At 69.7% G+C, this 56364-nt stretch carries 53 protein-coding genes and 2 pseudogenes (1 of these 55 cut by a window edge); 33 read left to right on the forward strand and 22 right to left on the reverse strand.

Translation table 11 applies throughout. From position 1 onward, the window contains the following. The 4 genes in view from IH26_RS0126555 to IH26_RS0126570 are tightly spaced (at most 14 nt apart) and all read left to right on the forward strand, a layout consistent with a single transcriptional unit that may run on beyond the window. On the forward strand, positions 1 to 1853 hold the 3' portion of the coding sequence (locus IH26_RS0126555) for a nitrate- and nitrite sensing domain-containing protein (RefSeq protein ID WP_157437400.1). 352 nt of this gene lie to the left of the window's left edge; the window shows 1853 of its 2205 coding nt (coding positions 353-2205); the start codon falls outside the window, past its left edge; it ends in the stop codon at positions 1851 to 1853. Between the two features lie 14 nt (positions 1854 to 1867). Then, positions 1868 to 2308, forward strand: a complete 441-nt coding sequence (locus tag IH26_RS0126560) for a roadblock/LC7 domain-containing protein (protein WP_030438964.1) — start codon at positions 1868 to 1870, stop codon at positions 2306 to 2308. Next, positions 2305 to 2778: a DUF742 domain-containing protein gene (locus tag IH26_RS0126565; protein ID WP_030438965.1), complete on the forward strand. Its 474-nt coding sequence runs from the start codon at positions 2305 to 2307 to the stop codon at positions 2776 to 2778. Before IH26_RS0126560 ends, IH26_RS0126565 begins: the two co-directional genes overlap by 4 nt. Then, complete coding sequence (locus IH26_RS0126570; protein WP_030438966.1) at positions 2756 to 3343, forward strand: GTP-binding protein; 588 nt, start codon at positions 2756 to 2758, stop codon at positions 3341 to 3343. Before IH26_RS0126565 ends, IH26_RS0126570 begins: the two co-directional genes overlap by 23 nt. Here the strand turns inward: IH26_RS0126570 and IH26_RS0126575 are convergent. Then, positions 3321 to 3794, reverse strand: a complete 474-nt coding sequence (locus IH26_RS0126575) for a hypothetical protein (RefSeq protein WP_157437401.1) — start codon at positions 3792 to 3794, stop codon at positions 3321 to 3323. The genes IH26_RS0126570 and IH26_RS0126575 overlap by 23 nt on opposite strands. An 89-nt stretch (positions 3795 to 3883) precedes the next feature. On the opposite strand from IH26_RS0126575, the gene IH26_RS0126580 reads away from it, so the two are divergent. Further along, on the forward strand, positions 3884 to 4261 hold the full coding sequence (locus tag IH26_RS0126580; RefSeq protein ID WP_051808518.1) for an ArsR/SmtB family transcription factor: 378 nt from the start codon (positions 3884 to 3886) through the stop codon (positions 4259 to 4261). A 12-nt stretch (positions 4262 to 4273) separates the two neighbouring features. Here the strand turns inward: IH26_RS0126580 and IH26_RS0126585 are convergent, their stop codons facing one another. Then, positions 4274 to 4645 carry a hypothetical protein gene (locus tag IH26_RS0126585; protein WP_030438969.1) on the reverse strand — a complete coding sequence of 124 codons (372 nt, stop codon included), beginning with the start codon at positions 4643 to 4645 and terminating at the stop codon, positions 4274 to 4276. 251 nt (positions 4646 to 4896) lie between these two features. Between IH26_RS0126585 and IH26_RS0126590 the strand changes: the two genes are divergently transcribed. Continuing rightward, positions 4897 to 5634, forward strand: a complete 738-nt coding sequence (locus IH26_RS0126590; RefSeq protein ID WP_030438970.1) for a hypothetical protein — start codon at positions 4897 to 4899, stop codon at positions 5632 to 5634. Here IH26_RS0126590 and IH26_RS0126595 read toward each other — a convergent pair. From IH26_RS0126595 to IH26_RS0126605, 4 genes are all read right to left on the reverse strand, one after another. Next, complete coding sequence (locus IH26_RS0126595) at positions 5607 to 6047, reverse strand: hypothetical protein (protein ID WP_157437402.1); 441 nt, start codon at positions 6045 to 6047, stop codon at positions 5607 to 5609. The genes IH26_RS0126590 and IH26_RS0126595 overlap by 28 nt on opposite strands. Before the next feature lie 229 nt (positions 6048 to 6276). Continuing rightward, entirely contained in the window at positions 6277 to 6771 is a 495-nt protein-coding gene (locus IH26_RS0126600; RefSeq protein ID WP_157437403.1) for a hypothetical protein, read from the reverse strand. A 281-nt stretch (positions 6772 to 7052) separates the two neighbouring features. Then, positions 7053 to 7247, reverse strand: a complete 195-nt coding sequence (locus IH26_RS58265) for a type II toxin-antitoxin system HicA family toxin (RefSeq protein ID WP_245665522.1) — start codon at positions 7245 to 7247, stop codon at positions 7053 to 7055. Beyond that, on the reverse strand, positions 7247 to 7459 hold the full coding sequence (locus IH26_RS0126605; RefSeq protein WP_030438973.1) for a type II toxin-antitoxin system HicB family antitoxin: 213 nt from the start codon (positions 7457 to 7459) through the stop codon (positions 7247 to 7249). The genes IH26_RS58265 and IH26_RS0126605 overlap by 1 nt, the downstream gene beginning before the upstream one ends. A gap of 145 nt (positions 7460 to 7604) precedes the next feature. On the opposite strand from IH26_RS0126605, the gene IH26_RS58270 reads away from it, so the two are divergent. Next, positions 7605 to 10445 (forward strand): AfsR/SARP family transcriptional regulator, encoded by a 2841-nt coding sequence (locus IH26_RS58270; protein ID WP_157437404.1) that lies wholly within the window; start codon positions 7605 to 7607, stop codon positions 10443 to 10445. On the opposite strand, the gene argG is transcribed toward IH26_RS58270, so the two are convergent. After that, positions 10328 to 11740, reverse strand: coding sequence for an argininosuccinate synthase (argG, locus tag IH26_RS0126615; RefSeq protein WP_030438975.1), 1413 nt, complete (start codon positions 11738 to 11740; stop codon positions 10328 to 10330). The two genes, IH26_RS58270 and argG, sit on opposite strands and share 118 nt — an antisense overlap. A 53-nt stretch (positions 11741 to 11793) precedes the next feature. Next, positions 11794 to 12915 carry a hypothetical protein gene (locus tag IH26_RS0126620; RefSeq protein WP_030438976.1) on the reverse strand — a complete coding sequence of 374 codons (1122 nt, stop codon included), beginning with the start codon at positions 12913 to 12915 and terminating at the stop codon, positions 11794 to 11796. Between the two features lie 298 nt (positions 12916 to 13213). Between IH26_RS0126620 and IH26_RS61445 the strand changes: the two genes are divergently transcribed. The 7 genes from IH26_RS61445 (at position 13214) to IH26_RS0126655 (ending at position 22211) form a co-directional block, all read left to right on the forward strand. Beyond that, positions 13214 to 13405: a hypothetical protein gene (locus tag IH26_RS61445; protein WP_169789821.1), complete on the forward strand. Its 192-nt coding sequence runs from the start codon at positions 13214 to 13216 to the stop codon at positions 13403 to 13405. Beyond that, the gene (locus IH26_RS61450) at positions 13402 to 13587 is read left to right on the forward strand and encodes a DUF2637 domain-containing protein (RefSeq protein WP_030438978.1); all 186 of its coding nucleotides are present in this window, start codon (positions 13402 to 13404) and stop codon (positions 13585 to 13587) included. Before IH26_RS61445 ends, IH26_RS61450 begins: the two co-directional genes overlap by 4 nt. Positions 13588 to 13611: 24 nt before the next feature. After that, entirely contained in the window at positions 13612 to 16854 is a 3243-nt protein-coding gene (locus IH26_RS0126635; protein ID WP_157437405.1) for an amino acid adenylation domain-containing protein, read from the forward strand. Positions 16855 to 16940: 86 nt separating this feature from the next. Then, on the forward strand, positions 16941 to 18155 hold the full coding sequence (locus IH26_RS56130) for an ATP-grasp domain-containing protein (protein ID WP_169789822.1): 1215 nt from the start codon (positions 16941 to 16943) through the stop codon (positions 18153 to 18155). A 118-nt stretch (positions 18156 to 18273) separates the two neighbouring features. After that, entirely contained in the window at positions 18274 to 19752 is a 1479-nt protein-coding gene (locus tag IH26_RS56135; protein WP_169789823.1) for a sensor histidine kinase, read from the forward strand. Further along, the gene (locus tag IH26_RS0126650; RefSeq protein WP_051808522.1) at positions 19749 to 20231 is read left to right on the forward strand and encodes a response regulator; all 483 of its coding nucleotides are present in this window, start codon (positions 19749 to 19751) and stop codon (positions 20229 to 20231) included. The genes IH26_RS56135 and IH26_RS0126650 overlap by 4 nt, the downstream gene beginning before the upstream one ends. 3 nt (positions 20232 to 20234) lie before the next feature. Next, positions 20235 to 22211, forward strand: coding sequence for a hybrid sensor histidine kinase/response regulator (locus IH26_RS0126655; protein ID WP_051808523.1), 1977 nt, complete (start codon positions 20235 to 20237; stop codon positions 22209 to 22211). Positions 22212 to 22593: 382 nt separating this feature from the next. Here IH26_RS0126655 and IH26_RS0126660 read toward each other — a convergent pair whose 3' ends face one another. After that, a complete protein-coding gene (locus IH26_RS0126660; RefSeq protein WP_051808524.1) occupies positions 22594 to 23052 on the reverse strand; it encodes a response regulator in 459 nt (152 codons plus the stop codon). A 125-nt stretch (positions 23053 to 23177) separates the two neighbouring features. Here IH26_RS0126660 and IH26_RS0126665 point away from each other — a divergent pair, with 125 nt between their 5' ends. From IH26_RS0126665 to IH26_RS54055, 4 genes and pseudogenes are all read left to right on the forward strand, one after another. Beyond that, on the forward strand, positions 23178 to 24554 hold the full coding sequence (locus tag IH26_RS0126665) for a sensor histidine kinase (RefSeq protein ID WP_169789824.1): 1377 nt from the start codon (positions 23178 to 23180) through the stop codon (positions 24552 to 24554). A gap of 650 nt (positions 24555 to 25204) precedes the next feature. Beyond that, entirely contained in the window at positions 25205 to 26338 is a 1134-nt protein-coding gene (locus tag IH26_RS56140; RefSeq protein WP_030438986.1) for a GGDEF domain-containing protein, read from the forward strand. A 48-nt stretch (positions 26339 to 26386) separates the two neighbouring features. Continuing rightward, entirely contained in the window at positions 26387 to 26926 is a 540-nt protein-coding gene (locus IH26_RS0126675; RefSeq protein ID WP_030438987.1) for a GAF domain-containing protein, read from the forward strand. A 34-nt stretch (positions 26927 to 26960) separates the two neighbouring features. Continuing rightward, positions 26961 to 28162 (forward strand): annotated as a pseudogene (locus tag IH26_RS54055) (putative bifunctional diguanylate cyclase/phosphodiesterase); the annotation flags it as partial. Here IH26_RS54055 and IH26_RS64615 read toward each other — a convergent pair. Further along, entirely contained in the window at positions 28086 to 28361 is a 276-nt protein-coding gene (locus tag IH26_RS64615) for a hypothetical protein (RefSeq protein WP_157437407.1), read from the reverse strand. The pseudogene IH26_RS54055 and the gene IH26_RS64615 overlap by 77 nt on opposite strands. 194 nt (positions 28362 to 28555) lie before the next feature. Here IH26_RS64615 and IH26_RS0126685 point away from each other — a divergent pair, with 194 nt between their 5' ends. The 3 genes from IH26_RS0126685 to IH26_RS0126695 all read left to right on the forward strand — a co-directional run bounded on the left by IH26_RS0126685 (position 28556) and on the right by IH26_RS0126695 (position 30350). After that, on the forward strand, positions 28556 to 28789 hold the full coding sequence (locus IH26_RS0126685) for a hypothetical protein (RefSeq protein ID WP_030438988.1): 234 nt from the start codon (positions 28556 to 28558) through the stop codon (positions 28787 to 28789). Between the two features lie 98 nt (positions 28790 to 28887). Continuing rightward, positions 28888 to 29475, forward strand: a complete 588-nt coding sequence (locus tag IH26_RS0126690; RefSeq protein ID WP_030438989.1) for a carboxymuconolactone decarboxylase family protein — start codon at positions 28888 to 28890, stop codon at positions 29473 to 29475. Continuing rightward, positions 29472 to 30350, forward strand: coding sequence for an RNA polymerase sigma-70 factor (locus IH26_RS0126695; RefSeq protein ID WP_030438990.1), 879 nt, complete (start codon positions 29472 to 29474; stop codon positions 30348 to 30350). Before IH26_RS0126690 ends, IH26_RS0126695 begins: the two co-directional genes overlap by 4 nt. Positions 30351 to 30366: 16 nt before the next feature. Here IH26_RS0126695 and IH26_RS0126700 read toward each other — a convergent pair whose 3' ends face one another. Further along, positions 30367 to 30789 (reverse strand): hypothetical protein, encoded by a 423-nt coding sequence (locus IH26_RS0126700; protein ID WP_157437408.1) that lies wholly within the window; start codon positions 30787 to 30789, stop codon positions 30367 to 30369. Positions 30790 to 31031: 242 nt separating this feature from the next. Between IH26_RS0126700 and IH26_RS0126705 the strand changes: the two genes are divergently transcribed. Next, positions 31032 to 31832 carry a pentapeptide repeat-containing protein gene (locus tag IH26_RS0126705; RefSeq protein ID WP_245665539.1) on the forward strand — a complete coding sequence of 267 codons (801 nt, stop codon included), beginning with the start codon at positions 31032 to 31034 and terminating at the stop codon, positions 31830 to 31832. A gap of 125 nt (positions 31833 to 31957) precedes the next feature. On the opposite strand, the gene IH26_RS0126710 is transcribed toward IH26_RS0126705, so the two are convergent. Then, complete coding sequence (locus tag IH26_RS0126710; RefSeq protein WP_030438993.1) at positions 31958 to 32164, reverse strand: hypothetical protein; 207 nt, start codon at positions 32162 to 32164, stop codon at positions 31958 to 31960. A gap of 147 nt (positions 32165 to 32311) precedes the next feature. Between IH26_RS0126710 and IH26_RS0126715 the strand changes: the two genes are divergently transcribed. The 3 genes from IH26_RS0126715 (at position 32312) to IH26_RS62245 (ending at position 37279) form a co-directional block, all read left to right on the forward strand. Continuing rightward, positions 32312 to 35125: an ATP-binding protein gene (locus tag IH26_RS0126715; RefSeq protein ID WP_084599083.1), complete on the forward strand. Its 2814-nt coding sequence runs from the start codon at positions 32312 to 32314 to the stop codon at positions 35123 to 35125. Between the two features lie 78 nt (positions 35126 to 35203). Next, positions 35204 to 35833: a hypothetical protein gene (locus IH26_RS58280; RefSeq protein ID WP_157437409.1), complete on the forward strand. Its 630-nt coding sequence runs from the start codon at positions 35204 to 35206 to the stop codon at positions 35831 to 35833. 1044 nt (positions 35834 to 36877) lie between these two features. Beyond that, complete coding sequence (locus IH26_RS62245) at positions 36878 to 37279, forward strand: hypothetical protein (protein WP_211268753.1); 402 nt, start codon at positions 36878 to 36880, stop codon at positions 37277 to 37279. Positions 37280 to 37680: 401 nt separating this feature from the next. Here the strand turns inward: IH26_RS62245 and IH26_RS0126735 are convergent, their stop codons facing one another. Then, complete coding sequence (locus tag IH26_RS0126735; protein ID WP_030438996.1) at positions 37681 to 38268, reverse strand: hypothetical protein; 588 nt, start codon at positions 38266 to 38268, stop codon at positions 37681 to 37683. 382 nt (positions 38269 to 38650) lie between these two features. Here IH26_RS0126735 and IH26_RS0126740 point away from each other — a divergent pair, with 382 nt between their 5' ends. Beyond that, positions 38651 to 39190, forward strand: a complete 540-nt coding sequence (locus tag IH26_RS0126740; RefSeq protein ID WP_030438997.1) for a hypothetical protein — start codon at positions 38651 to 38653, stop codon at positions 39188 to 39190. Positions 39191 to 39364: 174 nt separating this feature from the next. Here the strand turns inward: IH26_RS0126740 and IH26_RS0126745 are convergent, their stop codons facing one another. Further along, complete coding sequence (locus IH26_RS0126745) at positions 39365 to 40051, reverse strand: hypothetical protein (RefSeq protein ID WP_157437410.1); 687 nt, start codon at positions 40049 to 40051, stop codon at positions 39365 to 39367. Between the two features lie 456 nt (positions 40052 to 40507). Next, positions 40508 to 40873 (reverse strand): hypothetical protein, encoded by a 366-nt coding sequence (locus tag IH26_RS0126750; protein ID WP_157437411.1) that lies wholly within the window; start codon positions 40871 to 40873, stop codon positions 40508 to 40510. A gap of 150 nt (positions 40874 to 41023) precedes the next feature. Here IH26_RS0126750 and IH26_RS0126755 point away from each other — a divergent pair, with 150 nt between their 5' ends. Then, positions 41024 to 41203: a hypothetical protein gene (locus IH26_RS0126755; protein ID WP_030439000.1), complete on the forward strand. Its 180-nt coding sequence runs from the start codon at positions 41024 to 41026 to the stop codon at positions 41201 to 41203. A gap of 14 nt (positions 41204 to 41217) precedes the next feature. On the opposite strand, the gene IH26_RS0126760 is transcribed toward IH26_RS0126755, so the two are convergent. Together IH26_RS0126760 and IH26_RS0126765 are read right to left on the reverse strand one after the other, a co-directional pair. Further along, the gene (locus IH26_RS0126760; protein ID WP_030439001.1) at positions 41218 to 42057 is read right to left on the reverse strand and encodes a hypothetical protein; all 840 of its coding nucleotides are present in this window, start codon (positions 42055 to 42057) and stop codon (positions 41218 to 41220) included. A gap of 266 nt (positions 42058 to 42323) precedes the next feature. Beyond that, positions 42324 to 43112 carry a tetratricopeptide repeat protein gene (locus IH26_RS0126765; RefSeq protein WP_030439002.1) on the reverse strand — a complete coding sequence of 263 codons (789 nt, stop codon included), beginning with the start codon at positions 43110 to 43112 and terminating at the stop codon, positions 42324 to 42326. Between the two features lie 366 nt (positions 43113 to 43478). On the opposite strand from IH26_RS0126765, the gene IH26_RS0126770 reads away from it, so the two are divergent. Further along, positions 43479 to 44369, forward strand: a complete 891-nt coding sequence (locus IH26_RS0126770) for a hypothetical protein (protein ID WP_157437412.1) — start codon at positions 43479 to 43481, stop codon at positions 44367 to 44369. 4 nt (positions 44370 to 44373) lie between these two features. On the opposite strand, the gene IH26_RS0126775 is transcribed toward IH26_RS0126770, so the two are convergent. After that, positions 44374 to 44562 carry a HEAT repeat domain-containing protein gene (locus IH26_RS0126775; protein WP_030439004.1) on the reverse strand — a complete coding sequence of 63 codons (189 nt, stop codon included), beginning with the start codon at positions 44560 to 44562 and terminating at the stop codon, positions 44374 to 44376. A gap of 346 nt (positions 44563 to 44908) precedes the next feature. On the opposite strand from IH26_RS0126775, the gene IH26_RS64620 reads away from it, so the two are divergent. Both IH26_RS64620 and IH26_RS0126785 read left to right on the forward strand, forming a co-directional pair. Next, positions 44909 to 45307, forward strand: coding sequence for a MarR family winged helix-turn-helix transcriptional regulator (locus tag IH26_RS64620; protein ID WP_425394402.1), 399 nt, complete (start codon positions 44909 to 44911; stop codon positions 45305 to 45307). Beyond that, a complete protein-coding gene (locus IH26_RS0126785; RefSeq protein WP_245665526.1) occupies positions 45213 to 45914 on the forward strand; it encodes a maleylpyruvate isomerase family mycothiol-dependent enzyme in 702 nt (233 codons plus the stop codon). Before IH26_RS64620 ends, IH26_RS0126785 begins: the two co-directional genes overlap by 95 nt. Positions 45915 to 46434: 520 nt before the next feature. Here IH26_RS0126785 and IH26_RS56155 read toward each other — a convergent pair. Next, positions 46435 to 47919 carry a hypothetical protein gene (locus IH26_RS56155; protein ID WP_157437414.1) on the reverse strand — a complete coding sequence of 495 codons (1485 nt, stop codon included), beginning with the start codon at positions 47917 to 47919 and terminating at the stop codon, positions 46435 to 46437. Between the two features lie 190 nt (positions 47920 to 48109). Between IH26_RS56155 and IH26_RS62250 the strand changes: the two genes are divergently transcribed. Further along, positions 48110 to 49033, forward strand: a complete 924-nt coding sequence (locus tag IH26_RS62250; protein WP_211268754.1) for a class I SAM-dependent methyltransferase — start codon at positions 48110 to 48112, stop codon at positions 49031 to 49033. 373 nt (positions 49034 to 49406) lie between these two features. On the opposite strand, the gene IH26_RS0126800 is transcribed toward IH26_RS62250, so the two are convergent. Together IH26_RS0126800 and IH26_RS0126805 are read right to left on the reverse strand one after the other, a co-directional pair. Continuing rightward, on the reverse strand, positions 49407 to 50099 hold the full coding sequence (locus IH26_RS0126800) for a hypothetical protein (protein ID WP_030439009.1): 693 nt from the start codon (positions 50097 to 50099) through the stop codon (positions 49407 to 49409). Between the two features lie 113 nt (positions 50100 to 50212). Next, complete coding sequence (locus IH26_RS0126805; RefSeq protein ID WP_030439010.1) at positions 50213 to 50872, reverse strand: RICIN domain-containing protein; 660 nt, start codon at positions 50870 to 50872, stop codon at positions 50213 to 50215. A gap of 607 nt (positions 50873 to 51479) precedes the next feature. Here IH26_RS0126805 and IH26_RS0126810 point away from each other — a divergent pair. Together IH26_RS0126810 and IH26_RS64625 are read left to right on the forward strand one after the other, a co-directional pair. Beyond that, positions 51480 to 54605, forward strand: coding sequence for an AfsR/SARP family transcriptional regulator (locus IH26_RS0126810; RefSeq protein ID WP_157437415.1), 3126 nt, complete (start codon positions 51480 to 51482; stop codon positions 54603 to 54605). A 54-nt stretch (positions 54606 to 54659) separates the two neighbouring features. Next, positions 54660 to 54968: pseudogene (locus IH26_RS64625) on the forward strand (hypothetical protein); the annotation flags it as partial. A 105-nt stretch (positions 54969 to 55073) separates the two neighbouring features. On the opposite strand, the gene IH26_RS0126815 reads toward IH26_RS64625, so the two are convergent. Further along, entirely contained in the window at positions 55074 to 55880 is an 807-nt protein-coding gene (locus tag IH26_RS0126815; protein ID WP_157437416.1) for a dienelactone hydrolase family protein, read from the reverse strand. Between the last annotated feature and the right edge of the window lie 484 nt (positions 55881 to 56364).

Here is a 56364-nt window from a genome sequence, read left to right on the forward strand (position 1 = left end):
AGGCTCTGCGCCAGCGGGTGCGGTCCAAGTCCGTCACGCCCGAGCAGGTGCTCGACCAGTTCGCCCCGGTGCTGGACGACATGATCGAGTCGCTCCGGCTGCCGCGGCAGGCCGACGGCACCACCGCCACCGGCCGGCAGCTCGTCGCGCTGGACTCGCTGCTGCGCCTGGACGAGTCCAACACCGAGAGCACCGCGCTGCTCGCGATGATGGCCGGGGGCGACGTCGCGCGCCAGGCCGCGCGGTACCACGAGGAGGAGGTCGAGTACGACGTCCACTTCGACCGGTTCACCGACGCCGCCACGGCGCGCGAGCGCGGCCTCTACGACCTGGTGGCGACCGCCTTCCGGGACCGCGTCGGCGCCGACTTCGACGAGCGGCTCCAGGCCGACCCGGCGAAGACGATGGCCGCGCTGCCGCTGGCCAAGCTGTTCCCCGCCCTGCTGTCGTTCAGCGTCCTCGGCGGCTTCGTCGAGAAGGGTCTCGTCGACGACGTCACGTCGACCGTCGCGCAGCAAAGACGACAACAACTGACCATTGCGTACGGGGTCGGCACGCTCGCCCTGCTGGTGCTGCTCGCGGTGCTGATCCTGGTGGCGGGCGTGGCCCGGGCGGTGGCCGTGCCGCTGACCCGGCTGAGCCGCTCGGCCGAACAGGTGGCCGAGGCCGGCGAGGCGGAGCTGCGGCGGGTCGCCGACGACGACAGCGAATCCGCCGATCCGGTACGCCTCGAAGTGCTCGAGATGAACTCCAACGACGAGATCGGCGACCTGGCGCGGGCCTTCGAGCGGGTGCAGACCACCGCCTCGCAACTGGTCGAGCGGCAGGTGCTCAGCCGGCGCAACGTCGCGGAGATGTTCGGGCACATCGGCCGGCGTACCCAGAACCTGGTCGGCGGCCAGGTGACGCTGATCGACGAGCTGGAGACCGAGGAGAGCGACCCGGAGCGCCTGGCCAAGCTGTACCGGCTGGACCACATCTCCAACCGCCTGCGGCGCAGCGCCGACAGCCTCGTGGTGATCTCCGGCGCCGACCGGGAGGAGAGCCACAATTCGCCGGTCCGCCTGGTCGACGTGTGCCGCCTGGCGCTCGCCGAGATCGAGGAGTACACCCGCGTCGACCTCGACGTCCCGATCGAGCTGTCGGTCTCCCCCGCACTGGTCAGCGACATGGTGCTGATCTGCGCGGAGCTGCTGGAGAACGCGACCACCTTCTCCCCGCCGCACACCCGGGTCGGCGTCAGCGCCCGGGCCGTGCGGGACGGCGTCGACCTGATCGTCGTGGACCACGGCATCGGGATGCCCGACGAGCGGCTCGACGAGGAGAACGGCCGGATCGCCCGGCGGGAGCGGCTCGACCTCGTACCGACTCAGGTCCTCGGTCTGTTCGTGGTCGGCCGGCTGGCCCGGCGCCACGGCCTGGGGGTCACGCTGCAGCACACGCCCGGCGGCGGCGTCACCGTCGTGGTGAGCCTGACCGGCGCGATGCTGCCCGCCCCGCGCGTCACCACGGCCGAGCCGATCATGGCCGCTCCCGAGCCGCCCCCGACCACCGTCGAGCTGCGGCCGCAGTCGATGAACGTGATCTCGCGAGTCACGGTCGCCATGCGTGATCCGCTCCCCTGGAACGGCTTCGAGCCGGTCCGCCGCCTGCCCGCGCCGCCCTCGCCCCAGGCGCCCACCCTGCATCGCCGGGTGCCCGGCGCGCAGCTGCCGGCCGAGACCGCACCCCCGGCCGGCCCGGCCGCGATCGACATGGACCCGGACCAGGCCCGCCTCCTGGTCGAGCAGTTCGAGTCGGGCGTGGCCCGCGCGCTGCACCCGCACGACGCCGCACGCGCCGACCGACAGTGAAGAGGGAGCACCCGATGGACAGCATCCAGTCGCCGGTGGAGATCAGCGCCGAGGCGAAGACGTTCAACTGGCTTCTCGGCTCGTTCGCCACCCGGACGGCGGGCGTGCAGGAGGCGGTCGTGGTCTCGTCGGACGGCCTGCTCATGGCCAAGTCGTCCAAGCGGGACCGGGCCGACGCCGACCGCCTGGCCGCGGTGGTCTCCGGCATGGCCAGCCTGGCGGCGGGCGCCTCCGACTGGTACCGGCTGGGCGCGCTGAACCGGGTCGTGGTCGACATGGGCGACGGCTACCTGGTCGTCACCTCGATCAGCCGGGGGTCGGCGCTCGGGGTCATCGCCAGCAAGGCGGCGAACCTCGGCACGGTGGCGTACGAGATGACGCTGTTCGGAACCCGGGCGGGCGTGTCCCTGACGCCGGGGCTGATCGCGGAACTGAAGAGCGCCGTCCAGTCTTGAACGGCGACGGGCGCGGCACACCGGATCCCGAGCCGATCGGGAGAATTCCCCCGTACCTTCGGGCCCAGCCGAGCGGCGCCGCGCCGGTCGGCCCCCCGAACCGCGACGCGGCGAGCGATCGCTCCGCGGCGCTCCGGCCGTTCGTCCTGACCTCCGGCCGGGTCAACGCGCTCGACCCCGAGATCGACGTCGAGACCCAGGTGACCCTCCGCCCGGCCGACCCGCGAGTCGGCCGGGTGCCGCTCGGCTCGCTGGGGCCGGAGATGCAGGCGATGGTGGGGCTGTGCGGACGGCCGATCTCGGTCGCCGAGATCTCCGCCCGGCTCCGCCTGCACCTCGGCGTCACCAAGATCCTCGTCGCCGACCTACGCGCCGCCGGCTGGCTCGACGTGCACGTCGCCGACACCCTGAGTCCCGTTTCCGCCGACACCATTCTGCGAGTCATGCATGGCCTACGCGCTCTTTCCTGACGCCCCGCTCAAACGGCCCCCGGTCCCCGTCAAGATCATCGTGGCCGGGGGCTTCGGCGTCGGCAAGACGACCACGGTCCGCTCGATCTCCGAGATCGCCCCGCTGACCACCGAGGCCGAGATGACCTCGGTGGCCATCGGGGTGGACGAGCCGCGCGCGGACAGCCACAAGACCACGACCACGGTCGCCATGGACTTCGGCTGCGTGACCATCGACGAGACCCTCAAGCTCTACCTGTTCGGCACGCCCGGCCAGGACCGGTTCGGCTTCATGTGGGACAGCCTGGTCAACGGCGCGCTCGGGGCGCTCGTGGTGGCCGACAGTGCCCGGCTGAACGACTGCTACCAGTCGGTGGACTACTTCGAGCGCTCCGGGCTGCCGTTCGCGGTGGCGGTGAACACCTTCGACGGCGAACTGACGCACGAGCTGACCGAGGTCCGCTGGGCACTGGCGGTCAACGAGCGCGTGCCGGTCATCGCCTTCGACGCCCGGCAGCGCTCCTCGGTGGCCGACGCGCTGCTGGTGGTGCTGGAGCAGGCCCTCAACAAGGTGCAGACGCTCTAAACGGCGGCGCCGCCGGAAGGTGGTCACCCCGGGTGAGGAATTCCGCCCGTACGCCGCGGACGAACCGTTCCAGGTGCTCCGCCTCGTCCGGGAGCCAGTCGATGCGGTCGCCGGCGACGTGCAGGACCCGCTCGTCCACCTCGTGGATCGCGCAGTACAGCATCTCGTGGGCCGCCCGGTAGAGGCCGTGCACGACGCACTCGAGCGACATCCGGGCGGCCCGGCCGAACGCCACGGCCGGGGCGATGTCGGGGAAGAAGTACCACTGGCCGTGGGGCCGCAACTCCACCGCAAAGCCGTGCCGTACGACGTGTTCGTCGGTGCGGCACTCGGTGGGCAGCCCCACGACCGGGCAGTGCTCCGCGGCGAGGTAGCCGCCGGCCGTCAGGTCGTTGCCGCGCCACGACTGGCCGGCCTGAACGCGCCGGCAGAGCGTCGACCCGTCGATCATGGATCCCTCCCTCGGCGCGATGTCGCCCATCCGAGTCGCACCACGCTGTCCTGTAGCCTGGTGGCGGTCGACCAACTTGGGGGACGCTCGTGTCAGTGCCGTTGTACCAGGCCAAAGCCGAGATGTTCCGGACGCTGGGGCATCCCGTACGCATTCGGGTTCTGGAGTTGTTGCAGCCCGGGCCGAAGCCGGTGCGCGACCTCCTCGCGGAGATCGACATCGAGCCGTCCAGCCTGTCGCAGCAGCTTGCCGTCCTGCGCCGGGCCGGCATCGTGGTTTCCTACCGCGACGGCGGCGCGGTGATGTATGCCCTCAGCACGCCCGCGGTGCTCGATCTGCTGGCGGCGGGCCGGCGCATCCTCGGCGAGATCCTGACCGACCGCGACGGGTTGCTGGCCGAGCTGCAGACGCCCGCCCACCCCGTCGAGAGCCCCGGTGTGGCCGAGGACCTGACCAACACGAGGTAGGGCCGCCGGGCCCTACATGTCGAGCGTCTGCTCGATCGTCCGCAGCCGGTGGCGGGCCATGGCCAGGTTGGCCCGGTCCTTCTTGAGCACCAGGTAGAGGAAGAGGCCCTTGCCGGACCGGCTGGCCAGCGGCCGGATCACGTGGTACTGGGTGTCGAGCGTGATGAGGATGTCCTCGACCTTCTCGGAGATGTTGAGCATCTCCATCGCCCGCAGCTTCGCGCGTACGACGTCCGTGTTGCCGGCGGCGGCGACCGTCAGGTCGAGGTCCTTGCCACCGCCGACGGTTCCCAGCGCCATTCCGCTGGAGTGATCGACGAGGGCGGCTCCGACCGCTCCGTCGATCTGCATCGCGTCCTTCAGTGCGACGTCCATCTCCGCCATGTCCGACTCCTTCGAGGGCTTTGCCATGTGCGCCGAGAATCTCGCGCCGAAAGGTCCGCAGATCGCACACAGTGTCCGACCGGTGGGACACGCGGGTTGCGATCCTTCATGCTAAAGGTTGGCTGACTTGCAGAGTTTTGCACCTCCACAGTTCCTGAAGCCGTCGCGCGTCCCGGGCTTCTAGTTGAAGGTTTCTTCAATTGCTAATATGTGCTTCGCCGCCGTTCGGGTGGCGGACTCGGGGGGACGCGGTGGACCACTACATCGAGCAGCGGCGCCGGGTGGCTCTGGTCGGCGACGCCGGCGCCGCGCCCGAGCACGCGGAGTTCCTGCGTTACCACAGCGGCCTGGAGATCACCTCGGTCTCGGTCGACGAGGCGACCGCGGAGCTCGATTCCGGCTACGCGGCCGTCTGCCTCCAGCACATCCGCCCCGATGAGATCGACGCCGTACGCATCCGGCTCGCGCGCTCGCAGCCCGATCTCCCCGTCCTCGACACGGGCGACGACGGCGCCGCGGTCGTGGTGGTGGCCGCCCTGATCAACGCGGTGCGGCGGGCGCGTGCCCTCCTCGCCGGCATCCGCGTCCTGGTCATCGACGCGGACGCCGCTCCGGGGATCGGCGCGTTGCTGACCGCGGCCGGCGCCCGCGACCTCAGCTTCGCCGGCAGCCGTACGGCCGACGCGGTCCTGGACGACCTGCCGGTGCGCTACGACGCGCTGATCGACCTGTCAATCGGCGCCGATCCGCGGGGCATCACGCTGACCTTCGAGCCCGGCGCGACCGGCCCTCAGCAGCTGCACCCGCTGCTGGCCCTGCCGGGGCTGCTCAGCATCGCGGTGCGCCGCCGGGTCGGCATCGACGTCACCGACCGGTTCGCCGCCGCCCACGCCCTGGCCCGCCTCGCCCCGCCCGGCGACCTGCTGCCGGACGCCGGCGACCCGCGCATCACCGCCACCATCTACGACGCCGCGGCCGGCCTCCGCTGACCGTCGGGCCCGGTGTACAGCCACGACACCACCGTGGCGTCCGCCTGCTTGATCTCGCAGCGGCCGCACGGCGTGTCCCAGGCCAGCCAGCCGGGCCCGAGCCGGTCACCGGCACCCCACAGCCGCTGCGCCGCGGACCCGATCGCGACCGCCGAGGGCACCGGCTCGGCGCGGGAGCCGGTCGGCACGAACGCCGTGAAACCGGCCAGGTCGTGACGGTCGAAGGCGAGCAGCAGAAAATATCCCTGCTCGCGGCCCCACCCCGGATCGGCGATGGCCGCCGACAGGTCATCCGGGCTCGACACCGACGGCCAGCCGCGGCGATCCAGATCGGCCAGCACGTCTCCGCGCGCGGGCGGCCCCTCGCACCACCGGGCGAGAAGCTCGCGGACTTCGGTCGCGGGGTTTGCCACGGTGGCCTCCTGTCCGCGCATTCCTGCCTGCCGGAGCAGCGGTTTCGCTCGGTGGGGTGGCTTCACCGCCTCACGAAGTTCTAGCAGATTCGGAGGCGGTGAATTGACGAAATGAAGGATTTAGCAATTCACGGTCTGGCTATGTGGTAGGGGATGACCAGCCCGCTCGACAACGTCATGCGCCGCACGGCGGCCGCCGGCGCGGCCCACCGGGTGCCGGACCGTCCCGTTACCCGTCCGCACAGAGGGCATAGGCCGTGATGTACCAGCTACCGGTCGTCCCGTCCTCCTCCTGGCCGTAGACCGTGGTCGCGGTCGGTGCGGACACGGCGGACCCGTCGATCGGGTATGCGTTGTCGATGACCACCTCGCCGACCACTCCGACGATCTCCGCGCCGCTCCCGGTCGCCACCTGGCCCGTGCAGTCCGCCCGTGCACCGTCGTTCGCGGACCCGGACGCCGTGGAGGCCGCGACCACCTGCTGGCCGCTGAGCGGGTCGGCGCAGATCGCGAAGGCGGTGACGTTCCAGTCGCCGGCGAGCGGGTCGCTCTCGTCGGCCTCGACCAGCACGCTGGTCGCCGGGCCGCCCACTGGGGCGGGCGGCGCGACGGTGTCGAGGATGCCTTCACCACGCCGCTGATGGCCGGCAGCGGCACCGCCGCCGCGGGCCCCGGCGCCCACCACGCACTCGCCGAGACCGCCAGGACCAGCACGGCCACCCATCGCATCGGTGTTTTCACCATGACACTCCCCAACATCGGGCCGGTGCGAGTCACCGGCCGGATGCGGCCCAGGGTTCCGGCGCCCTCCTGCACGAGTTTTGAGGAGTCCTGCAATCCGCTGGTCACGGGTTCGGGTCCATTTACGCGGGGGTGATCGTCGGACCCCGCGGTGTGGCGGCGCGCTCGACGGTCTGGTCGCGGCGCCGCTTGCCATCAGCGGAATCGACGCGGACGGGCTACGGTTCCATGCGGCGTCGGTTCAGGGGGCAAGCTGATCGATCGTCATGCCGACATCGCTGAGCATGCCGCCAGGGTCCCCTTTGCGACGTCGCGGTGGCCGTGCACCGGGACTGTGGTGCCACGTCCATCCGGGTGACGCATGATGGGGTGACTCCCGGCGACTCGCGCCAGTTTGAAGCCGTGCCGCTCTAAAGCGCGGACGATGCGGGTGCCGGAGCCGGAGGGAAGGGCAGGCATCAGGCAGCGACGGTGACGGAGAGCTCCCGGGGAACGCCGAACTCTTCGATAAGCCCAGTCAGCGCCTCACGGAGATCCTCCAGCGCGGCTTCCTCAGTCGCGCCCTCGCCATGCGCTCCGAGGCCGGGACGCAGCTGGGCGTGAGCACACCAGACGCCATCCTCATCGCGCTCGACGACGACCGGCAAAGTTACCGTGCGAGACTCTGCCATGGCGCCACCATAGCGCGATTCGCCGAATCGGCGGTCAGGGTGTTCGCCGCCAATCCGTTGCCGCACACCCAGACCCCGCTGGTCAGGGGTCGGTTGGGCGACAGTGGGCCGGTGTCGGGCGGGGGTGGCCCGCACTGTGGAGGTCGTGGAGTTCGTCGTACTGGGAGACATCGAGGTTCGGGCCGGCGGGCGGCGGGTCGAGATCGGGCACGAGCGGCAGCAGTGTGTGCTGGCCGCGCTGCTGGTGGACGCCGGGCGGCCGGTACCGGCGGAGCGGCTGCTGGACCGGGTCTGGGGAGAGCGGGCACCGCAGCGGGTACGGGGCGTGCTGCACAGCTACCTGTCGCGGCTGCGGCGGATCTTCGCGGAGCTCGACGGGCCGGCCATCGCGCGCCGGCCCGCGGGGTACGTGCTCGACACCGACCCGATGAGCGTCGACCTGCATCGGTTCCGGGTGCTGGCCACGCGCGCCCGGGCCACGGCGGATGCCGGCGGCGCGTACGAGCTGTTCGAGCAGGCCCTCGGTCTCTGGTGCGGGGAGCCGTTCGGTGCGCTCGACACCCCGTGGCTCGCCGAGGTGCGCGCGGCCCTGCAGCGCGAGCGGCTCGCCGCGGAACTGGACCGCAACGACGTGGCGCTGGCGGCGGGGCGGCACGCCGGGCTGCTCGCCGACCTGGCGCTGCGGGCCGGGGCGGACCCGTTGGACGAGCGGCTGGCCGGGCAGCTGATGCTGGCCCTGTACCGGTGTGGCCGGCAGGCCGATGCCCTGCGGGTCTATCGCGACCTCCACCGCCGGCTCGCCGCGGAGTTGGGCGCCGATCCCGTGCCGCCGCTTCAGCGCCTGCACCAGCAGATCCTCGCCGGCCACCCGGGGCTGGCGGCGCGGGCGCCGAACGGGGGGCCGCCGCGGTTGCCGGCCCCGCCGGCCGGGTTCGCCGGGCGGTGCCGCGAGCTGGCGGAGCTCGGCGCGGTGCTGACCGGCCGGCCCGGGCCGGGCGGCGCGGCGGTGATCGCGGTGGTCGGCGGCACCGGCGGCATGGGCAAGACCTGGCTGGCGCTGCGGTGGGCGCACGACCACGCCGACCGGTTTCCGGACGGTCAGCTCTATCTCAACCTGCGCGGGTACGACCCGTGCGGCCCGCCGGTCGCCGTGGCGGAGGCGCTGCGCGGCCTGCTCGACGCGCTCGGGGTCGACCCCGCGGCGATCCCGGTCGAGGTGGACGGGCAGGCCGCGCTCTACCGCCGGCTGGTGGCCGGGCGGCGGCTGCTGATCGTGCTGGACAACGCGCGCGACTCCAACCAGGTCACGCCGTTGCTGCCGGGGTCGCCCACCGCCGGCGTCCTGGTGACCAGCCGGCACCGGCTCGGCGGCCTGATCACCGCGTACGGCGCGAGGCCGCTGACCCTGGCGGCCCTCGGCGATGCCGAGGCCCGCGACGTCCTGGGCCGCCAGCTCGGTCCCGGCCGGACCGCGCTCGAGCCGGTGGCCGTCGACGCCCTGCTCGGCCAGTGCGCCGGCCTGCCGCTGGCGTTGTCCGTCGTCGCCTCGCGGGCCGCGCTGCAACCCGGCCTGCCGCTCGCGGCGCTGGCCACGGAGCTCGGCGAGGCCTCGGCCCGGCTCGACGGGCTCGACGCCGGCGAGTTGACCGCGAACGTACGCGCCGTGTTGTCCTGTTCGCTCGAAGCGCTCCCGGCTCCGACCGTCCGGGCATTCGCGCTGCTCGGCCGGGCGCCCGGCCCGGAGATCGGTCTCGACGCGGCCGCCGGCCTCCTCGGCGTGCCGGTCGCCCACGGCCGGACACTGCTGCGCGAGCTCGCCGACGCCCACCTCGTGCAGGAGCCCGCGCCGGGTCGTTACCGCATGCACGACCTGGTCCGGCTGTACGCGGCGGAGCAGACCGCGGACGGGGCGGCCGCCGCGGCCGGCCGGCTCCTCGACCACTACCTGCACACCGCCTGCGCCGCGGACCACCTGCTCGATCCGCACCGCCGGACGATCGGGCCGGCCGCCCCGGTGGCCGGGATCGCCGGGCGGCACGCGGCGCTGGACTGGTTCGCCACCGAGCATCCGGCCCTGCTGGCCGCGGTCCGGCAGGCGGAGCGGCTCGGGCTCGACACCCACGTCTGGCGGCTGGCCTGGGCGCTGAACACCTACCTCGCCCGGCGCGGCCACTGGCGGCACGGGGTCCAGGTCCAGGAGTCGGCGCTGGCCGCCGTCGGCCGGCTGGCCGACCCCGCCGCCGAGGCGCTGGTCCGGCGTCAACTGGCGTACGCGTACACCTTCCTCGGGCGCAACGCGGACGCCGTACCGCAACTTGATCTTGCTCTTGATCTTTTTGCCGCCGCGGGTGACCTGGTCGGGCAGGGTGATGCGCACCGCGGCCTGGCCCGGGCGCACGCCCGCCGGCACCGCTTCTTCCCGGCGCTGGATCACGCGGAGCGCGCACTGCGGCTGTACCAGGCGGCCGGCCACCGCAGCGGCGAGGCCAGCGCGCTCAACGCCGTCGGCTGGTTCCGGGCGCACCTCGGCGACCTCGACGCGGCGCTGGGCTACTGCGAGCGCGCGGCCCGGCTGCATCGGGAGATCGACGATCCGTACCGGGAGGCCCTCGCGCTGGACAGCCTCGGCTACATCCACCGCGGTCTCGGCGAGCCGGCCGCCGCGATCCGGCGCTACCTGCGCGCCTGCGCCCTGTTCCGCGAGGTCGGCGACCGGTACCAGGAGGCGGACAGCATGGTCGGGCTCGGCGACGCGCAGTCCGACGCCGGCAACACCGCCGGCGCCCGGGCCACCTGGTGCCGGGCCCTGACGGTCCTCGAACGGCTCAACCCGTCGGAGGCGGACCGGATCAGGGCCCGGCTCGGCGGTCAGTCGGTGCCGGACTCCATGGCGGCCTGGTCGAGCAGGTCGTCCTCGGCGGCCACGGCGCCGCGCGAGGCGATCTCCTCGGCGCCGCCGGCGGGCAGGGCGCCGACCAGCCCGTGAGGGCTGCCGACCATGCCGAGGCGCGCGTACTGCTCCAGCTTCGTACGGCTGTCGGCGATGTCGAGGTTGCGCATCGTCAGCTGGCCGATCCGGTCGGCCGGCGCGAACGCGGGCGTCTCGGTCCGCTCCATCGACAGCTTCTCCGGGTGGTAGCTGAAGGCCGGGCCGGCCGTGTTCAGCACCGAGTAGTCGTCGCCGCGGCGCAGCCGGAGGGTGACCTCGCCGGTCACCGCGTTGCCGACCCAGCGCTGCAGGGACTCGCGCAGCATCAGCGCCTGCGGGTCGAGCCAGCGGCCCTCGTACATGAGGCGGCCCAGCTTGCGGCCCTCGGTGTGGTAGCTGGCCACGGTGTCCTCGTTGTGGATCGCGCTGACCAACCGCTCGTACGCGATGTGCAGCAGCGCCATGCCGGGCGCCTCGTAGATGCCGCGGCTCTTGGCCTCGATGATCCGGTTCTCGATCTGGTCGGACATGCCCAGCCCGTGCCGGCCGCCGACCGCGTTGGCCTCCAGTACCAGGTCGACCGCCGACCCGAACTCCTTGCCGTTGATCGTGACCGGCCGGCCCTCGGCAAACCCGATGGTCACGTCCTCGGTCGCGATCGCCACGTCGAGATCCCAGAACTTGACGCCCATGATCGGCTCGACGATCTCGATCCCGGCGTCGAGCTGCTCCAGCGACTTGGCCTCGTGGGTGGCGCCCCAGATGTTGGCGTCGGTCGAATACGCCTTCTCGGTCGAGTCCCGATAGGGCAGGTCGTGGGCGAGCAGCCACTCGCTCATCTCCTTGCGCCCGCCGAGCTCGGCGACGAACGTCTTGTCCAGCCACGGCTTGTAGATGCGCAGCGACGGGTTGGCCAGCAGCCCGTACCGGTAGAAGCGCTCGATGTCGTTGCCCTTGAACGTCGAGCCGTCGCCCCAGATCTGCACGCGGTCGTCGAGCATGGCCCGCACGAGCAGGGTGCCGGTGACCGCCCGGCCGAGCGGCGTGGTGTTGAAGTAGGTGCGGCCGCCGGAGCGGATGTGGAAGGCGCCGCAGGCGAGGGCGGCAAGCCCCTCCTCGACGAGCGCCGACCGGCAGTCGACGAGCCGGGCGAGCTCGGCGCCGTAGGCGAGGGCGCGGTCGGGCACGGAGGTCACGTCGGGCTCGTCGTACTGCCCGATCTCGGCGGTGTAAGCGCAGGGCACGGCGCCCTTCTCACGCATCCACGCGACCGCGACCGACGTGTCGAGGCCACCGGAGAAGGCGATGCCGACCCGCTCGCCGACGGGAAGAGAGGAGAGGACCTTAGTCACGCCACAGATTATGCACCATCCCGCATTTTCATGCGAGCCACCCCTCATCCTGGTTACTTGCAGGACCACACGAACGCCCCGGAAGGGAAGGCCAGATCCGCCATGCTCGCCAAGGTGAAACCGCCGATGTGGCGGGCGTCGTCGCTCATGGCGGTGATGTCGAACGCGGCCCCCGCCGGCAGGTCCGGCGGAATCGGCAGGGCGAACGACTGCGGGCCGGCGTAGATCCGCGGGTTGTCGTCGGAGGTGGTGGCCGGCACCACCGACGGCAGTTTCTGCCAGACCCCGGTCGCCGGTGCATAGCGATACCCGCCGTCGAGGCCGAGCATCTCGACATAGATCCAGCCATTGCGGTACGCGACCGGGTGGAACATCGCGCCGCTCGGCACCGGTACGGCCTTGGTCCGGCCGTCGGGATACCAGAGCAGCAGGGCGCTGCGATCGCTCGAGTTGCCGATGACGAGGCCGTTGTCGGCGACGACGTACGCGCCCTCGGCGCGCCGGCCGCCGATGTCGGGCAGCCGTTGCGGCTCGGCATCCGGCGAAGACCACCGAGCGGCGTACGACTTGCGCGTGTCCACCGGGCTGCCCTCGCCGACCACGACGCCGGAGCTGTTGATCGCCTTCGGCTGGGCGCCGCCCTTCATGGTGACCTCGACGCCGTCGCGGATGTAGACCGGGTGCAGCTTGTCCCAGCCGACGGCGACGCCCGCGGAGTTCACCGCGAACATCCGGATCTCGTCCCGGCCGCGGAGCTCGGCGACCAGCCGGCCGTCATGCCAGATCACCGTGCCGGTGGTACGCAGGGCCATCGGGTTCTCCGTCCCGACGTACCAGTGTCCGGTCGGCTCGCCGCCCACCACCGACACCGACTTGGTCTTCCCGGCGGGCAACGCGCCGACCGTGCACGACCTGGGCACCGTGGGGTCGGCCGGGACCGGTGTGGTGGCCGGCTTCGGCAGCGGCTGCGGACCGCGGGCCGCCCGAACCATCGTCGTGCCGCCGACCGCGGTGGCCGCGACCAGGGCGACCACCGCGGCAGCCGCGACCCAGTGGCGCCGCCGCCGGATCTTGCGGCCGTCGCGTACGGCCTGGTCCAGGTCCACCTTGGTGACCGGGCGCGGATCCACGAGCAGCGTGGTCAACGCGGACGTCCCGTACTCCTCGTCGTTCATCGCGACCCTCCCGATCCGATCTGGCTGAACGAGCGGTCGCCGAGAATGCGCCGCAGGGCGGACAGGCCGTGGGCGGTCTGGCTCTTCACCGTAGTCAATGACCGAAAAAAGCCAGAACCGATGTGACGGCGTTTTCCCAGTTCAGAACACCTGTCCATCAACCGCACCCGTCCCGCATCCGATCTGGTGCGACCCGGCCGGCTGCACCGCCGACCCGGCCAGCCAGGCCAACGACTACCGGTCCGGCGTCGGCGGTGAACACCGGTCGGCACCCATCCCGCTCACGCTCAGCACGGCCATGGGGCTCCCCGCGGGAGGCGGGACGGCCTGGCTGACCGGGGCGTGCGCCCCATGGCGGTGCGCGCTGTACCTGCACGTGCAGGTCGGCGAGGTCGAGCTGTCCCTGTCCGCCGACCACGCCGCGCCGGTACTTGCCGCCCTGTCGGCGCTGCTCGCGTCCGCTGCTACCGATCAGGAGGTGACCCGATGAAGACCCGAACCGACAAGACGCTGTTGGTCCTTACCGCCCTGTTCGTCGCCGGTCTGGCGTTCGTCGCGGGCGCCATCAGCTTCGCGCACATGCGAGAGCTGGCCACCCATCACGATCAGCTCGGCTGGAAGTCCTACGCCTTCCCGCGGCCCACAGCCGGTTCACCAAAATCGACCGGCTAGGCGGTGTGGCTGGGGATCCGTAACGTGAGCGGCGCAGTCGCGCCAAAGGGTGGTGCGCAAGTCGGTGCCGCTCGTCGCGCGAACGTTGATAAAGGGCTTGGTCGGGTCGCTTCTGTCGGATCCCGCGAGGATTTCGTAGCGGGCGCTGCTGTTGGGGTCTCGCCGGTGGACGCTCGGGTGATGGAGTTAGGGCCGCCGACGGGTCTCGATGGTGCGGATGGCTGGGCGCTGCGCGAGCAGGGTAGGCGCAGCGCCTATCCGGCGAACAAGACCATTCCCGAGCTTTTCGCCGCATGCGCGGGTCGCTATCCGTCGGCTGCGGCGGTGCGCGATGCGGGTCGGGAGATCTCCTACTGTCAGCTGGACGAGTGGTCTGATCGGGCGGCCTGGGCGTTGATCGAAGCCGGTGTGTTGCCTGGCGAACCGGTGGGGTTGCTGGGCCATCGGTGCCTGGAGGCGCCGGTGGGCGCGTTGGCGATCATGAAGTCTGGCGGAAGCTATGTACCGCTTGACCCGGATGATCCGGTCCCGCGTCGTCGCGCGTTGATGCGGGAGTTGGGTATCGGCCGCGTGGTGGGCCTGCCGGGCGTCGTCGGCGAGACCGGCGGGCCGATCGTGGTCCCGGTCGCGGAGCACCGCGACGGTTCGGCCCGCGGCCGGCCCTCGGTGCCGACCAGGCCAGCGGATCCTGCCTACATCTTGTTCACCTCGGGAGCGACGGGAACGCCGAAGGCGGTGGCGGTGGCGCACCGATCCGTGGCGCGGCTGGTGCTGGAGACAGACTTTGTGCGTTTCCGGCCGGGTGCGCGGGTGGCGGCCACGGGCCACCCGACGTTCGACGCCTCGGTTTTCGAGATGTGGGGAGCATTGCTCAACGGCGGGTGCCTGGTCACTGTGGACCGGGAGATGCTGCTGGACGGCTCGGCGATGAACCGGCTGCTGGTGGACGAGCGGATCGGCGTGCTGTGGTTGTCGTCCGGGGTCTTCCACCATCTTGCCCAGGCTCAGCCGGACATGTTCCGTACCGTGGATTTCTTGATTAGTGGCGGTGATGTGCTCAATCCCAGCGTGGTGCGGGAGGTGCTCCGCGCGGGCGCTCCGGGACAACTGGTGAACGGATATGGGCCGACGGAGAACACCACGTTCTCCGCGACGTATCGGGTCGCCGAAGTGCCGGCCGGGCTGGCCCGCATCCCGATCGGCCGTCCGATCGCCAACTCGAGCTGTTACGTGGTCTCCGATGAGGGCGTCCGGGTGGGCGTGGGCGACGAGGGTGAGCTGTGGGTAGGCGGCGACGGTGTGGCGTTGGGCTATGTGAACGATCGCGAGCTTTCGGAGCTGCGGTTCATGCCGGACCGGTTCGGAAGTGCGCCAGGCGGCCGACTGTTTCGGACGGGAGACCGGGCGAGGTGGCTGCCGGACGGGGAGTTGGACTTCCTGGGCCGCCGGGACCGCATGGTCAAGGTACGGGACTTTCGCATCGAGCTGGACGAGATCGAGGCGGCGTTGCGAGACTGCCCGGAGGTGGGCGAAGCCGCTGTCGTGGTCACCGGGGCGCCGTCGGGCAAGGTGATCGAGGCGTTCTATACGCCGCTGCGGGGATCGGGCGGCCGGGCTGAGCCGGGTCGGCTGCGGGCCGTATTGGGCGAGCGGTTGCCGGCGTACATGCTGCCGGGCAGGTTCATCCCCGTACAGGACCTGCCGCTGACCGCCAGCGGGAAGCTCGACCGCGCAATCCTCAGCGCCGGGGGACGACCGACGGTCACATCGGTGCCGGGTGGCGAGGAGTCCCCAGTGGAGGTGGGTCTGGCCCGGCTGTGGGAGGAGGTCCTCGGCGTGGGCCAGGTAGCGCCCGATGACGAGTTCTTCGAACTAGGCGGCAACTCGCTGCTGGCCGCCACGATCTTCGCCCGGCTGCAGGTCCTGTTCGGCATCGATGCCCGCCAGAGCCGTTTCCTCACCCGCCGTCTGCTGGCGGACCCGTCACTGCGGGGCTGCGCGGCGGCAGTGCGCGCGGCCCGGGACGGCACGCTCACCCGGGACGAGGCAGGAGCCGAGATCGACTTCCGCCAGGCCGCCGGGGTGGATCTGCCGCTGCCTGCCCGGATCGCCAGGTCCACGTCGCCAGTGCCGGAGGAAATCCTGCTGACCGGCGCCTCCGGTTTCCTGGGCACCTACCTGCTGCGCCACCTGCTCGCTGGCACCGCGGCCCGAATCCATTGCCTCGTACGAGCGGACGACGACGAGCAGGCCCGCCGGCGTCTCGCCGACGGGCAGCAGCGATACGGTCTCGGGCCGCTTCCCGACGGGCGGGTGGTTGCCCTCGCCGGCGACCTCGGCCATGCGTCGTTCGGCTGGAACGAGGCCCGGTTCGACGGGTATGCCCGGCGGCTCGACCTCATCGTGCACGCAGGCTCCTATGTGAATTTCACCTATCCATATGGTCAACTGGCGCCGGTAACCGTGGGCGGGACGGCCGAGCTGATCCGGTTGGCGGCCGCACACCGGGGCATCCCGTTGCACTACGTCTCGACCCTCGCGGTCATCGCCGGCTTCGGCGCGGCGGGTGTCAGTCGAGTGGAGGAGGACACACCGCTCACATTCCCCGAACACTTGTACATGGGCTACACCGAGGCAAAGTGGGTGGCTGAGCGGCTACTGGCCCGGGCGCGTAACGCCGGGCTGCCCGTGGCGGTGCACCGCCCGTACGAGATCTCCGGCGACTTGCGCAGTGGTGCCTGGAATCTGGAGAGCGCCACGTGCGCCCTGTTCAAGGTGATCGTGGACAGCGGGGTGGCGCCCGACATCAACCTGTCCCTCGACCTGATCCCGGTGGACGTCCTCGCGGCACAGATCACCCACATCGCCACGCGCCGGCCAACCGTGCCGGGCACGTATCACCTGGCCAACCCAGCGCCGGCGAACCTGCGCGACATGGTGACCCGGTTACGTGCCCGCGGTTACCGCATCGAGTACGAGCCGTTCGCGTCCTGGGTGCCCCAGGTGGTCCGGTTCGCCTGCGACCATCCGGACCACCCTTTCATCCCGTTTCTCTCGCTGTGGGTGGACAGGTCCCCGCGCAGCGGCCTGGTCCTCAAGGAGATGTTCTTCGCCGAGCACTTCCCCACCTTTGGTCACGGACGTGCGGACGCCGCGCTGACCGGCGCCGGAATCCGAGTGCCACCGGTCGACGCCGCCCTGCTGGACCACTACATCGACTTCTTTCAGACCGCGGGATACCTCGCCCAGCCGCCGCGTGCCGCATGACCATCCGCGCCAGGCGGGTCCTCACGGCCCCGACCGACGGCCCCGCCGGCGAAGGCCTGAAGCAGCACGCGACGGGAAGGTGCGGCGTGGCCTCCCTTCCGCGGGTGGGCGTCGTCCTGAACTTCGGCGCGGCTACGCCGTTGAGTATCCTGGCGGCCGCACGCGGGCTCTGCAAGGTGGTCTTCCTCTGCGACCGGAACCTGCCGTACGTCGCCTCAGCGTTGGATGAGCTGACCGACTTCGCCGAGGTGCACGACATCACCGGCGTGCACACCGACCCGGTCGCCGGCTTGGGGCTGGCCGGGATCGTCACGTTCAGCGAGGCCCAGATCCGCCGCACCGCTGATATCGCCCGCCACGCCGGCCTCAGCTACCTCAGCCCGTCGGCGGCCGTGGCGGTGACCGACAAATACGTCCAGCGGACCTTACTGAGGCAGGCCGGGGTGCCAGGCCCCCGCTTTCACGCGTTGTCCGGGCCGGCTGATCTACCTGCGGCGCTGACCGAGGTCGGTCTGCCCGCCGTCCTGAAACCCCGGGCCGGCGCCGGCAGCGCGTACACCTGTCGGGTGGACAGCCTCAGCGAGGCGTCGGGGCGACTGAGTGAGTTCCCACCCGGCGAATTCGTCCTAGAGGACATGCTGCCCGGTGACCCGTCGGTGGCCGGGTCTGGCTTCGGCGACTACGTCTCCGTGGAATCGGTCATCGTCGCGGGGCGGGTCCGGCACGTCGAGGTGACCGGCAAGTTCCCGCTGGCGCCGCCGTTTCGGGAGACCGGATATGTGGTGCCCTCGACGCTGTCCGCCCTGTGGCGGCACGCCGTGCTGGAGGCCGCCGAGGCCGCGGTACGGGCGCTGGGCGTCACGGTCGGTGTCACGCACGTCGAGGTCAAGCTCACCCCGAACGGTCCTCGCGTGATCGAGGTCAACGGGCGGCTCGGCGGCTACGTCGCCGACCTGGTCCGCCGCGCCCGTGGGATCGATCTCGTGCGGCTGAGCCTGTCCGCCTGCCTCGGCCACCCGGTCTACGTCCCGGAGCCGGTCTATCGACGGTGCGCGTTCCAGTACTTCCTCACTGCTCCGATGGACGCCGGCGTGCTACGGCGCCTGGACGGTGTCGAGCAACTGTCCCGGCGACCGGGCATCCAGCATGTCGAGGTGTTCCGTCAGGCCGGCGACCGGCTCGACTGGCGCCGGGGAACCCTCGGCTACCTCGGCATCGTGTACGGGTCGGCCACCGACCACGCCGGCGTTCTCAACCTCATTGCCACCATCGACGAGACCCTCGCCACGGAGGTCGCATAGCTATCGAGCGGATGTTTCCACATCGCCGATTCTCTTGCCGCAAAACGCTCTGACCTGGGCAAATTGCTCGTAGAATCACCGGCAGATGGTGGTCTCGAAGCCCGGTGAGGAGCACCCGATGCCTTCGACTGAACTCGGCGCCTCGGCTGCTTCCCCGCGGTCTTCCTCGAGCGTGCCCTTCAGCGGGCCGACCGAGTCGGTGTCCGTGGCGCCTGCCAACACGCCGGGCTGGGCGGCACTTGCGGTTGCCGTCGCGACTGCTGCCACCGTCGGCCTACTCGCGGTGGTGGTGGGGGGCGCCATTGGGCGCCCCGATCTCGCCGGCGCTGTGGCCGTCTGCGCCGACCTGATCATCCTTGTTCTGTTCGGCGCGGTCGCCGTACGCGCCGGCCGGGCGCAAATGCAGGGCCGGGCGGCAGCCGAGTCAGATGCCCAAGCCAGCCACAATCAGCTGCAGAAGCTGATCGACAACACGGCCGCGGTCATCTACATGAAGCGCATCGACAACGGCCGCTACCTGCTGGTGAACCGGGAGTGGGAGCGGCTGTTCAAGGTCGGCCGGGAACGGGTGATCAACCTCACCGACCAGGGTGTGTTCCCGCCCGAACTCGCCGCCGAGTTGCGGGAGAACGATCTGTGGACGGCTCGGCAGGGCCGTACGGTGCAGTTCGAGGAGACCGCGCAGACCGACATCGGCCCACGTACGTACGTCTCGGTGAAATTCCCGGTCTTCGACAGCAAGGCCGAGCCGTACGCGGTGTGCGGCATCTCCACCGACATCACCGAGTGGAAGCAGGCCGAGCACGAGGCCCGCACGCTCGCCGCGGAGCTGGAGACCCGGGTACGCAACCGCACCGCCGAGTTGGAAGCCTCGAACAAGGAGCTGGACGCGTTCGCGTACACCGTCTCGCACGACCTGCGCGCTCCCCTGCGCTCGCTGCACGGCTACAGTCAGGCACTGCTCGACGACTACACCGACCAGCTGGACGAGGACGGCCGTGAGTATCTCGGCCGGCTGCAGGCCAACGTGGCCCGGATGGGCCACATGATCGACGACCTGCTGAACCTCTCCCGCTCCACCCGGGTGGAACTGGTCCGCAGCGACGTCGACCTCGGCGCGATCGCCCACGAAATCGCCGAGGAACTCGCCACCGCCGACCCGCACCGGCAAGTGAAGGTGATCGTGCACGACGGGCTCAGGACTCACGCCGACCCCGACCTGCTCTTGCTGTTGCTGCGCAACCTCATGGCGAACGCGTGGAAGTTCACCGGCCGCAACGCGGAACCGGTGGTCGAGGTGGACCAATGCGAACGCGCCGGCGAGACACTGTTCGTGGTCCGGGACAATGGTGCCGGCTTCGACATGCGGTACGCGGACAAGCTGTTCACCGCGTTCAAGCGGCTGCATCCGGCCGCCGAGTTCGAGGGCACCGGTATCGGGCTGGCCATCGTGGCCCGCATCGTGCACCGCCACGGCGGTCGGGTCTTCGCCGAAGCCGTACCCGACCAAGGCGCGAGCTTCTACTTCTCGCTGGAGGGACCAATGAACGAACAACCCGGGCAAGCCGCCCGGCCCGCCTTGGTCGGCGCGAAATGAGTACGTCTCAGGCCGCCGAAGCGCCCATCCGGGCGGCGCCGAACGACGGCACCATCCTGCTCGTGGAGGACAGCCCGGACGACGTCGTGCTGACCAAGCGGGCGCTACGGAAGAACAACATCGGCAACCGGGTCATCGTGGCCGACGACGGCGAGCAGGCGATCGAATACCTGCTGCCCGCCAACGGCAAACCGATCGTGCCCGAGCTGATCCTGCTCGACATCAATCTTCCCAAACTCAGCGGCCTGGATGTGCTGCGCGCCATCCGCAGCGATGAGCGCACCAAGTATCTCTCCGTCGTGGTGCTGACTACCTCGAGCGAGGAACAGGACATCGTCAGCAGCTACGACCTCGGCGCCAACAGCTACGTCCGCAAGCCGGTCGAATTCGACAACTTCCTTGAGGCTGTCCGCGTCCTCGGCCTCTACTGGCTGCTGGTCAACCAGACCGCGGCGCACACCCGCGGCACGGCGGAGTAGGCGGTGCCACGCACGGCGCACCTGCTGCTGCTAGAGGACAGCCCGGACGACGCCTTCTTCATTATCCGAAGGTTGCGCCACGACGGCCTCGAGGTCACCTTCGAACGCGTCGAGACGATCGAAGCCATGCGTCAGCAACTGCGCGACCGCCCGCCGGATCTGGTCATCTCCGACGGCCACATGCCCGCCCTGGAGGTCGTCGACGCGCTCGATCTGCTCCGCAGCACCGGCCTGGACATACCGCTCATCCTGGTTTCCGGGCAGATCGGCGAAGAGGCAGCCGCGGCCTTGATGCGTGCCGGTGCCCGCGACTTCGTCCTCAAGGACAACCTCAGCCGCCTGGTTCCCGCCGTCTGCCGGGAACTCGACGAGGCACACGACCGACGGCACCGGCGGGAGATCCAAGCTGCCCTGGACGTCATGGAGGAACGCTACCGGCTCGTCGCCGAGCACCTGCAGGACGTCGTGTTCCGGCTCCGGCTGCGCCCCGAACCCGAGGTCGAGTACATCAGCCCGGCGGTGACAACCCTGATCGGCGCCACTCCGGAGGAACTGGCGCGCGACCCCGAACTTCTGCTGACCGCCGCGGATCCCCAAGACCGGGAACAATTCCTTGCCTCGTGGTACTCGGACAGTCCCCAGCGCAACGTATTGCACTGGCATCGACCGGGCGGCGACGACGCCTGGGTGGAACAGCGCACCATTCCCGCGTACGGCGACGACCACCGCCAGGTCGGCGTCGAGGGCATCCTGCGCGACGTCACCGAGCAAGTCCGCGGTGAGAACGAACGCCGCGACCTGCAACACCAACTGCACCAGGCCGAACGCCTCGACTCGCTGGGACAGCTCAGCGGCGGGATCGCCCATGACTTCAACAACATCCTCGGCGTGATCAAGGGGTTCGCCGACCTCGTCCTCGATGCGCTGCCCGCCGACCACGAATGCCGTGATGACATCGAAGGCATCGAACGCGCCGCCATGCAGGGCACGGCACTCACCCGGCAACTGCTCATCTTCAGCAGGTCACAGCCGTCGCAACCGGAGGTACTGGACCTCAACGAAGTGCTCACCCACTCGCTCACCCTGCTGCGCCGCACCATCGGCGAGGACATCACCTTCGCCGTCGAACTGGAACCCGACCTGCCATTCGTTGCCATCGATCGCAGCCGGCTCGAGCAGATCATCATGAACACCGTGGTGAACTCCCGCGCCGCCATGCCCGACGGCGGCAGCATCACGGTCAACACTTCCACCCGTCCCGCCGGCGAGGATCCTGCATACCCCGAATTGTCCCGCGGCGAGCACATACGCCTCTTCGTCGAAGACACCGGCCACGGCATGCCACCCGAAGTCGTCCAGCACGCCTTCGAACCGTTCTTCAGCACCAAAGGCCCCGGCAAAGGCACCGGCCTCGGCTTGTCCACGGTCTACGGCGTCGCCAAAGAGGCCAACGGCGCCGTGGACCTTTGGTCCGAGCCCGGCCGGGGCACCCGCCTGACCATTTACCTGCCGACCTGCGCTCGGCAGCAGAAGACCGTCGACACCCTCGACGAGCCGGACCGTCCACCCCCGGCCACCCGGATCGTCGTGGTCGACGACAACGACGACATCGCCCGGGTCGCCTCAAGAGTGCTCAGCAACGCCGGCTACGAGACGACGGTGACCACCACGCGGCTGGACGCTCTCGCCGTGCTCTCGCAGTCACCGGTCGCGCTGGTGCTCGCCGACATCGTCATGCCCGGCATGAGCCTGCGCGACTTCGTGACCGCCATTCACGACACCGCCACTGGGACCCGAATCCTGCTGATGTCCGGGTATCCGGCACACCTACACAAGGAAATCGACACCGACCCAGCGGATCTGCCGGTTATCGCCAAGCCGTTCGACAGCACTCGCCTGCTGCACGACATCGATGCTTGCCTTCGCCCCCACCGCACCACTGATCCGCAAATGCACCTTCGAGCGGAATCCGCGCGATAGTCGGGCAGCCGCCGCGTCGGCGTGCACGTCTTCCTGTCGTGCCGCAAGGCCTGCTCGTCGGTTCCGACACCGACCAGTTCGCCGACGAATATCACGGTCGCACAGGCCCGTTCCCCGTAGCCGAAGCAGGCCGACACCCGCCTGCTATCTCGCCGTCGCCAGGCACCCGTGTCGCGGATCCCGCCGCACTTCCTCGACAACCGATTCGCGCGTCGACCCGGGTACTGCGAAAGGCTGCCGGGTGCCGGGCCCTGCACGCTACTCGTGCCGGGCGCCGCGGGTACGCGAATGAATCGTATCGGACGGGTGCTCAGGGTCATTGACGCTGGCGTCGATCGCCGCCTGGTCGAGGCGGGCGCCCCGTGGACTCGGAGACGCGAGGCTATCTGCCGCAGGATTGCAGCAGCCAGTTCACGCGGCGCAGCATCTCGGCCTGACGGAATGGTTTGACCAGGTAGTCGTCCGCGCCGGCGGCGTAACCCCGGTCGACGTCGTCTGGCTGCCCGTGCCCGCTGACCATCATGATCGGGATCTGAGCGGTGTTGGGGTGAGCGTGTAGTTCATGGCAGACCCTGAGGCCATCGAGGTACGGGATGGTTACGTCGAGGATGATCATGCGTGGGCGTTGCCGTAGGGCGATGTCGAGCGCCGTCTGACCGTCGCCGACGCCGATCGTGTCGAACCCGGACATGTGCAGGTTGAACGCGATCGCGTCGCGGACGTCGTCATCGTCGTCGGCGATCAAGATCGCCGGTGTTGCCGGTTGCGGTGCCGGAACCAGGCTCAGGGCCCTGACGGCGGGGCCGGTGCACTCGTAGGGGTTAGCGTAGGCCAAGTTCATTCGGAAACCTCCTGATGCTGGTAGCTCGTCTGGCTCACTCGGCCCGGGGTCATCGGCCTGGACAGGCGTGCCGAAAGCAAAGTTCCGGTTGCATGTGGGGTGCAGCGCGGCCAGGAAAGTCGACGATGGAAAACGGTCAGGTTTTGGGCCGCCGTGCCGACGCACCTCGCATGATTCTGAGATTGACTGCCGTGCGCTGCGCCGTGGTGCTGACGATCGTGGCGGCCGCTGCTCTTACGGTCGATCAGCGCCCCGCTGTCGTACTCGGCTGCCTACTCGCCTTAGTGGTTGCCGGGTTGGTTGCCGTGGGCCGGCACCGCGCCGACATCGCCGCTCTCACCGCCGCCGGGGCGCGGTCACGGGCCAGGGCAACCATGCTGGAAGCAGTCATCAACCGCATCGACGTGGGTGTGCTCGTCGTCGATGGAAGCGGCGACCCCGTGGTACGCAACACGGCCGCCGAGAAGATGCTGGGCGCCGATTTGTACCTGCCCGACGACGCCACGCCGTTCCCCGCCGAGGAATTGCCTTGGACACGGGCGTTGCGTGGCGACCGTTGCGAACAGGTCGAGATGCTGCTGCGCCACCCGGATCAGCCGGACGCGGTTACGCTGAGTGTCTCTGCTTTCCCGCTGCCGGACGAGACCGGTGTTCCCCGCGCGATGGCCACGATCCACGACATCACCGACCGCGCGGCGGCAGACGCCCGGACGGCCGCCACGATCACCGACCTGCGCGCCTTCGCCAAGGTCGCCGCTCACGACCTCAAGTCCCCGCTGACCGCTGTCGCCGGCTTCGCCGAACTGCTCGAGGACAGCCTACGCGCCGAAGCCGACCCGGCGGCGTTGCGCCCCACCGCCTCCCGCCTGGTCGCTGGCATCGAGCGGATGCACCGGCTGGTGGACGACATCCTCGTCTACGCCACCGCCCGCGACGGCCGCATCGACCTGGGACCGGTCGATCTCAACGAGGTCGTCGGCGAGGTGATCGCCGAACGCACCGCGCACCTGCGTACCGGCGGTGACCCCACGCTGTTCCCGGACATCTACCTCGGCCCGCTGCCCGTCGTGCACGCCGACGCCAGCATGGCCAGGCAGTTGCTGGACAACCTCATCGGCAACGCCATCAAATACACCCTGCCGGGCCGGCCGGCCCGCATCGACATCTCCGCCCACTCCCGCCAGGGCGATCAGGACTGGATCCGCGTCGAGATCGCCGACCGGGGCATCGGCATCCCCGCTGCCGACAAGCCGCACATCTTCACCTCCTACCACCGTTGCAGCGACCACGCCCGCGGCTACACCGGCACCGGCCTCGGCCTGGCCATCTGCCAGCGCATCGTCGAAAGACACGGCGGAAGGATCGGCGCATCGGACAACCCCGGCGGCGGCACCCGCTTCTGGTTCACCATGCCCACCGCACCCATCAGCGAACCCAGCACGGCAACAGCCACCAACCACATCGCCCGAACAGCGGATCCGACGCGAAGCCGTGTCGGCTGAACCGGACCACCCGGCCGCCCCTTGCCTGGCCAACTGCCGAATGACCGCCACGGGGTCTGGTGTCCGTCGCGCCATGAACGTGCGCCGGCCCCGACAGCGGTCGGGAGCAAAGACGCTTTGGGAGCCCTGTTCAGAAACCTGGCGGAGGCTGGTGCGTGGTCCCGCGTGAGGGTGACGATGCGTAAGGGCGGTCGTCCGGTGGGGTTCGCCCGGGTTGTGCGGATTCAGGAAGACCTCGGTGGACGGCCGCCGCGTAGTGAGCGTATGACCGGGCTGTATCCGGACGAACTCGCTGGCCGGATTCTGGCGGTGTCCACCCTTGTGGGCGACTGGCAACCGAAGACCGGCCGACGCAAGGTCCCGGGCCTGCAACGGGCGGTGGTGCTGACCTTGTTCCTGCTGCGGCACGACAACGAGGCTCTCCGAGTAACGGCGTCCACCTATTGCTGCTGTTGCCAGCACGGACCACCTGATCAAGACATTCAACGGCCTCGCCGACCTACGACTGACGGGTTGACTGCCCATCCGTAGGCCTCAAGGCCACGCCGCCTGCGCCGAACGGGATCGGACACGGGCCGCACGAGCCCCGGCGAAACACGGTGATCATGAGCACGAACTGGCTATCTCGCCGAGGCATCCGCCGCGGCGCCATGGCCGGGCTCGCCGTCGGTATCGCCACGCTGGCGACGCTGGCGATCGGCGGCACCCGCAGCACGCAGCAGGCCACCGCCCGGGTCCGGGCCTCGAACGAGGTGGTCAGCGCGTGGGAAAGCGTCTTCGTCGACCTCAGCGAGGAGGACGAGGCGCTGAACGCCTACTTGGCGACCGGGACCGAGCTGGACCGCACCGCGCTGCTCGCCGCGATCGGCTCGGCCGACCCGAATCTCAATTGGCTGGCCGGGAACAACGGGAATGAGGAGGCCTTCCAGGTCGTCCAGATCCGCCGCGACTACGCGAGGTATGAGAACACGTTGCGCGCCGTCGTGACGGCGGGCGAGCAAAACCGGCAGGCCGAGGTCGTCGCCAACGTCCAGCCGGCCGCGCTGGAGTTCGCCGGGCTGCGCCGCACCTCGGTCGCGAACGTCGAGCGCCAGCGCCGCGAGATCGAGGCTTACCTGGCCGCGGTGGATGGGCGGAACCGGGCCCTGCGCTCCGCCGCCGTGGCGATCATCACCGTCGACCTCGGTACGTTCGCGCTGTGCGCAGCGATTCTGGTCGGCTACCAGCGGCGAGTCGAGCGTGCCGCGGAGAACAGCCACCACCAGGCCACGCACGACGCGCTCACTGGGCTGGCCAACCGCGTGCTGTTTCACGACCGGGCAGAACCGGCGCTACGCATAGCGGCCCGGACCCGCCAGCCGGTCGGCCTAGTTGCCCTCGATCTCAATGGCTTCAAGCAGGTCAACGACACCCTCGGACACCACAGCGGCGACCTGCTGCTGAAGCACGTGGCAGGCAGGCTGAACGAATGCATCCGCGAAACCGACACGATCGCCCGCCTCGGCGGCGACGAGTTCGCAATCGTGCTGCCGAACGTCACCTCGGTAGCCGACGCAGCCGACGTGGCCCGGCGGGTCCTTGAATCCATCCGGCAACCGCTCCAGCTCGACGGGCAGCCTGCGGAAGTGGGGGCCAGCATCGGCGTGGCCGTCTTCCCCGAGCACGGTGACGACCTCGAGGTACTGCTGCACCAGGCCGACGCCGCCATGTACGTCGCCAAGCGCGGGCGGCTCGGCGTCTGCATCGCGGCGAAACCCGCCGAACCCGTCGCCTCGGCCGCCTGAATGGCAGGACACACTTCGATCCCCGGCCGGACTGCCGAACGAAAGAGCGTGCGCAATGTCCACGAGCCGGAGGCAATTAGTCGGACCTCGCCGGCGACGCCGGAGGAGACGGTGTTGCTGCTGGGTTCGCGGGTGCAATTGTTGGAACGGGTCCTTGCCGTGCAGCAAGCGGCGATGCGACGGGCGTCGTTGCAAGAGGTCTTCGACGCAGTGACGGCAGGCGCGCATGGATTGCTCGGCGACGAGATCGGCAGCCTGCGGCTTCGCGATCGAACCGACCCCAGCATGCTGCAACTGGCATCGGCCTACGGCATGCCGGACCGGGTGGCGTGGCAGTCGTGGCGCATGCCCCTCGACGGATGCGGCGCCGCGGGTCAGGCGATTCTCCGAGACGAGGTCGTGGTGATCAACTGCTACGACCACTCACTGAACGGTATCCAGGAGCTGGCCGAGAACGGCGTGCGCGCGGCGATGGCCGCACCCGTCAGGGACGGCGGCACGGCGATCGGCAGCCTGTCCGTGGCGTCCCGCCGGCCCGGACGGGGCCTACAGCACCACCGACCAGGCTATGCTGGCCACCTTCGCTGAACACGTCGGCCTGGCGATCGCCGACGCCCGCGCGATGGACGGCCTGGCACAAGGGTTCCGCGACCCGTTGACCGGCCTGGCGAGCCGGGCACTGTTCAACGACCGGCTGGCCCATGCTCTCGCGTGCGCGGAACGGGATCAGACCAGGACCTCGGTCCTGACAGTGGATCTCGACCGCTTCCAGGGCGTGAACGACTCCCTCGGCCACGCGGTCGGGGATAAGCTCCTTGCCGCCGTCGGCGAGCGGTTGCGTGGTTGCGTGCGGACGACCGACACGGTGGCCCGGCTCGGCGCCGACGAATTCGCGATGCTCCTGCACGACGTGGAACTGCGGGATCGGGCGGTCATCGTCGCCAGCCGGGTGCTGCAGGTCCTCCGCGAGGCATTCCCGATCAACGGCCGGGACGTCGTCATCGACGCGAGTATCGGCATCGCGTTCGGCGCCGTCGGCCAGCAGGACGCCGAGACGCTGCTGCAGTACGCCGATCTGGCGTTGCACACCGCGAAGAAGAAAGGCAAGGGCCGTTTCGAGGTCTTCGAGCCGGTCATGCACGCGACCCTGAAGAAGGGCGCCGACCTGGAGAGCGACCTGCGGCTGGCAGTCGACCGCGGCGAGTTCGTCCTGCGCTACCAGCCGATCGTCGCGCTCCACTCCAGCCGGGTCAGCGGCTTCGAGGCACTCGTCCGGTGGATGCATCCCAGCCCGGGATGGTACCGCCACTGGATTTCATCCCGCTCGCGGAGGAAACCGGCCTCATCGTGCCGATCGGAACCTGGGTGCTACGCGAGGCCTGCCGGCAGACCGCGGAGTGGAACCGCAGGCGGGCCGCAGCCGACCCGGTGTCGATCAGCGTCAACCTGTCCGCCCGCCAATTGCAGCAACCGCACCTGCCGGAGCTCGTCGCCGAAGTGCTAGCCAACACCGGCCTGACCGGCCCCTGTCTGACCTTGGAGCTCACCGAGTCGCTACTGGTCGACGACGTTGAAACCACCGTCACCCGGCTGAAGGAGCTCAAGGCGCTTGGGGTCCGGCTGGCCATCGATGACTTCGGCACCGGCTACTCGTCGCTGGCCTACCTGCGCCGGTTCCCGATCGACATCCTGAAGATCGACAAGCTGTTCGTCGACGCGGTCGCCACCGAGACGCCCGAGTCCTCGCTCACCGGAGCGATCGTGCACCTGGCCCGGACCCTGCGTCTGTCCACCGTCGCCGAGGGCATCGAATCGCTGGAACAGTGCGGGCCGCTTCGCGACAGCGGCTGTCAACTCGGCCAGGGCTACTACTTCGCCAGACCGCGTACAACTTGGTGATCGTCTCCTGCACCAGGTCGTCGGCCTGGTCGTCGTCGCCGCACAGCAGGATGGCCAGGCGTCTCAGCGCGGGAATTCGCCCCGACGCGTACGCCAAATAGTCATGCTCTTGATCTTCGGTCATCGCCTCTCCCCGCCGATGTCCACCACTAGACGGAGAACGGCCTCGAAAGGTTGTACGGGTCCGATCTTCTGCCCGTTGACGTAGCCGGCGAGCGTGGTGACGCTATTACTTCCCGCGTACGCCTGCGGCACCGCCCGCCCGTCGTCGACAGCGCGAGAAGGTAGTACGTCGCCACGCCGAGCGCCCGGGCGGCGATGCCGACCAGGCCCGACGAGCCGGCGACCAGCCGGAGGCGACCCGGACTCGAAGTCGTCGCCGCCGAACTGGCCGCGGCCGGCGGCGACCAGGTCAAAGGCCTTGCCGGGTACGAGCGGCGGATGCGCCCGTTCGTCGCCCTCAACCAGGCACTGGCCACCGAGAACCCGGGCCGGGGCGCGTCGGAGGAGTCCGGCGAGCGCGCGAAGCGTGCCATCTCCCTCGACGAGTGACCCGCCGGTTCGGTGTCACATGTGCCGGGCGGCCGGTGTCTCCATGGCGCGACGGTCCACCACCCGTCGACACAGCCATCGACACAGGAGGCGACATCGTGCACACGACCCGGATTGCGCCGGCCGAGATCACCGGCGCGAAGGGAACGCTGATCAAGTGGATGATCGGGAAGAAGCTCGGCAAGGTGCCGACCGCGTTGGGCATCTACTGGCACCACCCCAGGGTGCTGTTCGCCACTTTCGGCCTGGGCGGCAAGCTGCAGAAGTGGGACGCCTGTGACGAGAGCCTGAAGTCGTTCGCCCACATGGCGGTCGCCTCGCTGGTCGGCTGCACCTGGTGCCTGGACTTCAACTACTTCGAGACCCGCAACAAGGGGCTCGACGTGGAGAAGGCGCGGGAGATCCCGCGGTGGCGGGAGGCGGACGTCTTCACCGCGCTGGAGCGAGACGTTCTGGAGTACGCCGAGGCGATGAGCCAGACACCGCCGACCGTGACCGACGACCTGGTGGACCGGCTGCACGCCCAGCTGGGACCGGCCGCCGTCGTCGAGCTCACCACGGTGATCGCCTTCGCGAACATGAGCACGCGCGGCAACGTGGCGCTCGGCATCGAGTCCGACGGCTTCGCCGCGGCGTGCGGCCTGAAGCCACTGGCCGAGCGGCCGCGAGTAGCGTCCGCCTCATGAGCGAGGACCCCTTCATCGCCCACCGCAGCCTGCTGTTCACGGTCGCGTACGAGATGCTCGGCTCGGCGGCCGACGCCGAGGACGTGGTGCAGGAGACCTGGTTGCGGTGGGCGGGGCTGGCCGAAGCGGAGCGCGGCGAGGTCCGGGAACCTCGGGCGTACCTCGTACGGATCGTGACCCGGCTCTGCCTCAACCGGCTGCGCACGCTCGCGCGCCGCCGCGAGGAGTACGTCGGCGAGTGGCTGCCCGAGCCGGTGCTGACCAGCCCGGACGTCGCCGAGGACGTCGAGCTCGCGGAAAGCGTGTCGATCGCCATGCTGGCGGTTCTCGAGACGCTGCTCCCGACCGAACGCGCGGTCTTCGTGCTCCGCGAGGTCTTCGACGTGCCGTACGACGAGATCGCCGCGGCCCTGGACAAGTCGCCGGCGGCGGTGCGCCAGATCGCCGCGCGGGCTCGCAAGCACGTGGCCGCCCGTCGGCCGCGGATGTCGGTGAGCCGCACCGAACAGCAGCGGGTGGTCGAGCGGTTCCTCGCCGCGATGACCACCGGCGACGTGCCCGGACTGCTCGAGGTGCTGGCCCCCGACGTGCTCGTCGTCGGCGACGGCGGCGGCCTGGCCCCGACAATCCCGAAGCCGGTACGCGGCGCCGCGAAGCTCGCCCCGGTGATGGCCCGCTTCGCCGAGCTCGTCCCCGGCGCCACGGCCTACATCGTCGACCTCAACGGCGGCATCGCGGCACGCATCGACCCCGGCGGCGAGAACGACACGGCCATCTCGTTCGTCATCGAGGACGGCCGGATCACCCAGATGTACGCGATGCGCAACCCCCGCAAACTCGAACGGCTGGACGAGGTCGCCGACCTGCGACGGTGACTCACCCGGCGGTGGATCAGCGGCCTCGGCGCAGCCTGCCCGCGGCGGCGACGGCGGCAAGCAGCAGAACCATCAGGCACACGCCGGTCGGCAAACCCCAGGCGACGTCGTACGGGTCACCGACCGGCCCGGTGCCGGCCCCCTGATCCTGCAGAACCCAGGCAAGCTGATGCGACCCGTCGCCCTCGGTGGCGTGGTCGCGGGCGATCTCGGACAGCCATCCCCACCCTGCGACAGCGAGGGCCACGACGATGCCCGCCACCGTCCACCGGTTGCCGGGCCCCCGCCGGGCAAATGCCCAGCCGCCGACCACCGTCAGACACAGCAACACCGCAAGCCAGGAGAAATACGGACCGGTCCAGGCCGAAGCCGCGCCGCCGTCCACCCGCCGAGTCCACCACGGCGCAAAGCTCACGGCGGCAAGCAGAAACCCCAGCACGACCGCCGCGCCTCGTACGCGAGACAACGACGGACTATCCGGCATGACTCCATTATGGTCAGCGCCTGGACAGGTGTGACCGGCGTGCAGCCGACGGCGCAAATGGCTCCCGACAGTGCTGTTGTGCCCTATGGGGCGAGGGCGGAGGACCGCGCAAGCAAGCCAGCCGGATGCTCGGGCTATCGATACGTTGGCTTGGCGGCCGTCGCGATAGAGTGCGCACGTCGAAGGAGGGCGTGAAGATGGCGGCTCGCTGGCGCGTTGCGGCCGTCGGGCTTGCGGCCGTGGGCGCGGTTGCCATCGTCACCGTACTCCCGGCCTGGCTGCTCGCTGTCGACGTCGGCGCCGCGAAGATGGCCGCCATGACGCCCGTCGACCGCGCATCGAGCGTCAATGCCATCCGCGGACAGATCTTGCAGGCGCTGGGTGCCATCGCTGTGTTGTCCGGCGCCGTCCTGGCCTGGCGCCAGCTGCAACACTCGGCCGCTGCCACCCGCGAGCAGCTCATGGTGCAGCGCGAGGGCCAACTGACCGATCGGTACACCAAGGCCGTCGAGCAACTTGCCCACACTGACACAACTGTGCGGATCGGCGGGATCTACGCCCTCGATCGCATCGCCCGCGAATCGGCCGACGACCGACCCAATATCGTCAACGTTCTCGCCGCCTACCTCCGATTCACCTCTCCCTGGCCGCCCTCCGACGGGCAGACCGCCGCCGTCGACCTCCCTTTGCGGGTCCGCCGGCCCGACGCCCAGACGGCCCTGACAGTGCTTTGTCGCTGGAACTCGGCCGATCTCCATCCGACGGAGTGGTTGACCGCCGATCTCACCGGCACTGACCTGCGCCACGGCAACCTGGAGGGCGGCGTGCTGTGGCACATCAGGTTCGCAGCCGCAAATCTCACCGGCGCCAATCTTCGCAATACAGATCTGCGAGGCACCGACTTCACCGAGGCCGTGTTGGACGGCGCTGACCTCCGTGGGGCGACGGCGGACGAAACGACATGGTGGCCCGACGGGTCACCGTTGAGCCATAGCTGACCGCTACCCGTACCCGAAATGGGAACGGGCACTCGGCTGCTTCCGAAGCCACGGAGCTCGGGCGAAAGCGAGCGTGATCTCCATGTTCGACGCGCGCTCGTGCCGCTGCGACCAGCGCGCGGACGTCACTCAAGGTGATCGCAATACGGATTGCACTTGCGGCCGAGTGAGTGATCAAGGTCCTGGAGAACGTGTCCGAGTCGCTCGGCCTCCTCGGCGGTCATCGGAGTGACGGGCGCGCCGGCCGCGACATGTTCCCCGAGCTCATACAGCACCGCGTACAGGTCTTCAGCGGTTGCCCGATCCAGCCGCAGGACAATGTCGCGTTCCACCCGGCAACCTTACTTTCCATGCCGCTCCGCTGTTCCCGATCAAGCCGATGTCTCCGACGAGCGTGCGCTGCGTGCGGCGGTGGCCGCTTACCTGGGCGCTGGTGATGTGTGGAAGGTGCAGGCGCGTGGAGGCGCACAATACGGTGCATGGGTCTGGCTGTGGTCGGGCGTGACCGGCAGCTTGCGGAGCTGAGTCGGCTGGTTGTCGAGGCTGCCGGCGGCAATAGTGCGCTGGCGGTGATGTCGGGTGAGGCCGGCATCGGCAAGACGACGATGTTGTCGTGCCTGGCGGAGTCGGCCAGAGGTGTCGGGATGCCGGTCTTGGCTGGGCGGGCCGCAGCGGATGAGGGCGCACCGGCGTTTTGGCCTTGGTTACGCGTGCTGGCGCAGGGGAACGAGCTGGGTCTGTCGCCGGGGTTGCTCGATCTCGGTGGTGGGCCGGCGGCGCAGGCTCGGTTTGTGGCGGTGGAGCGCACGGCGCGGGCGCTGGTTGCGGCCGCGGCGCCGGCCGGTCTGCTGGTCATGCTGGATGACCTGCAGTGGGCGGATGACGCGACGGTGCAGTTGCTGCGTCATGTGTGCGCCGAGTTGCCGGGCTCACGCTTGCTGGTGGCCGTAGCTACCCGGGACATGTCCCGGCTGGGATCGGTGTCGGCTCTGCCGATCGCCTGGACCCTGGAGTTGCCGCCGCTGACCGTGCAGGACATCGACGTGTACGTGCGGTCGGTGGCCGAGCGGCGGGTGGATGGGTCCTGGCTGGCGTACGTGAGCCGGATGACCGGCGGGAACCCGCTTCTGGTCCGGGAGTTGGTGCGGACGCTGGTGGCTGAGGACCAGTTCGCCGGCTCGGCGGCGGCCCGGCCGGCGCCGGCGTCGGCGCGGTCGGTGGCGGGTGCCCGGCTCGAGCTGGTCAGTGACGGGTGCCGGTGGCTGCTGGGTGGGTGCAGCGTGCTCGGGGACGAGTTCGATGTGCCGCTGCTCGCGGCGGTGGCCGATCGGGGTGCTGAACAGGTCGCCGATTGGCTGGCCGAAGCGGTGCGGGCCGGCGTGTTGGTCGAGGGCCCGGACGTTCCGACGGTGCGTTTCGCTCACGCTCTGGTCCGTCAGGCTCGGTATGACGGGTTGGTGCGTGCCGATCGGACCTGGTGGCATCGCCGTGCGGCCGATGTGCTGGAGGCCCGGCCGGGGTTGGCCGGCCACGCTGGTGAGGTGGCTCGGCATCGGATTCGGGCCGCCGAGGACGCCGAGAGCTGCCGGAAGGCGGTCATCGCCTGCTCGGCCGCGGCCGAGGCGGCCGGGCGGTCACTGGACTGTGCGGATGCCGCGCACTGGTACCGGAGGGCGGTCGAGCTGGTGGCCGGTGCCGAACTGGGCGCGGCCGAACACGCGGAGTTGCTTCTGGGTTTGGCCGAGGCCGAGTACGTCGAGGTTCAGGTGAGTCAGGCGCTGCGGCATTGCGTCACGGCCTCGGAACTCGGCGCCGGGCTCGGTCGTGCCGACCTCGTGGCGAGGGCCGCGCTGGTGGTACGTGGCATCGGCGGCGAACCGCCGAACCGCGTGGTCGCTCAGCTGTGCGCCCAGGCACTGGCGTTGCTGGATGATCGGGACCGCGACCTGCGCGCGCGGGTGCTGGCCCAGCAGGCGCTGGCGCTCGCGGAGGCCACCGAGGAAGCGCCGGACGACGAGGCGCTACGGGACGTGGGGGCGCTGGCCGACCGCGCCATGGAGTTGGCGGAGCGCGGCAGCGATCCGACGGCGCTGGTCGACGCGTTGCACGCGCGGGAGAAGCTCATCGGCGGGCCGGCCGCCGGCGCCGAGCGGGTCGATCTGGGCGGACGGCTCCGTAGGATCGGCAGCGTCGCCGGGCGCCCCGACGCGGCGCTCTGGTCGCACCTGTGGCGCATCGACGGGAATCTGCATCGCGGCATGGTGGCCGAAGCGGACGCCGAGATCGCCGGTCTGGCCAGTCTGGCCCGGCGGCTGGGTTGGCCGGTGGCCCGCTGGCACCTGCTCAGAGCACAGGCCGCCCGGGCGATGCTGGCGGGCCGGTTCGCCGAGGCCGAGCAACTCGCCGTCGCCGGCCGGGAGCTGGCCGACCGGTGCGAGGATCCCTCGATGTACGGCCAGTACATCGCCTACACCTTGGACATCCGCCGCAAGACCGGCCGGTTCGACGACGAGCCGGATCTGACTGCGTCGGCGCAGACCAACCCGCGACCGATAGTGCTGGCGATCGCGGCCGAGTACCGGCTCACGGCCGGCGACGCCGACACCGCACGCGCCTTGTTCGCCCGCCTGGTACCGACATTGGACACGCTGCCGATGAACATCCGCTGGTCGGCCATCGTGGCGATCGCCGGCGAGCTGGCCGCAGCCTTCGACGACATCGCCACCGCGACCCGATGCTACCGGCGGCTGCTGCCGTACGAGAACGGCTACCTGGCCTCCAGCTATGGCTACCGCGGCGCGTACGCACGCATCCTCGGGATCCTGGCCGGCGCGGGCGGCGACCACGACACGGCGATCCGGCACCTGCAGAACGCCGAGGCGATGGAGCAACATGTCGGCGCCCCGGCCGAACGGGCGATGGCCCAGCTGGCCCACGCCCGAGTATTGCGGGCACGCGCGGGCCGCGGCGATCAGGAGCGCACGATCGCCCTGCTCGAACAGGCCGCCCGTACCGCGCGCCGGCTGGGCATGGCACCCACCCTCACCGCGGCGACCACCCTGATCCATGAGATCACCGGCGTCTCCCCCGACGCGGCCGGCTCGCTGACCGCCCGGGAACGCCAGGTCGCGCTGCTGGTCGCCGACGGCCTGGCCAACCGGGCGATCGCGGAGCGGCTGGCGGTGTCCGAGCGGACCGTCGAGACGCATGTCCGAAACCTGCTGACGAAGCTCGGCCTGACCAACCGGACCCAGGTCGCCGCCTGGACCCTACGTGCCGGTCTACGTAGCTGAGCTCAGTACACCCACTGATGCCCCAACCACCCGGCCGAGCCCACCATTGCCGGTACCAACGACCCGGAGGTGGGCATCATGCTCGCACGACTGCAGACCGTGGCAGCGCGTCCCCGAACCGACGACCAGGATCAGCTCGTCACGCAGGTGACCAGCATGATCTCGGCACATCCAGGATTCGCGGGCTTGGCGATGCTCCAAGACGACGAAGGCGCCGGCACCATGCTGACCCTCTGGCACACCCGGGAGGACGCCGAACTCGCGTCCGAGAGATCCCGGGCCGCCCGTGGCCCCCGACCGTTCACCCTGCTCAGCGACGACATCTACGAGATCGATGACGACGTGACCGGCCCCGCCTCGACCCAGCGCGCGGAAGCCGCGTTCGTCGGCCACTTCGACGGGCCACTGAGCCCCGCCCGCGTCGCCGCCGCCCGCCGCGGTGGCCGCGACCGCATCCGGCCCGCTCTGCACCAGGTCCCGAGCCTGGTCCGCACCCTGGTGCTCTGGCACCCCATCGACAGCAAGATGGCGGTCGTTCACCTCGTCACCTCGATCGAGGGCCTGCAGGACGTGACCGCCGCGGTCACCTCCACCGAGCTGCTGGCGGGCGAGGATCCGTCCCTGCTGACCGGACCCGACCGAGTGCAGGCCCATCGGGTGCTGTCCTACCTGCTCCCCGCCCCGGCAAACCCGGTGCCGGAGCGGTAGTTCGCCGTCCGTCCGCGACCACTGCGAGCCGCAGCACCGAGGCCGGCACGGAAGCCCGACCAGAGCAGGCCAAGGCCGGGACGGCAAGCGGCGAACACCGCCTCGCACTGGTCGCGGGGCGCGTCCGGATCTGCCGCGTCGAACGTGCATCGGCTGTGCGGGACCGTCACTGTTCGTGCTCGCGTGGGGTCGGCGGCCGGTTGCGGGTACAACGCCCGCCGGCCTGATCACGGTACGGTGGCCAGACAGCTGGGCGGGATGCTGACGTACGCATCCCGCCGGCCGGCGGTGCGGACCCGGGCAGTCCTCGACGATGGGCGGCGCTACAAAGGAACTGGGCGTGGCTGGCGCGACAATTCGGCAAGCGGACGGGTCGCGGATTGAGTGCTACGAGGTGTTGGCCCTGACCCTCCTCGGGGCCCATCCGATTGCCTGACGCGCATTCGGCCTGCCGACCGTAGACTCCACGATCATGACGGTCGGCGTGGTGCTGGGCGAGGTGACGTGCCCGTCGGGACAGTTGGTGATCATGGATGGGGGCTACCTCGAGTTGTGGTCCGGCGCCGGCGTGCCGGACGACGAGGAGCAGCCGGCAACCGATTTCGCCATCGTGGGGCCGGACGCCGAGGCGGCCGGCGAGTCCTTCGATCGGCAGACCGGCACTCGGTTGTATGACATTCCTGATCACGGTGTTGTCCAGTTCACTGCGCTCTTCAACGAACACTGCCAGAGGCACGGGCACGACGCGCGCCTTCGTGCGTTCGAGCACCAGGTCCCGCATCGGGAACGGGTCCGGCATGCGGTCATGGCCCGCGAGCCGGGATTCCTCGTCTCGGGTGTTCCGGTGTTGTCGATCGAGGTGCCGGCCAGGTGGCCACTGGCGGTCACCGCTGTCCCTGGCGAGCACGGCTGGCGGTCGATGCGGGTCGAGCTCGGTCACGCCCCGGTGGCCGATTCCTGGACATTCTGGGAAATCAGGGTCGAAAAGGGCCCGATTCGTTTTCGCCGACGCGCTGAACTCGTGGGAGCACGTCCAGTCGCTGGATGGGCTGGCCGACCTGGTCTTTGGGGCCGAGACAAGAAAAGGTCGCTGCTGAGTTCGGCGCGCCCCGGCTCGCCGGCTCCGCCGAGGACGGGTACGGATGGGTCGATCTGCCGGTGGCGGAGGCATACCGGCGCGGGCTCGCGATCGAGATGCGCCGCAACGAACCCGGCGGCCCGAAATTCGCCTTCGACTTCCGACCCCATTCCCACCGCTGGCAAGTGATGAGCCTGGTCCGGGCCTCCGACCATGATGCCGGCGTGATCCAGGTCGACGGCGCGGACATCCTGATGGCGATGACCTCCGTCGGTGACGGCTTCTTTCCTGTCCATCTCGACGTCGACGCGGCCGGCCTCCCGGTCGCCCTCCGCATTGACATCACCGGCGAGGACCGATCCGGCTGACGGCACCGATGTCCACACGGTCGTGCGTACGGTTTTGCCGCTGATCGAGCGCTACTGTCCGTGATGTCCAGTCCGCGACGGAGCGTAGGCAGCAGGCCGTAGCCCGGCTCTGAACCGTGGACGAGAAGGTGCCGCGCATGCGCGCCAGCAGCGAGGTGGGCGCACTCCGATGGCGGCCGCGTTCCCCGCGCGCCGGCTACCGGAACTATCCTCGGCAGATCGACCTGGACCTGGCCAAATAGTCCTCGACGCCGTCCTGGCGTCAGGGTTTGCGGACGCGGCGCGACCTCAGGGTCATCGTGACGCCGGTGACCAGGCCGCCGAGCAAAAGGCCCCCGATCGCCGCCGCGGCGAGCCACCGCAGCCTCGGCCGGCCCGTTGGGGCAGCCTGCTTGTCGTCGCTAGGGAACTCGGTGCTCTCGGCGCGAGGGGACTCGGTGCGGGGGGGGTCCTTTGCCACCATCCGGCGGGCTTATCGATGTGACAGTCACCTTGGCCGCGGCCGCTTCCGGCTTTGCGGAGCCGCCGGCGGGTACGATGTTCGAGAGGATCGGACCACCGGTGTCCACTCTGGTGTGACCCTCTTCGCGGAACGCCGCGAGCGCGAGCCACCCGTTTGAGCTCACCTTGAGTTTGTATGTCGTGCTTCCGGAGTAGTAGTCCGGCTGGCCGGCCCACTCGGCGTCGGGAGCCGGCCGCTGGCAGTCGGCGACCTTCACCAGCCGGCTGCCGGCCGGGATGGCGTAGGTGGGGTAACCGACCGTCGTGTGTGGGACCGGTGCGTGGTCGCCGACGATCTGGAACAGGCACATCGCGGTGCCATCGTCGATGCCCGCGTCGTCGCCCATGGCGACGGTCACCGTGACAGTGGTGTCCGCCCGGATCTGCCGTCCGGAGATGGTCACCGTGTAATCCGACTTGGCCAGCGCGGCCGACGGTGTCGCGAGGATCAACGCGACGGCCCCGACGGACGCGAGGATGATGCGCATGACCGGCCCCCGTCCGCCGCCGACTCACCATGAACGTCCGGGTCGAGAATGCCAGGTGGTGGCAAGCCGCTCGTCAGACGATCGACGAGGAGCGCCTACACAACGTGACTTTCACCGGTGCGGCCCGCACCCGAATCTGCCGATGAGCGGACACCCGGTCCGCCGGAAGCTGCACCTGCCGCCGTAAGCCCCCGTGGCGCGCCCAAACTCTCCAAGGTCGACGCCGACTCGCAGATCTAGGGGCGTAACCGTCAGCGACGAACTGAAAGCCTTCATCCTCGCGCCGGCCCCGGCGCATGCTCGCCCGGAATAGGCAAAAGTCCCGGCAATCACGTGCAAGTAGCCGATGAGCGTACGTTCGCGCGGGTGCCATGATGCTCCGGTGTCTGTTCTGACCGACTACTTCGCCGCCGGCTCTGACGGTGTGGCGGCGACCGCCGTGGACTTCGTCGACTCGCAGCCGCGTTTGCTCGATCGCACGGCCGAGGATGTCGCGGCCGGCAAGACGCTGTACCAGGTATCACCGGATGAGGCGACGCGGCCTCGGGTCGAGATCGCACAATCGGGGACCCTCGTGGTGCAGTGCAAGGGTGTCGACCCGACCAGTCTGGCGCGGCTGGAAGAGATTCTCACCGGCCGCTCGTATGACGACGTAAATGCCGATCCTCGGCAGGCTGCCCTGATCGCACCGGCCGAGGAAGACGTCGATGGATGCATGGTGCTGTCAGTTACCGACACGCTCCGCGACGCCTTGGCGTCGTTGAAACCGGCGGCGCAGCCCCAGGTGGCACGGCAGTGGGCGAGCACAGAGTTCGCCGCAACCGCGGCGGACAGCCTCACGATGTTCCTGGCCGCCCTCACTGATTTGGCGCAGCGAGCCGTCGCCGACAACAAGCGGCTCTACTGCTACGTGGTCTTCTGACCTGTTCGGTCACACGGCCGCCGCGACGCCCACTCATGCCGCCGATCGGGGGCGACCGCCTGCTGTCCGTCACGCTGGGTGACCGACTCGCGTCGGGCAGCGCTTCCTCAACTGCCGATGTGCGGATGCCCAGCCTTGGTCAACGAGACAGGGCTGCCCTGTGCGGCTGCCGATTCAGCGGGATGTGAGCTGACGTAGTCCGTCGTCGGTGCCGATCGCTGGGCGGTAGTCCGGCCGCGCCGCGTACAGGTTGATCGCCCAGGCGGTGAAGCCGCGGTCGGCACCGGTCCGGATCGTCGTTCCTGGTCGAAGTCCGCGTCGTACGACCAGTTCAGGGCGTACGATATGCAGGTTTATGCCAGATTTTGTCGGCTTTGCGGTGGGGGTAGCCTCCCAGGGCACGAAGACGGAGCCGAAGAGCTGCCGGTCGAGCACGCCGTCGGGGCGCAGGAACATGCCGAACGGTCCAAGCACGCTGCGCCACTGCAACGGAAGAAGTAGCAGCGTCAGCACCACGGCGGCGATCTGGATCCAGGTCACGCCGTTGCTGAAGCGCGCATCTATGCCGACCAGGGCGGCGACCGCCACAGGCAGCACGGTGCCCATGCCGGCCGACAGGATCGCGTTGGCGTTGGGCGGCGTCGTGAAGGCACCGTCACGCACCAGGAACGTCTCGGGATGGCGCGCGTTGAGTGCGACGAGGCTGGTGATGGGTAGACCCAACCACAACACGAACAGCAGGATGGCGCTGACCTCGGAAACGGCCGAAATCTTCACCTGTGTGAGCGCCGCGAGGACGACCGCTGTCACCAGCACACCGATGAGAAACGCCAAGCGATGCGAGATGATCTTCGTCCACACGCGCAGCATCGTAGGACCATCGCCAAGTCTCGCCAACCAGCACAGGTTCCCATCCATCCGCCGAACAGTCGCCTTCCGCAAGCGCAACGGCTGGACGCGCACCTGCCAGTCGGCGCCCGCCTTACCTCACCCACGGTCGGCGGCTGATGGTGCGCCGGCCACGACAGTGGCTCCGAACGCCTGAATCAGCCCGAAGCTACCCACCCGGGCAGTGAATCCGACGTGATCGGGTACTCGGAGTAGCCGCGAATCGGTCGCTACGCAGCGTTGTGTTCGCGCCAGGTGGCCGGCGCGTACGAGTGTGGATGAGCGGCGTGCATGCCTACGTGGCGCGTACCGCAACCTCTGAGCGTCCATCGGCGCGCGGCTGACGCCTGACTCGCGTTGTCGCGGCGCCTGAGCGGCACCGCGTGGCCGGGTGGTGTAGGTCTGCCTATGTGGATCGCGGCCGGTTGGTCACTTCGATTGGACGGCGGTGCGGGCGGCCGGGTCGGCGGGAAGGTAGAGGGCGACGCGGTGCGCGGTGCGGGTTCGGGCTACGGGGACGCTTGCGCGGAGCGCGGTGACATCGCCGTCGGCGGGCAGTTCGACCCAGCGGCGGCCCAGTGTGGGCAGGGTTTCCAGGAGAGCCGCGTCGCCGCCGGCACGGGATGCCGCGGACCAGAAGTCGTCATCCGCGGGCGCCAACCCGGTGGCGTCCGGAAGCGCGTCGTAGCGCACCGCCAGGCCGGGCGCGGCCGGTGGCTGCGATTCGTTGTCCGCGGCCCGCGGTGCGATCCCGCCGTCGGCGACACCGCGGACCAACGCCCGGATCTTGACCACGTTCAGTACGGCGAGCGCCCCGGAGACGGCCAGCAAATGCGGGGGCGGCCGGGCTCCTGTGGTCGAGGCCCAAGGCCACGAAGGCTGCCACGATCAGTGCGATCGTCTGGGAGAGCGGTTTCGGGTCTGATGATCGCATGCGATACGGCGATGGTGGCATCCGCCTGGATCTCCTTCGCCGACGAGTGCGGACAGACGCTGAAGGCCTACAAGGCCACCGCCTGGGCGCCGAAAGGCGAGACACCAGTGGTGAAGGTGACCGCGAAAGGCACCGTGCGGGTCTCGGTCGCCGGGCTGTGCGCTACCGGCCCGGTGACCGCTCCTGGCTGATCTACCGCACGAAATCATCGACCGTCGCTGAGTCGGTTGCCCCGGCAGAACTCCCGGTGGTAGCGGTAACTCCGGAATCCGAGGGCGCCGTCCTGCGTCCACACCGTGACCGGATCCTGGTGTTCGGGGTTGTCCACTCCGCACAGGGGAAACGCCCATCCGGGCGCCGGGCCGCCACTCCCGGAGGTGCCCACCGACCGGTAAGTCTCGTACCACGACGGGCTCAGCGTCCGGACGGCCGGGATCTCCCGGAACATGAAGTCGAGTGCGCCCCCGGTCATCGCTTGATGGATCGACCCCGTGGTGCTCACCTCGGCGGTCTTCTCGGCCGGCCCGCCGCAGCACGCGCACATCTGCGGCCACTCGATCTGCCCGGGGAGCGCCGGCAACGGGATGAGCAGCGTTGGCCGGGGCATGAGCTGATTCGGGCCGAGCTCCTGGGTCTGCTCGTAGCCGACGACCAGGTACGCCAGGCAGCGTGGGCACTGTAGCGGCTCGGCGAACGGCCGCGCCGGCTGCTTGGCGCCGCAGACCACGCAGGTCGCGACGACCGAGGCCAGCGACGTGCCCGGCTGGTTCATCGTGTGCGCCGGGGTCGGCGGGCCGGGGTCATGGTCCCCTTCCGGCAGCCAGACCTCGGCGCTCAACGGCACGTCGGCGCCGGCTAGCCCGTCCAGGGCAAGCGCGATGATCAGGCCGATGGGCAGCACCGCGGTGACGGACGCGTACCCGACCAGGGTGCCGTCCAGCCCGCGCAGGAGAACCTCGTCGCCCTTGGTGACCTTTTCCCGGATCTGTCCGCGGGTGCGGAACTTCGCCGACTCCCGGGTCTCGCCCACGAGGCTCGTCAACACACACAACAGCCTGGCCACTCGGCCCGCTCCTTTCGATCAGCCTTCAATACGCGCCAGTCGTGCCTTGTCCTGCTGGAACCGGACGTGCTCCAGACCGCGTCCTCGGGCCACCTTCGTCGCAAACCAGCGGGAGAGGGTCGACAAACAGTCGCTGCCACCTCGGTGGCCGCCCCACAGCCAGCTGACGGCATACGACCGACCACAACACCGGAGACCGCACGCGCGTTCGGAAAAGAACGGGTATCGCTGTGATCCGGAAGCGTGGCCTACAGCCAGGACTCGCAGATCGCCACGTGGTCCTCGACCCACTTGACATCCTCGTGGTCGGGGTCGTCCAGGTCGCGTACCACGATGACTTCCTTCAGAATCGGGATCGCCTCGGCGAACCGCCCCAGCTCCATCAAGCAGACGCCGGCGACCGCGTCGGCTCGGGCGACGTCGACCGTGTAGCCGACGGTGAGCCAGTGTCCGCGAGCGGCCAGGATCTCGCCCAGCGCCTCCTCGTATCGGCCCCAGCGGTACAGGTATTCGCCCAGCGCGAGCCGGGCCCCTGGCCGCCAGCTCTGGTCGTCCGGAGGGTAGCAACTCACGGCGCCGCGCCAGTGCAGCTCCGCCCGCGCCTGGTCACCGGCAGCCTCGGCCAGCCGGGCCAGAGCCTGGTGAGTGTTCCTCGGAAAGCCGGTGCCGAAGTCCGTGGCCGGGAACACCGTCAGCGCCCGGCGGTACAGCTCCTCGGCCTCGGCGAAGCGCTCTCGGCGCTCCAGAAACTCAGCCAGGTCGTTGAGCCGCAACGCGGTGTCCCAGCGGTCCGGACCGACGTCGTCTTCTTTGACAGCGAGGGCTCGGATCAGGCACAGGTACGCCGTGCGGTGGTCACCCTGCTCTTCCAACTGCCTGGCCCGCCCGACCCAACCCGGCGAGTTGTCCTCGGCATCGCCCAGACCGATCACGACCAGCCGGGCGCCCGGGTTGTCGATCTCCAACGCCTTGCCGAACAGGTTCCGCGCCCGCAGCGCCGCAGCCTCCGACGACGGGCTGGCGTCGGACGGGGTCATTGAGGTATCTCCAAAATCTGATACACAAAGTCGAGTTCCCGGGACGCTACCAGGACGCGTCAAGGCTGCGACGCATGCTTGGGGATAGCTACGAAACCGCACAAAACGCGCCAGCCTTCTTGGCACCCACAATCGGGTATCCGATCATGCTGCCGAGCCGCGTAGACCTCTGACTACACGCCGGCCATCGATGCCCGCAGGCCCAGCGGCGAGTTGGTAACCTCCGCTTAGCCCGTTGGCGGCGCCCGGATCTGCCACATCAGCGGGTATCCAGGTCCTAGACGGATTCCTCTCAACGACTGCGGGTTGCGCGCCCGCCTCTCGGTGATGCACGATGGCCTGCGCCAACGATCATGGGAGCCGTCCGTGGCGACATTCCTTTGTGTCCTGTCCCACGTCGTCAGTTCCAGCCGGCCGGACTCCGCGCTGTTCGGTACCCGTGGGCGCCTGCGGCAGTCGGTGGCACCTGGGGACCTGGTCGCCGTGTACGCGCTGGACGGCACGCGACTGACCGCCGCCACCGCGACGTGGGTCAACGAGGACGCGACAGCGGTAGCGCTCAAACTCGACGCTGTCGCGGTCAAGGTCCTGCCGCCGAACACTGAGGTGTGGCGCTACGACGGCCCCGACGACCCCGGTCCCACCCCACCCCCGCGTACCGCCAACCGGCCGGCGTCGGCAGAGGATCTGCGGCAGCTGTCGTGGACCGCCCGGTTCGGTCGGCACGTCATGGGGACCTGCGTGAACTGCGGCACCGCGCAGCCGGCCCACCCCTCGGACACGCCGGTCCGTTGCCGGGGCTGCCGGGCGTACCTGGTCGTAGCCGCCGACGACACCGCCGAGGCCCCTGCGCACCAGGAGACAACCGGTCCGTCCTTCACGGTCGAGGTGAGCGCGCTCGGCGACTCGGTGGTGTGGCCACCGGTGTGTGCCTGCTGCGGCGGCCCGGCCGACCAGACCGTCGAAGTCGCGGAAATGATGTGGGACCGGTACGCCGGCACCGACAACCCGCTGGACCTGCTGTTCCGGGAAACTCGTGTGGAGCGGGCCGCTACCCCGTCCTGGTACGAGGTCGCCCGATCGACCGGTCCGGGTCAGCCGACCACGCACCTGTCGACCGGCCTGCGGTTCCCGCGGTGCGGGGTCAAGAACCACGACCATGACGACGTGGTCACCTACGCGCCGCGCGAGCACACCATCGGGTTCCGTGTGTACGGCTACTACCGGGCATTCTGCCGCCTCAACGACCTGGGCTGACGCGTTACCGGGTCAGCTCGCGGACCGCCTGCCGGGCCATCTCGCTGACCAGGTTCAGGTTCGTGGTCATCCGCGTGTCCGGCGACAGCGGGGCGTCGTCGTGCTCGGCCATCTCCCGCAGCAGCGGCAGCGCCTCGACCGCGCCCCGCTGCCCGAGCGCCTCCACCGCCAGGCAGCGGACATCCGGGACCACACCGATCCTTCTTGGACGACGTGGTCCCTCGCCGAGGGGGACACCGAGTCCGTAAGCCAGCCGCCCGGAGCCGCGCAACCCAACGGGGCGTAACCACGTCCGACCTTCGGCCGCCCCGCACGCGCCGTCACCCTCGGTGGCCGACCGGGGCCCAGCGGTGCTCGAACATGCCGATGAACGGATGGACGCGAGCTGGCGGCGACGGCCCACACATGACATCATTGTTGTCATGTCGCGAGATCGGGGTGCCCGGCTCTACGAGGTGCTCCAGCAGGTCCGGCCGCTCGTACTCAACTCTGCCCGGGTGGTTGAGGAGTTGCTGAAGCCGTCGGGCCTGACCGTAGGAATGCGAGCCGTCCTCGAAGTGCTCGCCCAACACGGCCCCGCCACCGTCCCCGCCATCGGCGAACGCTTGGACCTGGCACGGCAGGGCGTGCAGCGTCACATCAACGATCTGATCGAGCGCGGCCACGTCGAGAGCCGCACCAATCCCGAGCACCGGCGATCGGTCCTCATCACCCTCACCGAAACCGGCTCGGACCTGATCAACAGAGTCGGCGAGGAAGAACGGCAACACCTGTCGCAGATGGCCCAGGACTGCACCGATCAGGAAATCGCCGCCGCGGTCAAGGTTCTGCAGGCCCTGAACCGTGACGTACGCCGGCGAGCACTTCATCTTCACCATCGTCACAGGGGAGACGCACATGGTCAGCGAGTCCGAGATCTACACCTGGACCAGCCGTAATCGGTCGATGATCGCGGACGTTCTCGCATCGCTCGACAACGCCGACTGGGACGCGCCGACACTGTGTACCGGATGGACCGTACGTCACATGGCTGCGCACCTCGTTCAGCCCATGCTCGTCAGTTTTCCACGGTTCTTCCTTGTCGCGATGCGCTACCGCGGTAACACCGACAGGACGGTCGACCACTTCACCCGGCGACTCGCCCGAATTCCCCCGCCACAGCTCATCACCCTCCTGCGGGAACACGCCGCCGACAACGTGAGCCCGGCACGAGTCGGCCCGATGGGACCGTTCGCCGAGACCTGCATCCACCTGCGTGACATCGCCAGACCACTGAGCTTGACCGTCGACGTGCCGATCGAGCACTGGCGCACCCTGATGGACTACCTCGTCTCACCCGCAGCCGCCCCCGCACTCACCCCTGCCGGCCGGCTCCGCGGGATCACCATGGCAGCCACGGATACCGACTGGATCTCCGGACGCGGCCCTGAGGTACGCGGCACCATCGAAGCCCTCGCGATGGCCGCCACCGGGCGACTCGCCGCCGTCGCCGACCTCCGAGGACCTGGCCTGCACCCACTCGAGAGCCGCCTCGCCGCGCATTGATCCGCCGCCAACCGCCCGCTACCGAGCGTCATGGCTGGCCCTGCTAGCGGCCGGCGCATCTCAGTGGCGCACCATGCCGCCCGCTACGCGCGGGTGGGTGTTATCGGCCGGTCTGCTTGATGAGTACGGCGACGAGTCTGGCCGGCCCTTCGGCCCCGTGGGGGTCGGCCGCCGGCCAACGAGTCATCAGTAGCGTCGCCCGGTCCAGCACCACGCCTTCGCGGGCGAGCACGAAGTACAGCGCGAGCGCCGCCGATCGGGCGTTGCCGTCGGCGAACGGGTGAAAGTGCAGACGTCGACGTACACCCGCGCGGCCCTCGACGGGAGAGGTACGGCCGGGTCGGTGGCCTTGGCAAGACATGCCTCGAACGCCTGCGGCAACTCATCGCGGTACGAGCAGACGGCCAGGCCACCAATCAGCCGCTCGCCATGACCGGATATCCGGATCCAGCCGCGCTTCGATATTGCGCGCAGAGCTCTGCTACACCCGCACGACCCTACGAGCAATACTGCCCGACGCTCATCTTGCGGGCGGCATGTGAATCATGACCTTCACGCTGGTGTCTGTTGCTCGCGAAGGCGGTACTCGAACATGAAAAACGCGGCCTGGCGCGTCCCGGACAATATACAGCCACTGGCCACTGTGGCCTTGCATTGCCGTGTAGCGAAGCGTCTCCGGTTCCGGAGCGTCTACGTCGATGAGTGCGCACCGAACACTGATCGCCTCGCATGCCAATGCAAATGCTTCCTGTTCCGAGATCCACGCTTCGGACGGCGGCAGTGGCGCTGCGTTCTGATCGCCATTGTCGCGATGCCGACGGTGACGCGTGCCCTTCGCCAGTAGCTTCTTCACGCCGTCGTAGGCTGAGTTTCCGATAACTCCACCGATGACGGTCAGCACTGCCCACTGACCGGCGAGCTCTATCGCAGGGGCGAGATGGATCGCTGGGGGTTCTTCAATGCCTCCCGGTGTTTCCGTTGTGATCCCGAACTGCTGCAGAGCGTTCGTGATCAGGTTCGCGGCGGCAACATTGTCGGCCGCCAACATCAGCAGTCCGTCGACGTCGCCCAGCCGGGTAAGGACGGCGACGAGTTGCCGGGCGGCGTGCTGGTCGCCGGTCGCTGCCGCGGCTCGCAGGCCGTCGACGTCGACGTCGCCAAGTTGTACCAGTAGAGCAACCAACTGGGTGGCCGCATAGTTGCTGCCGCCCGCTGCCAGCGCACGGAGACCATCGACGTCTTGCCGGGACCCCAGCGCGTCGGCCAGCCGGTTGACGGCGGCCGGATTTCCGCCGTCGACCAGCGCCCGCAGGCCGACCACGTCACCGCGGCGAGCGAACAGCTCGGCCCATCGCGTCTCAACCTCCGAATTGTCGGTGGCCGTCGCTCTTCTCAACTCTTCAAGATCGTTTAGCCATTCGGCGGCGTTCTCGTCGCCGGCCTCGGCCAGAGTCCGCAGACCGACGGTGTCGCCGAGTCGTCCGAGTACGTCGGCCAACTGTTGCGCGGCATAGTAGTTGCCGCCATCCGCCAACGCGCGTAGCCCCTCAACATCTCCCCTGAAGCCCAGTAGCTCGGCGAGTCGCCAGGCCGCATCGCTGTCGCCGGCCTCAGCCAGGACCTGCAGCGCTGCGACATCACCCTCGCGAGCGAGCACCTCCGCTTGCCGCCATTTGGCCTGCACGTCGCCGCGAGCAGCGAGAGCGCGCAGCTCGGCGATCTCATTCCGACGGGCCAGTACTTCCGCCAGCCGCCAGGCGACGTACTCGTGACCACCATCGGCCAAGGCTCGCAGGCCTTCGATATCGCCACTATCGCCCAGCACATCGGCCAGGCATATCAAGGCAGGCTCGGATCCTTGGTCGGCCATGTGTCGCAGCACGGGGATTGCTTCATTCGTACTGCCCAACCGGGCAACAACGGTTGCCAACCCGATCGCGTCGGGCAGGATCACCTCGGGCGGTAATCGATCAGGAACCGGTCGCGCCGCCGAGGTCATCGTCATTCCCCTCTCGTTGCAGGCCGAATTCGCATCAACGAATGCCCCCGCTGTTCCAGCTTGCCAGTAGTCCGCCACCTGATCGAGCCCGATCGAACAGCCGCTGCCCACCGGTCGGCACGGGCCGGGCCGCGCACACGCCTGCGCAGGCGTCAGGCCGTCTGGCCGGGCCGAGCGGTAGAGGTGCACACGGGCGATGGGCTCGGCGGCGCGGGTAGCGCTCGGCCTCAACGATGGCAGGATCAAGACGAACGCGGCCGGGGGCGGCCCAGCTTCGCATTCGCCCCGCAGGCGACGAGTGCGTGCGGATGTCGTGCCGGCTGATCCGTGGCACATGGACGCGAGTGGGGCCTTCACGATCAACGACTGGTCGATCGTTCCGCCTCAGGTCTCGCGTGGCGATCGATCCGAGTTCGTCGCGGTCCGTTGCGATCGCCTCGACGCTGCCAGGGGACTCTGGTGCCACGAGTGCCCGTCAGATCGGGTGCACGGATCTGCAGCGGACAATGTGCGCCTGCTCGATTGCTTCGTCACCAGCGCGGGGCTCGACTCGTTCGCGTGGCGGCGACCGGATCTGCTCAGCCCGCTGACCGTGTTCGAGGTCGATCACGCTGCCTCCCAGGTATGGAAGCTCGAGCGGGTCAGAGACCTCGGCCTGCCGATCAATGCCTCACAGGCATTCGTTCCGGTCGATTCCGGGGCCAACTCGGTTCAGGAGGTTCTGGGCACGGCGAGCTTCGACTGGGCGCGGCCGGCGATGTTCTGCTGGACGGGCGTCGCCCCGTTACCCCCACCGACGGCACAGGCGATCGAGTCGACGTTGCACACGATCGCGGCGGCTGCCCCCGGTCTGACGACGGCGGCACCCGCCACCGGTCGTGAGCCGACCGGTGGCGGGCAGGCAGACCGGCGTGGTGGCCGGCAGCCTCGTTACGAGACCGCCGCCACGCCGATCGCTTCCAGGATCAACGCGCCGGTGGCGACGTCGATCACGTCGGTGTACACGTTGCCGACCACGACCGGGCGTCCCGGCGGGGTGTCCTCGGTCATCCTGCCGTGCACGGTGACAACCCACACCAGCCGGTTCGGAGCGATGTCCGGGTCGGGCCCGATCCGCTGAGCGGTGTCGAAGGCGCTGATCGTCATCTGCTGGGCGGCGGTGGGAAGCGCCGCGGCCTCTGCGGTCCTGAGCTTGCCGCCCGCCGGGTTCTCCGCATGGGACCGGGCCTTGGTCAAGGCTTGCGGCCGAGTCACCCACGTCGATCGCGGCGGCAACGACGGATTTGCCGGTGCAAACGCTGCCGCCCGAGCCGCCCGGACCGCGGCGTTGCACTGAGTAGTCCCGGCGCACGGTTGGTGGCGTACGTGGGCGGAGGCTTTCCGCACCGGCGTTCCGGCAACCGATGCGGTGGCACTCGTCCAGACGATGCCCGTGGCCAGCCCGATCGTCGCCAACGAGAGGAACCACCAGCGGCGTCGCGCCCTCGCCGACGTCACGGAGCGTGCTTCTGCCATGAGAATTCCCCATTCCGGTAATGGATGCCTTCGAATCCGCAGCCCGAATCGATCTCGTTGGGGTGATTCCACGCGGGGGAGAAATAGCCGTTGCTGTTGGCTACCTCGGTATAGATGTCGAAGTTGTCGGCCCAGCCGGCACCGGTGACGCACGTTGTGTTCTGATATTCGCCACCGGCTTGCTCCTCTTTTCCGGAGGAACTTCCGGTCGCCTGACCGTAGCCGATGTAGTTGCCGTTGAAGTAGACGTACCAGGTCGGCCCCGAGGTGTGATCGAACTCGAAATCATCCCAGTTGCCGGTTGATGTCGTGCTCTCGATGATGTGTCGATACTCGGCGGTGCCCTTGGAGTTGGTGTCCGCCCAGAACGCGTCGTACGCCAGGCAGCTGCAGCCTCCGGACCACGATCCGGAGTCGTTGCCGTCGCGCAGTCCGGCTTCCACCCAGGCGCCGCTCGGCATCAGCAGCCACGTCTCGCTGTTGATGTGCGCGTTGCTGTCGCCGTACCCGGTCCCGATACTCAGATAGTTCTCCTGGATTTCCGACCACATTCCGATCAGGCCGGAGGCGGTGTAGAAGGCTTGTGAGTAACAGTGCGGCGACTCGCAGTTGCGGTTTGCGTAGGCCGGGGGTGCCAGTGTCTGAAGCCCCGCCAAGGCGAGCAGGACCACGCCAATTATCGTCGGCCGCCGTCGCAACCGACCGACCCTCGCAGATCTTCGCATTCATCCTCCCGGTATTCGACTCGAGCCGAGCCGGCCGGCAACGGTGGGCCGAACGGTCATCAGTAGGGACCGCCGTAGAACCATTGCTGGTTGAACTTTCCGGAGACGCAGCCCCACAACGCGATCGGATCGCCTTTGCCGATGCCGGACTGGTTGGCATCGGCGCACTTGCCGTTCCAGTGGCTCTGCAGCGAATAGTCCGAATTGGTGTTCCAGGACCACCGCTGGTCCGACTGGTTGGCGCAGTGCCACATCCAGAGCTTGTGCCCGTCAGCGTTCTGCGCCGACGGCGTCTGCAGGTCCACGTCGAGGCAGAAGTCCTCGTTCCAGAGGTTCTTCAGGTATCCGTCGGAGGTCCACTTCCAGTACTGGTTGTAGCCCTGACCGCAGGTCCACAGCTGGACCTTCGAGCCGTCGTAGAGGTGTCCGGCGCTACTGTCGGCGTCCAGGCACCACAGATAGATGGAACCGTTGCTGCGCTGTTCGATCTTCAGTTGGTAGAGGCGATCGGCGGTGGGGCCGTTCAGCGGGGCGACGACCAGCCGGACGCCGGCCGACCCGCCGGCGACGACCGTGGCTGCCCGGGTGGCACCGATCGACGCCGAGGCTGGGGAACCGACGGTGGTCAGCGCGAGTGCGCAGACCGCCGCCACCGCGACGGCGATCGCGCGCCCGGGTTTCGCCGGGCGTACGGCGGGCGATGCCTTGGCCAAGAACATCGTGAGGCTCCTTTCACGTAGCGCGGGTGTGTCCTTCAGTGACCTGACGACCGGTGTCCCGGCCGGCGACGCCATGTCGCGCAGGGGCGCGACCCAGGGCGCCGGAACGGACGACGGGCGCGTTGCCCTTGCCGTCGACGGTCCGCGGGCTCCCGCCGGGCCCGATGCTCGGCGAAACGCCCCGATCGGACGCTGCGAACTGCGACCGCGCCGGCGCCGGGTCTTGACCACCTGCACCCCGCCGTTGCCCTCCGGGTGCAGGGCCACCTGCCGGAGGTCCACCCCCGTCAGGACCTCCGGTTACCGCGGTGGAGCCGTTCGCTGCCGGCGACCGCAACGCTCCCTGCGGAGCGCCCACGGTCAGCGTCCTCCCCCCGGTCGGCCAGACCGCTGCCGTCACCCTTCGCCACCTGCGCGACCGCCATAGCCACGGAGGCGGGAAGTCGAGCGGGCCGGCGAAAAGACGTGACCGCTCCGCTACTCGTCCCATCCGATCTCCCCGGTCGGTCGATCGGAGTCAGGATGGTCGGGGCGATCCTCGTGCCGTCCTCGCGGCATCCTTCCGGACCGCCATGGGCATCGATATCGTCGAGGCGTGCAGGGGGGCGTGCTTGAGTTCAAGATGCTCGGACCGCTGGAGGTGTGGCGGGGGGACGTCCGCGTCTCGCTGCCGGGGCTTCGCGTGGAGCGGGCGTTGCTGGCTCTGCTGTTCGATGTGGACCGCACGGTCTCGCTGGGGCGGCTGATCGATGCGATCTGGGACGAGGCGCCGCCGGCGACCGCGCGCCGGCAGGTGCAGGACGTCGTCGCGCGGCTGCGGCGGTTGCTGTCCGGTCCTGGCGGCCCGCCGGCGGTGATCACCACGGAACCGGACGGCTACCGGCTCCACCTCGCGCCGCACCGCCTGGACGCCGTCCTCTTCGCCGAGCTGGTCTCCGGCGCCGGGGAACGGGCCCAGGACGGCGCCGCGGCGCTGCGGAGTGCGCTGTCCCTGTGGCGGGCGCCGTTGCTCTCCGGGACGTGCGGCGCGGCGCTCGAGCCTGCCGCCCGCTCGTGGGACGAGCGACGGCTCAGCGCGATTCAGGACTGTGTTTCTCGGGAGGCCGAGACGGGTCACACGGCGGAGGCGATCAGCGAGCTGCAGTCGCTGGTGGCTGCCTTCCCGCTGCAGGAGCAGCTCGTGGTGCTGCTGATCCGGATCATGGCGGGCGCAGGGCGCCGGGCCGAGGCGATCGAGGCCTATCTCGCGCTCCGCCGGCGGCTCGCCGAAGATCTTGGTCTCGACCCGGGACCGGAGGCCCGGCAGGCGTACGAGACATTGCTGCACGACAGCGACGGCCCGCGAACGACGCCCGCTTCCCGTAAGCCGGCGCGGTTCACCCTGCCCGCCGGCACGATGGCGTTCACCGGGCGCCGCGGCGAGCTCGATGCCATCGCCGCCGCCGCCCAGGACAGTGCGGTGGTCGCCATCCACGCCATCGACGGCATGCCCGGCGTCGGAAAAACCACGCTGGCCGTCCAGGCCGCACATCAGCTCGCCGGGCGCTTCCCGGATCGGCAGATCTTCATCGACCTGCACGCCCACGCCGCCGGCCGGCTGCCGGCCGACCCGGCCGACGCCCTGGCCGACCTGCTCACCGCGGACGGCGTCGACCCTCGCCAGCTGCCCGACAAAGTCGACGGGCGGGCCGCTCTGTGGCGCGACCGCCTTGCCGGTACCCGTACCGTCGTTGTCCTGGACAACGTGGCCAGCACCGCGCAGATCACTCCGCTGTTGCCCGGCAGCCCCGGGTGCCTGGTGCTGGTCACCTCGCGCCGCCGCCTGGCCGATCTGGCGGCCACCCACCTCTTCCTCGACATCCTTCCCGCCGCCGACGCGATAGCGATGTTCGAGCGGCTGGCTCCGCGCGCCGCCGGCCAGGCGGACGCGGTGGCCGAGATAGTGGAGGTCTGCGGCTACCTGCCGTTGGCGATAGCCATCACCGCCGGCCTCTTCGGCCGGCACACGTCCTGGACGCCGGCGCAGCTCATCACGGAGGTCCGCAAGCGCCGGTTGATCGCCACCGGCGAGTACGACACCGTCCAGGCGGCGTTCGACCTGTCCTATCACCATCTGCCCGAGCCGAGGCAGCGGTTCTTCCGCCTGCTCGGCCTGCACCCCGGCGTCGACATCGACGGCTACGCCGCAGCCGCGCTCACCGGCGTGCCGTACCAGCAAGCACTGGACGAACTGGACGCCTTGTCCAACGATCACCTGATTGAGGAACCGGTCTACCGCCGGTACGGCATGCACGTCCTCATCCGGGAGTACACCCACGCCCGGGCCACCGCCCTCGACCCGGCCGATGTCCGGGAACGGGCCGTACGGCGGCTGCTGGACTACTACCGGCACACCAGCAGCCAGGCCGACATGTACCTGACCCGGCACAGCCGACCGGCGGGCAGCGCCGCGCCGGTGCCGCCGGACTCCCCTGATCTGAGCAGCTGGGGTGAGGCGGCGGCGTGGCTGCGCACGGAGCGGCCGAACCTGCTCGCCGCGATCCGCCACGCCGCCGGCCGCCGCTGGGACCGGTACACGGTAGGGCTCACCGCGGGCGTCGCCGCCCTGCTCTACACCGACGGTCCGTGGACCTTGGCCGCCGACTTGCACCGCGCCGCCGCCGCGGCCGCCGAGCGATGCGATGACCGGCGTGGCCAGGCCGGCGCACTGTACGAGCTAGCGGCCATGCGTTGGCTGTCCGGGGACTATGCGGCCGCGGCCGACCTGCTGGAGCAGGCCCTGGGTCTGTATCGGGCGGCGGGCGACCTGCTCGGGCAGGCCAACACGCTGGACGAGTGGGGAGGCGTACGGTATCTGACCGCGGACTATCCGGGCGCGACCGACTTTCTGCGGCAGTCGCTCGAGCTGTACGAGGCCGTCGGGGACCTGCGTGGCGAGGCCTATGCCCGGCACGATCTCGGCGCCGTGCAGCACCAGTCCGGCGATTACGCCGGTGCGGATGCCCAGCTGGCGCGGGCCCTGACGCTGCACCGCGCGGCCGGCAATCCGCACGGAGAGGCCCTCACGCTGAGCGAGCTGGGCGTCGTACGGTACCTGACCGGGGATTATCCGGGTGCGACCGACCTGTCCGAGCGAGCGCTGAACCTCTACCGAACCCTCGGCAACCCGCGCGGACAGGCGATCAGCATGTACTTCCTCGGGACCGTGCGACGGCTGTCCGGGGACTGCGACGGTGCGGTCGAGTGGCTGGAGCAAGCCCTGAAGCTGCACCGGGCCATCGGCAACCGGCACGGGGTGGGAATGGCGTTGACGCAGTTGGGGGCGTCGTACTGCGGCGCCGGAGACTACCGCCGGGCCGAGGAACTCCTCCGGCAGGGGCAGCTGATCCTGCGGGAGGTCGGCGCTCCGGACGACGAGGCCGAAGCCCTGAATCACCTCGGCACCCTGCAGCGTCTCACCGCGCACCCCGGCCTGGCGCGTGCCTCGCATCAGGAGGCCCTCGCCATCGCCAACCGGATCGGGCTCCACCTGGAGGAGGCACACGGTCTGGAGGGCATCGGCCGCGCCGCCCTCGACCTCGGCGACACGGCCGACGCTCTGGCGCATCTGCGACAGGCTCTGGACATCTACACGCGGCTGGGCGTGACCGACGGCAACGCGCTCACCGCCGAGCTCGCCGTACTCACGCCGAAGGATGCCCGGCTGCGGAACGGCCTACAGGCAGGGGCATAAGGTCTGGGCCCCCGGCAAGGCTGGTACGCGTCCAAGACTCGGTCGCCGGCGTTCGTGGTCGCGGACGGTGCGCCGGCATCGGCTGATCCAGGACAGGGTGTTCCGCCACCGCCGACGAGGGCCGCCCGGGGACGGGGAAGCCGCGTACGGCTTCCTGGAGGTCCTGGTACCGTCCTGCCCGAACTCCACGCCGGTGGAATCCTGGTCGTCGACCGCGGCTCGTCGCCTCGCAACGATGCGAATGGGAACGACACCGTGTTCATGCTGACCTGGGACGACTGGGGCGGGTTCGACGACCACCAGATCACCCCGAACCTCGAACACACCCCGGACGGGATACAACTCGCCTACGGACCCCGCGTACCCCTGATCATGTTCGATGAGACCCGGTGGATCTCTTCCGCCAGCCGGTCTGACCTGCACGCCAGGGATCGGCCGCCTCCGCATGAGGTGGAGTTGATCGAGGGCTCAGTCGGTGTTGAGCCGCTGCCGCAGGAACTCGACGACCTCGTCACGGGCTGCTTTCGCCGGATGGCCCGGGACATCGCGAACCTCCTCGGTCAGCACCGAGTGGGCGTTGGTGGGAAAGCCGCCCGGATTGCCGGGCGAGGAGTCGAGCTCGATCACCCGGAAGGCATCACCCAGCCGGTCGGCGATGGTGCGGAAGCGCTCGGCCGGTACGGCTCGGTCCCGCGAGAAACGCAGGCCGAGCCCGCAGACCTCGCCGTTGGCGGCCCGCTCGGCGACGCGGTCGAACTCGGCGGAGCTCATGGTGGGGTCGGCGCGCCGGCGCCGGGAGATCGGGAACGGCGTGGCGGGCTGGCTGAGCACGGAGGCGGCCACCGCCCCGTCGACCGCGGCGGCCAGGGCAAAACCCCCGGTGAAGCACATGCCGATCACGCCGACCCCGCGGCCGGGGGTGCGGGCGGCCAGGTCGGCGGCTACGGCGCGCAGGAAGTCGGTGATCGGCCGGTGTGCGCCCACGGCGAAGGCACGGAACTCATGGGAGACACACAACCGTGCTGCCGTACGGGCGATGTAGCCGCCTGAGGCCGCGCGGCCCGGTGTCCCGAAGGGCGACGGCACGACCACCGTGAAGCCCTGCTCGACCAGGTGGTCGGCGAGCCCCAGAACGGCCGGCGTGATCCCCGGAATCTCCGGGATCAGTACCACCCCAGGACCTTCGCCACGCTCGAAGCAGTCGTAGGTCAGCCCGCCGCCGGAGAACGGCGCGCGGCTCCATCCGTCGAGAGTTCCGGTCGGCGCCTGCACCATGGCCTCAACCTACTCGGTACGGCGGCGCGACACCTCATCCCTGCTGCGGCACAGCAGCGTCACCGACCACGCCGGCCACAGGCTGCGACTTGAACCGGACCAGCCGAGCGTTCCACGAGCTCTTCGCCGACGCAGCCGGTCAATGACAGCATCGGGATCTGGCGCAGTGTCTGCGCGATGGCCAGCGGGGCCGTCACGCTGCGTGCTGTCCTGTACTGGTCCGGTGCGCTGGCACGGCGACGGCGCCTACCTGACAAGCGTGCCGCTGCTCGCGGCACCCTTCCCGGTCACCCGGATCGGTTCGGCCGCCCTGGGGGAACTGCGGCAGAGTTGCCCCGACGAGGAGGACTTCGACGACCTGCACCGACGGAGGGGGACGGCCGGTCGACGCGGCATTCACGCTCACCTACGTCGTAGACGGCAACGTGCTGGGGGACCTGCCGGCCGGCGGGTACGCCTTCGGTCGAGGGCGGACGGGCCCGTT

The organism is Actinoplanes subtropicus (assembly GCF_000721705.1).
Classification (GTDB): domain Bacteria; phylum Actinomycetota; class Actinomycetes; order Mycobacteriales; family Micromonosporaceae; genus Actinoplanes; species Actinoplanes subtropicus.

What these genes read in the sequence shown, in the direction of transcription:
- IH26_RS0126560 (WP_030438964.1), top strand. Translation starts at nt 1,868, where the DNA reads ATGGACAGCATCCAGTCGCCGGTGGAGATCAGCGCCGAGGCGAAGACG.
- IH26_RS0126570 (WP_030438966.1), top strand. Translation starts at nt 2,756, where the DNA reads ATGGCCTACGCGCTCTTTCCTGACGCCCCGCTCAAACGGCCCCCGGTC.
- IH26_RS0126575 (WP_157437401.1), bottom strand. Translation starts at nt 3,794, where the DNA reads ATGATCGACGGGTCGACGCTCTGCCGGCGCGTTCAGGCCGGCCAGTCG.
- IH26_RS0126585 (WP_030438969.1), bottom strand. Translation starts at nt 4,645, where the DNA reads ATGGCGGAGATGGACGTCGCACTGAAGGACGCGATGCAGATCGACGGA.
- IH26_RS0126600 (WP_157437403.1), bottom strand. Translation starts at nt 6,771, where the DNA reads ATGGGTGGCCGTGCTGGTCCTGGCGGTCTCGGCGAGTGCGTGGTGGGC.
- IH26_RS58265 (WP_245665522.1), bottom strand. Translation starts at nt 7,247, where the DNA reads ATGCCTGCCCTTCCCTCCGGCTCCGGCACCCGCATCGTCCGCGCTTTA.
- IH26_RS0126605 (WP_030438973.1), bottom strand. Translation starts at nt 7,459, where the DNA reads ATGGCAGAGTCTCGCACGGTAACTTTGCCGGTCGTCGTCGAGCGCGAT.
- IH26_RS0126620 (WP_030438976.1), bottom strand. Translation starts at nt 12,915, where the DNA reads ATGAACGACGAGGAGTACGGGACGTCCGCGTTGACCACGCTGCTCGTG.
- IH26_RS61445 (WP_169789821.1), top strand. Translation starts at nt 13,214, where the DNA reads ATGGGGCTCCCCGCGGGAGGCGGGACGGCCTGGCTGACCGGGGCGTGC.
- IH26_RS61450 (WP_030438978.1), top strand. Translation starts at nt 13,402, where the DNA reads ATGAAGACCCGAACCGACAAGACGCTGTTGGTCCTTACCGCCCTGTTC.
- IH26_RS56135 (WP_169789823.1), top strand. Translation starts at nt 18,274, where the DNA reads ATGCCTTCGACTGAACTCGGCGCCTCGGCTGCTTCCCCGCGGTCTTCC.
- IH26_RS0126650 (WP_051808522.1), top strand. Translation starts at nt 19,749, where the DNA reads ATGAGTACGTCTCAGGCCGCCGAAGCGCCCATCCGGGCGGCGCCGAAC.
- IH26_RS0126660 (WP_051808524.1), bottom strand. Translation starts at nt 23,052, where the DNA reads ATGAACTTGGCCTACGCTAACCCCTACGAGTGCACCGGCCCCGCCGTC.
- IH26_RS0126665 (WP_169789824.1), top strand. Translation starts at nt 23,178, where the DNA reads ATGGAAAACGGTCAGGTTTTGGGCCGCCGTGCCGACGCACCTCGCATG.
- IH26_RS56140 (WP_030438986.1), top strand. Translation starts at nt 25,205, where the DNA reads ATGGCCGGGCTCGCCGTCGGTATCGCCACGCTGGCGACGCTGGCGATC.
- IH26_RS64615 (WP_157437407.1), bottom strand. Translation starts at nt 28,361, where the DNA reads ATGACCGAAGATCAAGAGCATGACTATTTGGCGTACGCGTCGGGGCGA.
- IH26_RS0126685 (WP_030438988.1), top strand. Translation starts at nt 28,556, where the DNA reads ATGCCGACCAGGCCCGACGAGCCGGCGACCAGCCGGAGGCGACCCGGA.
- IH26_RS0126695 (WP_030438990.1), top strand. Translation starts at nt 29,472, where the DNA reads ATGAGCGAGGACCCCTTCATCGCCCACCGCAGCCTGCTGTTCACGGTC.
- IH26_RS0126705 (WP_245665539.1), top strand. Translation starts at nt 31,032, where the DNA reads ATGGCGGCTCGCTGGCGCGTTGCGGCCGTCGGGCTTGCGGCCGTGGGC.
- IH26_RS0126715 (WP_084599083.1), top strand. Translation starts at nt 32,312, where the DNA reads ATGGGTCTGGCTGTGGTCGGGCGTGACCGGCAGCTTGCGGAGCTGAGT.
- IH26_RS58280 (WP_157437409.1), top strand. Translation starts at nt 35,204, where the DNA reads ATGCTCGCACGACTGCAGACCGTGGCAGCGCGTCCCCGAACCGACGAC.
- IH26_RS62245 (WP_211268753.1), top strand. Translation starts at nt 36,878, where the DNA reads ATGGGCTGGCCGACCTGGTCTTTGGGGCCGAGACAAGAAAAGGTCGCT.
- IH26_RS0126735 (WP_030438996.1), bottom strand. Translation starts at nt 38,268, where the DNA reads ATGCGCATCATCCTCGCGTCCGTCGGGGCCGTCGCGTTGATCCTCGCG.
- IH26_RS0126755 (WP_030439000.1), top strand. Translation starts at nt 41,024, where the DNA reads ATGGTGGCATCCGCCTGGATCTCCTTCGCCGACGAGTGCGGACAGACG.
- IH26_RS0126765 (WP_030439002.1), bottom strand. Translation starts at nt 43,112, where the DNA reads ATGACCCCGTCCGACGCCAGCCCGTCGTCGGAGGCTGCGGCGCTGCGG.
- IH26_RS64620 (WP_425394402.1), top strand. Translation starts at nt 44,909, where the DNA reads ATGCGAGCCGTCCTCGAAGTGCTCGCCCAACACGGCCCCGCCACCGTC.
- IH26_RS56155 (WP_157437414.1), bottom strand. Translation starts at nt 47,919, where the DNA reads ATGACGATGACCTCGGCGGCGCGACCGGTTCCTGATCGATTACCGCCC.
- IH26_RS62250 (WP_211268754.1), top strand. Translation starts at nt 48,110, where the DNA reads ATGGGCTCGGCGGCGCGGGTAGCGCTCGGCCTCAACGATGGCAGGATC.
- IH26_RS0126805 (WP_030439010.1), bottom strand. Translation starts at nt 50,872, where the DNA reads ATGTTCTTGGCCAAGGCATCGCCCGCCGTACGCCCGGCGAAACCCGGG.
- IH26_RS0126815 (WP_157437416.1), bottom strand. Translation starts at nt 55,880, where the DNA reads ATGGTGCAGGCGCCGACCGGAACTCTCGACGGATGGAGCCGCGCGCCG.